At 62.5% G+C, this 55,730-nt stretch carries 60 protein-coding genes, 1 tRNA gene and 4 pseudogenes (2 of these 65 only partly in view); 26 read left to right on the top strand and 39 right to left on the bottom strand.

Annotated features, from left to right (window positions below):
• Window positions 1-506 carry the 3' portion of a DUF1942 domain-containing protein gene (locus B4383_RS09605; RefSeq protein WP_078290486.1) on the top strand. It extends 424 nt beyond the left edge of the window, so 506 of the gene's 930 nt are visible here — the last part of the coding sequence; its start codon lies beyond the left edge, outside the window; the stop codon is at window positions 504-506.
• Between the two features lie 52 nt (window positions 507-558).
• Here B4383_RS09605 and B4383_RS09600 read toward each other — a convergent pair whose 3' ends face one another.
• Together B4383_RS09600 and B4383_RS09595 are read right to left on the bottom strand one after the other, a co-directional pair.
• Complete coding sequence (locus B4383_RS09600; RefSeq protein ID WP_078290485.1) at window positions 559-1,458, bottom strand: hypothetical protein; 900 nt, start codon at window positions 1,456-1,458, stop codon at window positions 559-561.
• Between the two features lie 146 nt (window positions 1,459-1,604).
• Window positions 1,605-2,207: a TetR/AcrR family transcriptional regulator gene (locus B4383_RS09595; protein ID WP_078290484.1), complete on the bottom strand. Its 603-nt coding sequence runs from the start codon at window positions 2,205-2,207 to the stop codon at window positions 1,605-1,607.
• A gap of 87 nt (window positions 2,208-2,294) precedes the next feature.
• On the opposite strand from B4383_RS09595, the gene B4383_RS09590 reads away from it, so the two are divergent.
• From B4383_RS09590 to B4383_RS27400, 3 genes and pseudogenes are all read left to right on the top strand, one after another.
• Complete coding sequence (locus tag B4383_RS09590; RefSeq protein ID WP_078290483.1) at window positions 2,295-3,395, top strand: oxygenase MpaB family protein; 1,101 nt, start codon at window positions 2,295-2,297, stop codon at window positions 3,393-3,395.
• A 312-nt stretch (window positions 3,396-3,707) separates the two neighbouring features.
• A complete protein-coding gene (locus tag B4383_RS09585) occupies window positions 3,708-4,235 on the top strand; it encodes a hypothetical protein (protein ID WP_078290482.1) in 528 nt (175 codons plus the stop codon).
• 183 nt (window positions 4,236-4,418) lie between these two features.
• A pseudogene (locus B4383_RS27400) lies at window positions 4,419-4,880 on the top strand (transposase); the annotation flags it as partial.
• A 22-nt stretch (window positions 4,881-4,902) separates the two neighbouring features.
• Here B4383_RS27400 and B4383_RS09575 read toward each other — a convergent pair.
• Window positions 4,903-5,262: an Rv2640c family ArsR-like transcriptional regulator gene (locus tag B4383_RS09575; protein WP_078290481.1), complete on the bottom strand. Its 360-nt coding sequence runs from the start codon at window positions 5,260-5,262 to the stop codon at window positions 4,903-4,905.
• A 103-nt stretch (window positions 5,263-5,365) separates the two neighbouring features.
• Between B4383_RS09575 and B4383_RS09570 the strand changes: the two genes are divergently transcribed.
• The 4 genes and pseudogenes from B4383_RS09570 (at window position 5,366) to B4383_RS09555 (ending at window position 8,130) form a co-directional block, all read left to right on the top strand.
• Entirely contained in the window at window positions 5,366-5,860 is a 495-nt protein-coding gene (locus tag B4383_RS09570; RefSeq protein ID WP_078290480.1) for an ArsI/CadI family heavy metal resistance metalloenzyme, read from the top strand.
• A pseudogene (gene arsB / locus B4383_RS09565) lies at window positions 5,857-7,200 on the top strand (ACR3 family arsenite efflux transporter); the annotation flags it as partial. The gene B4383_RS09570 and the pseudogene arsB, both read left to right, overlap by 4 nt.
• A 15-nt stretch (window positions 7,201-7,215) precedes the next feature.
• Window positions 7,216-7,644: an arsenate reductase ArsC gene (locus B4383_RS09560; protein ID WP_353615625.1), complete on the top strand. Its 429-nt coding sequence runs from the start codon at window positions 7,216-7,218 to the stop codon at window positions 7,642-7,644.
• A gap of 72 nt (window positions 7,645-7,716) precedes the next feature.
• Entirely contained in the window at window positions 7,717-8,130 is a 414-nt protein-coding gene (locus B4383_RS09555) for a low molecular weight phosphatase family protein (RefSeq protein ID WP_176126572.1), read from the top strand.
• Window positions 8,131-8,672: 542 nt separating this feature from the next.
• On the opposite strand, the gene B4383_RS09550 is transcribed toward B4383_RS09555, so the two are convergent.
• From B4383_RS09550 to B4383_RS09515, 8 genes are all read right to left on the bottom strand, one after another.
• Window positions 8,673-9,359, bottom strand: coding sequence for a hypothetical protein (locus B4383_RS09550; protein WP_139360657.1), 687 nt, complete (start codon window positions 9,357-9,359; stop codon window positions 8,673-8,675).
• Between the two features lie 31 nt (window positions 9,360-9,390).
• A complete protein-coding gene (locus tag B4383_RS09545; RefSeq protein WP_078290478.1) occupies window positions 9,391-10,098 on the bottom strand; it encodes an MspA family porin in 708 nt (235 codons plus the stop codon).
• 63 nt (window positions 10,099-10,161) lie between these two features.
• Window positions 10,162-10,863: an MspA family porin gene (locus B4383_RS09540; RefSeq protein WP_078290477.1), complete on the bottom strand. Its 702-nt coding sequence runs from the start codon at window positions 10,861-10,863 to the stop codon at window positions 10,162-10,164.
• Window positions 10,864-11,141: 278 nt separating this feature from the next.
• The gene (locus B4383_RS09535; RefSeq protein ID WP_078290476.1) at window positions 11,142-11,576 is read right to left on the bottom strand and encodes a MerR family transcriptional regulator; all 435 of its coding nucleotides are present in this window, start codon (window positions 11,574-11,576) and stop codon (window positions 11,142-11,144) included.
• Window positions 11,577-11,639: 63 nt separating this feature from the next.
• Window positions 11,640-13,178, bottom strand: a complete 1,539-nt coding sequence (locus B4383_RS09530) for a SulP family inorganic anion transporter (RefSeq protein ID WP_078290475.1) — start codon at window positions 13,176-13,178, stop codon at window positions 11,640-11,642.
• A 350-nt stretch (window positions 13,179-13,528) separates the two neighbouring features.
• Window positions 13,529-14,302, bottom strand: coding sequence for a fluoroquinolone transporter permease (locus tag B4383_RS09525; RefSeq protein WP_078290474.1), 774 nt, complete (start codon window positions 14,300-14,302; stop codon window positions 13,529-13,531).
• Window positions 14,303-14,307: 5 nt separating this feature from the next.
• Entirely contained in the window at window positions 14,308-15,018 is a 711-nt protein-coding gene (locus tag B4383_RS09520) for a fluoroquinolone transporter permease (protein WP_078290473.1), read from the bottom strand.
• Entirely contained in the window at window positions 15,015-15,920 is a 906-nt protein-coding gene (locus B4383_RS09515; RefSeq protein WP_078290472.1) for an ABC transporter ATP-binding protein, read from the bottom strand. Before B4383_RS09515 ends, B4383_RS09520 begins: the two co-directional genes overlap by 4 nt.
• A 151-nt stretch (window positions 15,921-16,071) precedes the next feature.
• Between B4383_RS09515 and B4383_RS09510 the strand changes: the two are divergent.
• Window positions 16,072-16,540: pseudogene (locus tag B4383_RS09510) on the top strand (MarR family transcriptional regulator).
• A 118-nt stretch (window positions 16,541-16,658) separates the two neighbouring features.
• Window positions 16,659-18,323: a cation:proton antiporter family protein gene (locus B4383_RS09505; RefSeq protein ID WP_078290471.1), complete on the top strand. Its 1,665-nt coding sequence runs from the start codon at window positions 16,659-16,661 to the stop codon at window positions 18,321-18,323.
• 260 nt (window positions 18,324-18,583) lie between these two features.
• Here B4383_RS09505 and B4383_RS09500 read toward each other — a convergent pair.
• The 4 genes and pseudogenes from B4383_RS09500 to B4383_RS09485 form a co-directional block, all read right to left on the bottom strand.
• Window positions 18,584-19,743: pseudogene (locus B4383_RS09500) on the bottom strand (IS256 family transposase).
• A gap of 208 nt (window positions 19,744-19,951) precedes the next feature.
• Window positions 19,952-20,848 carry an SPFH domain-containing protein gene (locus B4383_RS09495; protein WP_078290470.1) on the bottom strand — a complete coding sequence of 299 codons (897 nt, stop codon included), beginning with the start codon at window positions 20,846-20,848 and terminating at the stop codon, window positions 19,952-19,954.
• Between the two features lie 110 nt (window positions 20,849-20,958).
• Window positions 20,959-21,465 carry an LpqN/LpqT family lipoprotein gene (locus B4383_RS09490; protein ID WP_078290469.1) on the bottom strand — a complete coding sequence of 169 codons (507 nt, stop codon included), beginning with the start codon at window positions 21,463-21,465 and terminating at the stop codon, window positions 20,959-20,961.
• 209 nt (window positions 21,466-21,674) lie between these two features.
• Window positions 21,675-21,923: a hypothetical protein gene (locus B4383_RS09485; protein WP_078290468.1), complete on the bottom strand. Its 249-nt coding sequence runs from the start codon at window positions 21,921-21,923 to the stop codon at window positions 21,675-21,677.
• A 933-nt stretch (window positions 21,924-22,856) separates the two neighbouring features.
• On the opposite strand from B4383_RS09485, the gene B4383_RS09480 reads away from it, so the two are divergent.
• Complete coding sequence (locus B4383_RS09480; protein WP_078290608.1) at window positions 22,857-23,540, top strand: class I SAM-dependent methyltransferase; 684 nt, start codon at window positions 22,857-22,859, stop codon at window positions 23,538-23,540.
• Window positions 23,541-23,575: 35 nt separating this feature from the next.
• On the opposite strand, the gene B4383_RS09475 is transcribed toward B4383_RS09480, so the two are convergent.
• The 3 genes from B4383_RS09475 to B4383_RS09465 form a co-directional block, all read right to left on the bottom strand.
• Window positions 23,576-24,061 (bottom strand): nitroreductase family deazaflavin-dependent oxidoreductase, encoded by a 486-nt coding sequence (locus B4383_RS09475; RefSeq protein ID WP_078290467.1) that lies wholly within the window; start codon window positions 24,059-24,061, stop codon window positions 23,576-23,578.
• Window positions 24,062-24,123: 62 nt separating this feature from the next.
• Window positions 24,124-25,551 (bottom strand): alpha/beta hydrolase-fold protein, encoded by a 1,428-nt coding sequence (locus B4383_RS09470; RefSeq protein WP_078290466.1) that lies wholly within the window; start codon window positions 25,549-25,551, stop codon window positions 24,124-24,126.
• Window positions 25,552-25,559: 8 nt separating this feature from the next.
• A complete protein-coding gene (locus B4383_RS09465) occupies window positions 25,560-26,033 on the bottom strand; it encodes a MarR family transcriptional regulator (protein WP_078290465.1) in 474 nt (157 codons plus the stop codon).
• Between the two features lie 498 nt (window positions 26,034-26,531).
• Between B4383_RS09465 and B4383_RS09460 the strand changes: the two genes are divergently transcribed.
• The 4 genes from B4383_RS09460 to B4383_RS09445 all read left to right on the top strand — a co-directional run bounded on the left by B4383_RS09460 (window position 26,532) and on the right by B4383_RS09445 (window position 28,828).
• Complete coding sequence (locus B4383_RS09460; RefSeq protein WP_139360656.1) at window positions 26,532-27,065, top strand: hypothetical protein; 534 nt, start codon at window positions 26,532-26,534, stop codon at window positions 27,063-27,065.
• A gap of 47 nt (window positions 27,066-27,112) precedes the next feature.
• Complete coding sequence (locus B4383_RS09455) at window positions 27,113-27,652, top strand: redoxin family protein (protein WP_139360655.1); 540 nt, start codon at window positions 27,113-27,115, stop codon at window positions 27,650-27,652.
• A gap of 44 nt (window positions 27,653-27,696) precedes the next feature.
• Window positions 27,697-27,915 carry a hypothetical protein gene (locus B4383_RS09450; RefSeq protein ID WP_078290462.1) on the top strand — a complete coding sequence of 73 codons (219 nt, stop codon included), beginning with the start codon at window positions 27,697-27,699 and terminating at the stop codon, window positions 27,913-27,915.
• A gap of 541 nt (window positions 27,916-28,456) precedes the next feature.
• Window positions 28,457-28,828 (top strand): DUF3887 domain-containing protein, encoded by a 372-nt coding sequence (locus tag B4383_RS09445; protein ID WP_176138395.1) that lies wholly within the window; start codon window positions 28,457-28,459, stop codon window positions 28,826-28,828.
• Between the two features lie 544 nt (window positions 28,829-29,372).
• Here the strand turns inward: B4383_RS09445 and B4383_RS26630 are convergent.
• Together B4383_RS26630 and B4383_RS09440 are read right to left on the bottom strand one after the other, a co-directional pair.
• Window positions 29,373-29,531, bottom strand: coding sequence for a hypothetical protein (locus tag B4383_RS26630; RefSeq protein ID WP_176126691.1), 159 nt, complete (start codon window positions 29,529-29,531; stop codon window positions 29,373-29,375).
• A gap of 87 nt (window positions 29,532-29,618) precedes the next feature.
• The gene (locus tag B4383_RS09440) at window positions 29,619-31,847 is read right to left on the bottom strand and encodes a DPP IV N-terminal domain-containing protein (protein ID WP_078290607.1); all 2,229 of its coding nucleotides are present in this window, start codon (window positions 31,845-31,847) and stop codon (window positions 29,619-29,621) included.
• Window positions 31,848-31,929: 82 nt separating this feature from the next.
• Between B4383_RS09440 and B4383_RS09435 the strand changes: the two genes are divergently transcribed.
• Window positions 31,930-33,123: an MFS transporter gene (locus tag B4383_RS09435; RefSeq protein ID WP_078290460.1), complete on the top strand. Its 1,194-nt coding sequence runs from the start codon at window positions 31,930-31,932 to the stop codon at window positions 33,121-33,123.
• Between the two features lie 34 nt (window positions 33,124-33,157).
• Window positions 33,158-33,499: a hypothetical protein gene (locus tag B4383_RS26895; protein WP_217697278.1), complete on the top strand. Its 342-nt coding sequence runs from the start codon at window positions 33,158-33,160 to the stop codon at window positions 33,497-33,499.
• A 9-nt stretch (window positions 33,500-33,508) separates the two neighbouring features.
• Here B4383_RS26895 and B4383_RS09425 read toward each other — a convergent pair whose 3' ends face one another.
• Window positions 33,509-34,204 carry a type II CAAX endopeptidase family protein gene (locus B4383_RS09425; RefSeq protein ID WP_078290459.1) on the bottom strand — a complete coding sequence of 232 codons (696 nt, stop codon included), beginning with the start codon at window positions 34,202-34,204 and terminating at the stop codon, window positions 33,509-33,511.
• A 34-nt stretch (window positions 34,205-34,238) separates the two neighbouring features.
• Entirely contained in the window at window positions 34,239-34,385 is a 147-nt protein-coding gene (locus B4383_RS26625) for a hypothetical protein (protein ID WP_176126693.1), read from the bottom strand.
• Window positions 34,386-34,585: 200 nt separating this feature from the next.
• Here B4383_RS26625 and B4383_RS09420 point away from each other — a divergent pair.
• The 5 genes from B4383_RS09420 (at window position 34,586) to B4383_RS09400 (ending at window position 37,181) form a co-directional block, all read left to right on the top strand.
• A tRNA-Arg gene (locus B4383_RS09420) sits at window positions 34,586-34,661 on the top strand.
• Between the two features lie 305 nt (window positions 34,662-34,966).
• On the top strand, window positions 34,967-35,380 hold the full coding sequence (locus B4383_RS09415; RefSeq protein WP_078290458.1) for a helix-turn-helix domain-containing protein: 414 nt from the start codon (window positions 34,967-34,969) through the stop codon (window positions 35,378-35,380).
• Window positions 35,381-35,446: 66 nt separating this feature from the next.
• Window positions 35,447-36,454 (top strand): DUF3039 domain-containing protein, encoded by a 1,008-nt coding sequence (locus tag B4383_RS09410; RefSeq protein WP_078290457.1) that lies wholly within the window; start codon window positions 35,447-35,449, stop codon window positions 36,452-36,454.
• A 122-nt stretch (window positions 36,455-36,576) separates the two neighbouring features.
• Window positions 36,577-36,891 carry a type VII secretion target gene (locus tag B4383_RS09405; RefSeq protein ID WP_057969825.1) on the top strand — a complete coding sequence of 105 codons (315 nt, stop codon included), beginning with the start codon at window positions 36,577-36,579 and terminating at the stop codon, window positions 36,889-36,891.
• Between the two features lie 83 nt (window positions 36,892-36,974).
• Complete coding sequence (locus B4383_RS09400; protein ID WP_078290456.1) at window positions 36,975-37,181, top strand: hypothetical protein; 207 nt, start codon at window positions 36,975-36,977, stop codon at window positions 37,179-37,181.
• 23 nt (window positions 37,182-37,204) lie between these two features.
• Here B4383_RS09400 and B4383_RS09395 read toward each other — a convergent pair whose 3' ends face one another.
• From B4383_RS09395 to B4383_RS09320, 16 genes are all read right to left on the bottom strand, one after another.
• Window positions 37,205-37,390 (bottom strand): hypothetical protein, encoded by a 186-nt coding sequence (locus B4383_RS09395; RefSeq protein ID WP_078290455.1) that lies wholly within the window; start codon window positions 37,388-37,390, stop codon window positions 37,205-37,207.
• Between the two features lie 4 nt (window positions 37,391-37,394).
• Entirely contained in the window at window positions 37,395-38,888 is a 1,494-nt protein-coding gene (locus tag B4383_RS09390) for a terminase family protein (protein WP_078290606.1), read from the bottom strand.
• A 5-nt stretch (window positions 38,889-38,893) separates the two neighbouring features.
• Entirely contained in the window at window positions 38,894-39,202 is a 309-nt protein-coding gene (locus tag B4383_RS09385) for a hypothetical protein (protein ID WP_078290454.1), read from the bottom strand.
• A 91-nt stretch (window positions 39,203-39,293) separates the two neighbouring features.
• Window positions 39,294-40,034: a hypothetical protein gene (locus tag B4383_RS09380; RefSeq protein ID WP_139360652.1), complete on the bottom strand. Its 741-nt coding sequence runs from the start codon at window positions 40,032-40,034 to the stop codon at window positions 39,294-39,296.
• A gap of 87 nt (window positions 40,035-40,121) precedes the next feature.
• Entirely contained in the window at window positions 40,122-40,307 is a 186-nt protein-coding gene (locus tag B4383_RS09375) for a hypothetical protein (protein ID WP_078332242.1), read from the bottom strand.
• A 62-nt stretch (window positions 40,308-40,369) separates the two neighbouring features.
• Window positions 40,370-41,083 (bottom strand): hypothetical protein, encoded by a 714-nt coding sequence (locus B4383_RS26255; RefSeq protein WP_139360651.1) that lies wholly within the window; start codon window positions 41,081-41,083, stop codon window positions 40,370-40,372.
• The gene (locus B4383_RS26250) at window positions 41,080-41,319 is read right to left on the bottom strand and encodes a hypothetical protein (protein WP_139360650.1); all 240 of its coding nucleotides are present in this window, start codon (window positions 41,317-41,319) and stop codon (window positions 41,080-41,082) included. The genes B4383_RS26255 and B4383_RS26250 overlap by 4 nt, the downstream gene beginning before the upstream one ends.
• Window positions 41,320-41,792: 473 nt before the next feature.
• The gene (locus tag B4383_RS27095; RefSeq protein WP_286150592.1) at window positions 41,793-42,014 is read right to left on the bottom strand and encodes a hypothetical protein; all 222 of its coding nucleotides are present in this window, start codon (window positions 42,012-42,014) and stop codon (window positions 41,793-41,795) included.
• A complete protein-coding gene (locus B4383_RS09355) occupies window positions 42,011-42,751 on the bottom strand; it encodes a recombinase family protein (protein ID WP_078290449.1) in 741 nt (246 codons plus the stop codon). Before B4383_RS09355 ends, B4383_RS27095 begins: the two co-directional genes overlap by 4 nt.
• A 90-nt stretch (window positions 42,752-42,841) precedes the next feature.
• Window positions 42,842-43,027, bottom strand: a complete 186-nt coding sequence (locus B4383_RS09350) for a hypothetical protein (RefSeq protein ID WP_078290448.1) — start codon at window positions 43,025-43,027, stop codon at window positions 42,842-42,844.
• A complete protein-coding gene (locus B4383_RS09345) occupies window positions 43,027-43,482 on the bottom strand; it encodes a hypothetical protein (protein ID WP_078290447.1) in 456 nt (151 codons plus the stop codon). The genes B4383_RS09350 and B4383_RS09345 overlap by 1 nt, the downstream gene beginning before the upstream one ends.
• Window positions 43,479-43,952 (bottom strand): hypothetical protein, encoded by a 474-nt coding sequence (locus B4383_RS09340; RefSeq protein WP_139360649.1) that lies wholly within the window; start codon window positions 43,950-43,952, stop codon window positions 43,479-43,481. Before B4383_RS09340 ends, B4383_RS09345 begins: the two co-directional genes overlap by 4 nt.
• Window positions 43,953-44,518: 566 nt before the next feature.
• Window positions 44,519-46,582: a phage/plasmid primase, P4 family gene (locus B4383_RS09335; protein WP_078290445.1), complete on the bottom strand. Its 2,064-nt coding sequence runs from the start codon at window positions 46,580-46,582 to the stop codon at window positions 44,519-44,521.
• Between the two features lie 188 nt (window positions 46,583-46,770).
• The gene (locus B4383_RS09330) at window positions 46,771-47,199 is read right to left on the bottom strand and encodes a hypothetical protein (protein WP_078290444.1); all 429 of its coding nucleotides are present in this window, start codon (window positions 47,197-47,199) and stop codon (window positions 46,771-46,773) included.
• Window positions 47,196-47,417 carry a helix-turn-helix domain-containing protein gene (locus B4383_RS09325; RefSeq protein WP_078290443.1) on the bottom strand — a complete coding sequence of 74 codons (222 nt, stop codon included), beginning with the start codon at window positions 47,415-47,417 and terminating at the stop codon, window positions 47,196-47,198. Before B4383_RS09325 ends, B4383_RS09330 begins: the two co-directional genes overlap by 4 nt.
• Window positions 47,418-47,644: 227 nt before the next feature.
• Window positions 47,645-48,823 carry a site-specific integrase gene (locus tag B4383_RS09320; protein ID WP_078290442.1) on the bottom strand — a complete coding sequence of 393 codons (1,179 nt, stop codon included), beginning with the start codon at window positions 48,821-48,823 and terminating at the stop codon, window positions 47,645-47,647.
• A gap of 411 nt (window positions 48,824-49,234) precedes the next feature.
• Between B4383_RS09320 and B4383_RS09315 the strand changes: the two genes are divergently transcribed.
• Entirely contained in the window at window positions 49,235-50,317 is a 1,083-nt protein-coding gene (locus tag B4383_RS09315) for a GGDEF domain-containing protein (RefSeq protein WP_286144098.1), read from the top strand.
• An 18-nt stretch (window positions 50,318-50,335) separates the two neighbouring features.
• Here B4383_RS09315 and B4383_RS09310 read toward each other — a convergent pair whose 3' ends face one another.
• Entirely contained in the window at window positions 50,336-51,802 is a 1,467-nt protein-coding gene (locus tag B4383_RS09310; protein ID WP_078290440.1) for a sugar transferase, read from the bottom strand.
• 799 nt (window positions 51,803-52,601) lie between these two features.
• Between B4383_RS09310 and B4383_RS09300 the strand changes: the two genes are divergently transcribed.
• The 3 genes in view from B4383_RS09300 to B4383_RS09290 are tightly spaced (each overlapping or abutting the next) and all read left to right on the top strand, a layout consistent with a single transcriptional unit that may run on beyond the window.
• A complete protein-coding gene (locus B4383_RS09300) occupies window positions 52,602-53,672 on the top strand; it encodes a glycosyltransferase (protein WP_078290438.1) in 1,071 nt (356 codons plus the stop codon).
• Complete coding sequence (locus tag B4383_RS09295; RefSeq protein ID WP_078290437.1) at window positions 53,669-54,853, top strand: glycosyltransferase family 4 protein; 1,185 nt, start codon at window positions 53,669-53,671, stop codon at window positions 54,851-54,853. Before B4383_RS09300 ends, B4383_RS09295 begins: the two co-directional genes overlap by 4 nt.
• On the top strand, window positions 54,846-55,730 hold the 5' portion of the coding sequence (locus B4383_RS09290) for an oligosaccharide flippase family protein (protein WP_078290436.1). Its footprint extends 414 nt past the window's final position; 885 of the gene's 1,299 nt are visible here — the first part of the coding sequence; its start codon is at window positions 54,846-54,848; the stop codon falls past the right edge of the window. Before B4383_RS09295 ends, B4383_RS09290 begins: the two co-directional genes overlap by 8 nt.

Genomic DNA, 55,730 nt, shown 5'->3' with positions numbered 1-55,730 from the left:
GTGACGAGGATCTGCTCACCTGGAAGGCCGCTCCCGTGGCCGCGGCACCGCGTTCGGGCGGTTCGAGCCAGTCGCATGGCACCAACCCCGCACCGGCCACCAGCGCCGCGCCCACTACTTCCCCGGCGCCTGCCGCTGTTCCCGCGGGAAGCCAGGGCACCCCGCTGCCCGCCGGCAGTCAGGGCACCCCGGTAGACGAGCAGCAGCCCGCTGCGACTCCGACCCCGACGGTGGCACCGGTGACCGCGACCCCGGGTCCGACACCTGCCACCCCGGTACCCGCGGCCGAGGGCACGCCGTTGAACAACACCGCGGTGCCTGCTTCCCCGGCTCCCGCATCGCCCGCACCTGCCTCACCGGCTCCCGCGGCGCCCGGTGCCGAAGGCGCTCCGCAGACCGTCACCCCGCCGGTGGCCGCGGTTCCCGCTGTTCCGGCCTCGGAGAGCACCCCGCATGGCCAGCGCGCAGCAGGCAGTCAGGGCACTCCGGTTTCCACCGAGGGCTAGATAATCGTTTCGGCATTGACCGCCGGCCGCCTCGCGCGGCCGGCGGTTTCTGTTATGAGTGCGAAGACCACCAGGCGTACAACTGGTCGAGAGTCGGACCGGCCACACCCGAACGCGTCTCGCTGAGCAAAAGCCGTTCCTCATCGGTCCAGCCGACCACCGGGTGTCCCTGATTGCTACCGCAGAACACCGTGCCGCTCACTTGATCCGGCGTGGCATTGCGACGCCATGGTCCCGGCGACTGGATCCGGCCGGGACATACGACCACCGCGTTCCGCTTCGTTAGACGACTCAACCCGGCCGCGAGCACGGACTTGTCCTTCACCAGTGAGTAGCTCGCCTCAACTGGCCCGTCTGGATCGTCACTGCGCCCGCACTTGACTTGTGCCACTGCCTCATTCGCGGGTTCAACGGCCTTGCAGGCCGACACCCCGTAGCCCGTCGGAATCATAGAGAGCAGGCGCGTCTCCGCATCGGAGTCCCTGCGGGACACCGTTGTCGTTGGGGCCGCGCTCGGTTCGGCGGGCGCGGCATCGCCGCCACTGCCTGCGAATGCCGCGACCACACCACCGATAACAACAACCACAGCCGCCAGCGCCGCGCCACCAATCACCAACGGCCGCTTGCTTCTTTGAGGCTTGTCTTCCCAGGACGAGAAATCGACCGGAGTCGTCGGCTTGATAGGTCCCGGGGCGGTAGGCGGCGCGGTGTTGAAGGTCTCGTGGCTCGGCCACTGCATGTACTGATTGCCCGGTTCTGCAAAAGGTGGGTGCGGTTCCGTGAATGCCGGTTGCTCAATGAACGGAGGCTGATCGAACTCGTGCTCCGACGGAGCGAACGGACCGGGTTCGGACATCCCGGGCAGCGCGTTGAAGACTGGCAGCGGCGCGGTGTCCGCGGCCTCGGACGAATCCTCGGCCGCCGGTGATCCCGCTCCGATATCCGTGTCCATCCGCTACCCCCAATGTCTCGTCGTTACGTCCCCGGCCATGGTCAATGCACAAAGATTACTTGGCCCCGCCGCCCACCGGCCGAAAGCGCGCACAGTGGCCGTCTCAGATGTGGACTGGCGTCGCCGAGAGGCTCCAGCGCCAGGCCCTAATGGACCGCCTTGCCCGGCTCCCGGACCAACGCCCGGGCGATAGGCAGTATGTACTGACGGGCGTACCGTTCGGCGTCTTCCCTGGTGGCGATCTCCCGCCGGGGACTGGGCGCCAGAATGAGCGAATGCGTCAGGCGCACAAAAACTTCTGCGACACCGTAGGAGTCGTCAACGAGGTCACCGGCACTGCGGGCCACATGACCGGCCAGGTATGTGGTCGCCATATCCAGGGCTGGCCCCGCCCCACTTGTGATGACCGGCAGCACAGATTCCGGATCGGTCTCCACCGCCCGCTGCATCAGCGAATGGGTATGCACATACCAATAGATCCCGGTAAAGCCCGCCACCAGCTTGTCCTCGGGACTTTCCAGGGCAGCGATTTCGCGGTCTATGGCGGAGAACATCGTCTGCGCCTCGCGCATGAGGACAGCGAGCACCAGCTCGGTCTTGTTGGACCAGCGGCGATACACCGTCATATGCGATACACCCGCACGCCTTGCGATCTCGTCGACCGTGGCACGGCGGATGCCGAAGCTGAGCATGGTCTGCAGCGCGGCCTCGAGGATGCGCTCGCCGGTCGGATCCGGATCTGCAGACACGGCTCAGTCTCTCACGCAGAACTCCTTCCCAACCCGATGTTGCAATGTTAGTGTTCAACTCAGTTACTAACACCGACGGAGGATGCGATGACGCATGTACTGCCGCGCGACACCACACATGACGGCGAATCCGGTGGCGATGGCCACGAGGACGGCCTGGCCTTCCTGCGCGGGGACGGGGTGCGTCCACGCGTCATGGACGCATTTCGCAAGCACCTGGGCAGTCCCCTGGTCGGCGTCTTCGGCGGGGTGCTGTTCGATGAGGTGGCCCTGATGCCGGTCGCAGCATCTGTCGATCGCACGGGACGGTTCCGCCAGAACTTCACCGACCGGGGCATCCGGAGCGCGTTGAGCGCGATATCGCTCTTGGCAGGCAATCAGCAGCAGCGGGCCGCCACGGCGCAATGGCTCAAGGAGCGACACCGCGATGTGCGGGGCACCGGAGTGGGTGAGTATGAGGGGATTCGTTACAGCGCATTGGATCCCGAGCTGTGGATATGGATTGCGGCCAGCGCGATGAACGCCACGATGGAGGCCTTCCCCTACTGCACGGGTTACGCGATGACCCCCGCGGAGCAGGAGGCCGGGTATCAATACCAGCGGTACCTGCTCAAGGATCTCGAACTGCCCAGTGCCAAGGGGAAATTCCCGGACACATACGCCGCCTTTGTCGACTACTACGACGACATGGTGGAAACCAGGTTGCAGTCCAACGGCTTTCTGCGCGATCAGTTCGCCGGTTTGATGCGACTACCGCTGCCGACGTTGCTCGTTCCCGCCGCGATACGCCCAGCCCTGCTGCCACTCTGGCTCGCGATTCGCCCGGTCGCGGGCCGGGTGATTCAGGTCTGTTCGGCCAAGGCAATGCATCCCCAGATACGCGAGATGATCGGATTTCGGCTCAAGCCCCGTCACAATGTCGAGTTCGCGTTGTACACGCGTCTGCTGCAGCTGGTGTGGCGTGTTACGCCTGAGCGGCTACTCATAGAACCCATGCTGTACAACATGATTCGGCTTGACGACGCTCGTTCCCAGCTCGACGGTTCGCGCAACGCGCAGCGCAGGTACGACAAGGTCTCGCGTTCCCTGACGCGACGTAACGAGCGCCTGGCCGACTTCTACCACAGCTACCGGCTGGACAGCTTCGCCGTTCCGGAACAGCCCACCGGCGCCTGCCCGTTCGGGTGAGTGGCGGCGGCTACGGCGGTCCAGGGACGAATGTGAGGCGCTGACCCGTTAGAGTTTGGTCAGCTATTCACAGCTCCCCGCCCTCGGGGACCTGTTGAGAACCCCGGCGAGGCTGATCAGCTGTGGTCCCGTTTGTCGTTCCGGAACGCGCCCACAATGTCTGGACGCTAGCCTGCTCCTGAGGCTGCTAAGCGCATGAGCCCAGTATTCGCTGTCCGGGTAACTGATGCGCTGCGATCAGCTGGGCAAGCGGCAGTGCGCCACCAAGACGGAGTTGCCCTAACGGCTGGCGCGCGCTGTTAACGTGGTGGAATGGCGTCCGCTCGGACTTTTGGATGTATCGGCGCGCTGGCGGCCAGCGGCTTGTTATTGGCGCCGTCGGCCGTCGCTGAACCCCAATTACCGGATCTGGATCGGTATACCGCGGTGAAGACGTCCGACTATACGGTCGCGATCCCAACCAGCGGCTATAACGGTGCCGTGAGCAGCGTGCAGTTCAGCACCCCAGCGGGCCAGAACTGCAGTGTGGTGATCAATGTTCGAGGTATGTGGGACATCGCGACGTGCACCGGGCGGATTCCAGGGAGTAGCCATAGCAGCGTGACCGCGAGCTACATGGAAGCCGGTAAATTCGGCAACTCTCCGCCCAGTCCCGGGCCGGCGAAACTGTTGCCGGCGGGTAGCAAGGTCGTGTTCACCCGCGGGGTATGGACCGGCACTTGCGCGGTTGACGAGGCGATGACCGCCTGTGTTGTCGAGACCGTCCCAGGACCTGGCGAGTCAACCTCAAGGGCCCCCCACGGGTTCGTGCTCGGCCCAGAAGACAGCTCGACTTTCTAAATGGCTCACCGTGATTCAACGGTGAAGCGCCTTGCCGACGCCTGACTTGGCCTTGAAATCTCTTCCGCGTGACGGCGTGAGTGCGTCTAGCGCGGGAGGTTAGATGTCGACCTCAACGGGATGGTGTGAGGATCGGGCCTTTTCTGAAAGGCTTTCGATCATGCCCAACCGTATCCAGCGGAGTTCCGTGCCCGCGCTGTCGCGCTCCTGAGGGCAGGTAAGCCAATCACAGGTGTTGCCGCAGATGTTGGGATCAGCGAGGGGTGTTTGCATAATTGGGTGCGCCAGGATCGGGTCGATAGGGGCGAGGTTTCGGGTGTTCCTACTGCCGAGAGTGCCGAGTTGGCGCGGGACAGGAAACGTATCCGCGAACTGGAGCGCGAAGTTGAAATCCTCACGCGGGCATCGAAATTCTTCGGGGAGGACAAGCCGCACCCAAAGGATTCACCCGGTGATCGACCGACTCGTCGATACCGGGTTGCCCCGCCGCCGGCACTCCGGCCTGAACTACCGCACCCCGACCGAGCACGAACTAACCTACAAAAATCCACCCGTCCCAGCCTGAATCTTCAGACCACAACGGGTAGCCGATCCGTAGGGCAGGTCAAGGAGTCAACCGAACCTTCAGCAGCCCCGGCCTTGTAGAGGCGGGTGGGCCCTCTCAGGTTTAGCGGCAGCAGTCGGGGTCCAGAACAGCGCATAGGGCTGTCAAGGCGTCCGGTACTGGGCGGTGAAACACCTTCATGCCACGACGATCTGACTCTACGAGCCCAGCTTTGCGAAGTTGGTTCATGTGGTGACTGACGGTCGATTCGCTGAGCCCGAGCAGCTCAGCCAGGTCACCACTGATGATCTCGCCTTCAGCAGCGCTGAACAGCTGGGACATGATCTTGACCCGCACCGGGTCGGCCAGGGCCTTGAGCCGCAGCGCTACCTCCAACGCCTGGATATCGGACATTGGACCAGCAGCCACAGGTGCACAACACACCGGACTAGTGGTGTCCACCACAGGCAGGGCTTTGGGCATACAACGGATTCTCCCCGCCGCATTGACATATGTCAAAGAGGTGGCATACTTGCGGCTATCCGACTAGTTCGATGAATATCTCATTAGTTGTGGAGGTGGCGCAGTGTCCCGTGTACAGCTTGCCCTCAATGTTGATGATCTTGATAAGGCAATCACGTTCTATTCCAAGCTCTTTGGTGCTGAGCCAGCCAAGCGTAAACCGGGCTATGCGAACTTCGCGATCGATGAACCGCCGCTGAAGTTGGTGCTGCTGGAGAACCCTGGCCATGGCGGCACCATCAACCATCTCGGGGTTCAGGTCGAGTCGAGCGAGCAGGTGCATTCGGAGATCGCCCGCCTGACCGATGCCGGGATGTTCACCGAGGAGGAGATTGGCACGACGTGCTGTTTCGCCACCCAGGACAAGGTGTGGGTCACCGCCCCTGATGCCGAGAAGTGGGAGATCTACACGGTTCTAGCCGATTCGGAGACCTTCGGGACCACTCCGGAACTACTCGCCCAAGGCGAGGCCTGTGCCTGTGATCACGCCGTACCCGAGAACGATGCTGCCGATGTTGAGACAGTCGAGGCGGCCCCCTCGTGCTGCACGACTCGATGAACCGGGCAACCACCCCGATCCCGCCTGCGACGGCCGGGAAACTCTCGACGCTGGATCGGTTCTTGCCGGTGTGGATCGGTGTCGCGATGGCTGTGGGGCTGCTGCTGGGCCGGGGCGTCCCTGCCCTGAATACCGCCTTGGAAAAGATTCAGGTCGACGGGGTTTCGCTGCCAATCGCGATTGGGCTGTTGATCATGATGTACCCGGTGCTGGCCAAGGTGCGCTATGACCGCCTGGACACCGTCACTGGCGATCGCAAGCTACTGATCGGCTCCCTGGTGCTGAATTGGGTGCTGGGCCCGGCGCTGATGTTCGCCCTGGCGTGGCTGCTGCTACCCGATCTGCCTGAATACCGCACCGGCCTGATCATCGTGGGACTGGCCAGATGTATTGCCATGGTGATCATCTGGAACGACCTGGCGTGCGGGGACCGCGAGGCGGCCGCCGTGCTGGTGGCGCTTAATTCGGTGTTTCAGGTGGTCATGTTCGCGGTGCTGGGGTGGTTCTACCTGTCGGTGCTGCCCGGCTGGCTGCACCTGCCTCAAACCGAGATCAGCACCTCGCCGGGGCAGATCGCCAAGTCCGTACTGATCTTCCTGGGCATTCCGTTGCTCGCCGGGTACCTATCCCGGCGCATCGGAGAACGCACCAAGGGCAGAGACTGGTACGAGTCGAAGTTCCTGCCGGTGATCGGGCCATGGGCCTTGTACGGGCTGCTATTCACCATCGTGATTCTCTTTGCCCTGCAAGGCGATCAGATCACCTCCAAGCCCTGGGACGTGGCGCGGATCGCGCTACCGCTGCTGGCCTACTTCGCGATCATGTGGGGCGGCGGCTACCTGCTCGGTGCAGCCCTGGGCCTGGGCTATGCGCGCACCACCACACTGGCGTTCACCGCGGCCGGAAACAACTTCGAGCTGGCCATCGCAGTCGCGATCGCCACCTACGGCGCCACCTCCGGCCAAGCTCTAGCCGGGGTCGTCGGACCCCTGATCGAAGTTCCTGTTCTGGTGGCCCTGGTGTACGTGTCGCTGGCAGTACGCCACCGATTCACCACTCCAGCCTCCCAGCAGGTTTCGCCCGCCCCTTCCACCACAAGCGTGACGGAGTAGGACATGACCGAGAGCCCCGTAACACACAATCTGCGCACGGATTTGTCGATCGATCAGCGCCATGCTCTGCGCACCGCGGCCACCCGGCTGCAATCGGAGTTTGACGGCACCTTCGGCACCGAAACGATCGAACGGTTCCTGTACTCGTCCTACGAGCAATTCGCAGGCCGGGCCACCGTTCCCAACTTCCTTCCACTGCTGGCCGAACGTTTCGCCCACCAACGCCTACACGCACTGGCACGAGTGGAAGGCAAGGTCAGCGACGGCAAGCCCACCGTGCTGTTCCTGTGCACCCACAACGCCGGACGCTCCCAAATGGCGCTGGGGTTCTTCAACCACCTGGCCGGCGATCAGGCTGTGGCCTGGTCAGGTGGCAGTGAGCCGGGTCGTGAAATCAACCCCGCCGCCATCGAGGTGATGGCTGAAGCTGGTATCGATATCACTGGCGAATACCCGAAACCCTGGACTGACGAGATCGTGCAGGCCACCGACGTCGTCATCACCATGGGCTGCGGGGACGCGTGCCCGGTCTTTCCCGGAAAGCGTTACGAGAACTGGAACCTGCCCGACCCTGCCGGAAAATCGGCCGATGCGACCCGCCCGATCCGCGATGAGATCGAACGGCGTGTCCGTAGCCTGCTGACCGAACTGGATGTGGCCGCGACGCGATAGCAGCCGGTGTTACCTGTATCTGTTTCCCGCACAACAGAGTTCGAACTTTCCAACTCAAGGAGCCGATCAACAGTGACCAGCGACAAGCCCTCGGTGCTATTCATCTGCCGCAGCAACGGCGGTAAGTCTCAAATGGCGGCCGGGCTCATGCACAAAGAAGCCGGAGAGCGCATCAACACCTACTCGGCGGGCACTGAGCCCGGCGCAGCCGTCAACCAACTATCCGCCGAATCACTCCTGGAAGTGGGGGTCGATATCACCGGCGAACACCCCAGGCCCATCGACCCGGAACTGCTACGCAGCGTCGATCGGGTAGTGGTGCTGGGCCGGGAAGCCAAGCTCGACGCCGCCGACGGCGTCCGCGTCGAATACTGGGACACTGACGAACCCTCCGAACGCGGAATCGACGGCATCGAACGCATGCGCCTGATCCGCGACGACATCACCGATCGCATACAACAACTCGCCGCCGATCTCGCCCGGTAGGGCAGGCCCAGCCGACTAGGTGCTTGCGCAGGTACTTACGAACGTCGTTCATGCACAACCGAGCCCGCTTAGGTGCGTTCAATCAGAAGTTCGGGTTAAGTTTTTGCCGCATACGGCGCACGGCTTTTGTTGTACGTCCCGTGAGGTGGGCAACTTGTTCGTGGTGTAGCGACTGGTTCAGGGCAATGCTGATCTCCGACACTGTCCACCGTTGATACCGACGAGTGCCGATGCAATCTGAAACATCGGTTCTGCGTCTTTCCGGGCGCACGCTGGCCGTCTGCTCGACGTCACGCCAACGTGCGCGCTCAGCTTCTGCAATACAGCGAACCCGGCTAGCTTCGGCCGTTTGGCAATCGTGGCAACGACATCCGCTCTGATATCCAACCACTCCGTGTCTAATCAATCAGCTACTCACCGTCTCTGCCGCAAGCACTCGGATTCGGTACGGTCGGGAGCCTGACGCATCGACAGCCGGATGACCGAACAGGCACAGATTGCTGTGGCCGAGGTCTGAGCCCTGCCACGGCACCGCAGCCTGGTTAGGCATGTCCAGCAACGGGTGCCGGCGGCGGAACTACTGGAGCGTTTTCCGGTTGTTCGGGCGGGGTCCAGTGCCATTGTTCTGGGGCGGGCCCCTGAGCGTCGTCGCCCAAGCCCGGGATCCGAGTTCCGGGCAGGGGCGCGGTGCCGGGCAGAGGTTGGTTTAGCTCCTCCTTGGGGCGTCGGCCCAGCAGCCCGCCTCCGAGCTGGCCGTCTTGGTGTTGATGCCACAGCCGTCGCAGGTAATCGCCTCCGGCAACATCGGCGTTCTCTTCACCGGGGGCGACCCCGTAGATTTCCCCTTTGCCAGGCTCCGCCGGCATGAGGTTCTGCGGCAGCAGATACTGGTTATTGAGGGCGTTGGCGCCCGGGACCGTGACCGGGCCAGCGCCGCCGGGAGCAGCTGGCACCGTGTTCTGGCCCAGCAGGCTCGGATCACCCGCAATGCCTAGGTTGGTGGGTACGCCCCCGGGGCCCTGTTCGGTGCCCGCCATGGCCAGCGGATTGCCGATCTGTGACGGTGGCGGAGGCTCCGGCAAACCAGGTGGTCTAACGGGAGCTATCGGCTGCTCCGGTACATCGGGGCCCGGATCAGCCTCGCAGGTAGCGGCGGTGACGACCAGAGCAGCAGCTGTCAGCGCTGCGGCAACCCCAATCCTTAGGGATGAAAGAGCGGGAAGCATCATGGGTATCTGTGCACCTTCCTGCGGTCCGGGTTTAGACGGTTTTGGTGACGCCGTAGTAGCCGACGATGTCCTCGGTGCCGCTGCCTTTGCTGGTCAGGACCGCATAGGAACGCAGGAACGACTGTCCCACGCAGCCGTCGATCTTGATGTGTACGTCCTTGAGCGTGACACGGGTCTGCTTGCCTTTGAACTTTTTCTTGGTTACCGAGACATTGATGACTTCGCCGGGCTTAGGCCTGACCTCGACGTTGCCCACGAGTGGCATGCTGATGTTGCCGAGCCCGGACTGGCCGATGGATGAGGACAAACCGATGCTTCCGGTGAGGCGGACAGCGCTTAGCGCGATACCACAGCCGATCTGGTAGCCAGCCTCTATTGTTCCGCCCTTGGGTTTAGTGCTTCCGCTGCCTTTGACGGTGCCGATGAAGGTGCCTCCGGCCAGGTACTCGCGTGAGGACAGGGCTGTGGTCAGCGGCGGGATCGGCAGCTGGGTCTCCTCCTCGGCGGCCAGCGTCAACATCCAGCCATCAGGTGTCGTGACGACGCTCGGCGGCTCCGAGCCGACGATGCCGTTATCCGGTGGTGGGCCGGGCTCACCGTCGGCAGGAGGCAGTGGCGGCACCGGACCTTCTGCCGCCGCGGGTGCGGGCGCCGGGACCGGTTCAGGATCGGCTAACGCCAGCGGAGCGGTGGCTGCGAATGTGCACGCGGCAGTGAGTGCAGCAAGAGTCTTGAGCATGATGTTCCTGGCCTCTCGGGCTTATCAAGGGGGAGGTTGAGAAGGATTGGGGGGCTTAAGATTTCAGACAGCCTTGGTGACACCCATGTAGGTGACCACGTCCTGTGTGTCCTCGGTCGAGCTGGTGAGTATTGCGTAGGACCTGATGAAGGATTGGCCCACGCAGCTGTCGATCTTGATGCGGAACGCGTTGATCGTGACGCGGGCGGTGGTCTCCTCTTCGAAGGCCATCTTGGTGACCGGGATGATGGTCGCCGTGCCCGGCTTGAGGGTGGGTCGGATCTGGGCGAAAACGTTGCCGGCGACGCTGGGTGCGCCCGCAGGGCTGATTTGGGGTGTGATGCCACCGCCAAATCGCAAGTCGACGGTGTCGGCGCTTATGCCACAACCGATTTGGTATCCGGCCTCCAGAATACCGTCCGTCAGTTTCGTCGTGCCCGAGCCCTTGATAGCTCCAATGAATGTGCCACCCACCAGATACTCACGCGAGGACAGGGCCGTGGTCAGCGGCGCGACGGGCAGCTGGGTTTCATCCTTGGCGGCAACCGCCAGGATCCAGCCGTCCCGCGTACGCAGTGCGCCCGGCTCACCCGACGCAACAGCACCGTTATCGACAGGAGGGGCCGCGACAGGGTCTGGGGCGGCCGCCGCCGCCGCCGGGACACTGTCGGGCAGCGGTTCGCCCCCTGGCGGATCGGCCAGGGCCAACGGTGCGGTCGCGCCGAGCGTACAGGCAGCAGTAAGGGTGACAAGGCTTTTCAGCATGTGTCGGCATTGCCTCTCAGTTGTCTTATTCGGGGGGCCTATCCCAGGAACCCGCAGTAGCACTCGACAGCGGTTACCCGCTACCCCTTCGGGGTACAGGTGGAATGTCTAAGAGGCTCACATAACGGATAGGTAAACAAAGGAGAAACAGAGCCCGGACACTGCCCGTCCGTTACGCGCGGCCCCAAAGGCCACGTCCGGCTGATAGTTCGCCGCGGCACCAGCGGCACACGGCGGTCTGGCCGGTCCAGTCACCAGACCCCCGCGCGGGAATACCGCTACTGACTGCTGTGACCAACCCCGGCTCGTGTGGTGAGGATGTGGTTGAGTTCTTCGGCGTAGGCCAGGTGCCTGCGTAGCCGGGTGATGCTGTCGTGCGTCTTAGCCCGACATTGCTGCAGGTAGTCAGCTGCGGCAGATTGTTGGGCTGCGGTCGCGTTTGGGGTGTTGAAGGTGTCGATGGCCTCGAGGAGGTCCTTCATTTCGGTGAGAGTGAAGTCGAGGGGTTTCATGCGCCGGATGACTAGGAGCCGTTCGACATCGGCCTCGGTGTAGAGCCGAAAGCCACCGCTGCTGCGTGCGGAGGGGGTGACCAGCCCGACTTCGTCGTAGTGGCGGATGGTGCGGATCGATAGTTCGGTGCGGGCAGCGACTTGCCCGATCTGCATGTTCGCGTTGCCTGCGTCAGCCACCGTGCGGCGCACCTCCGACATTGTGTACCTGCTTGTTTCTTGTGCTGTTCAACTGTAGCCAGCCCTCGAAACTGTCGTGCAAGATTAGTGGGCGCCGCCAAGTTGCCCGGTGAGGCGGCCGTGGCGTAGGGCTGAGTCTTGGTTGAGGCCAACGATTTCCGCGCGCTTTCCTTTGGTCCGGTATTTGGTGGTGATCGCGTCCAGCGATGCGACGGTGGAGGCATCCCAGATGTGGGAATCGGTCATGTCGATGACCACGTGATCGGGGTCGCCCGTGTAGTCGAACTGGTAAACCAGATCGTTACTCGAGGCGAAGAACAGCTCCCCGGTGACTCTATACACCACCGTGCCTCTGGTGGCTGAGTCTTGTTGCGGTTGTTCGGTTTTGTGAACGGTGACCATGTGGGCGACGCGGCGGGCGAACAGCACCATGGCGGTGAGCACACCGATGATGACGCCGTAAGCCAGGTTGTGGCTGATGACGGTGACGATCACGGTGGCGACCATAACCAGGGTTTCACTGCGGGGCATGCGGCGCAGGGTCATCGGGTTGATGCTGTGCCAGTCCATCGTGCCCACGGATACCATGATCATCACGGCCACCAAGGCGGCCATGGGGATGCGGCCGACGATATCGCCCAGTCCGACAACCAATCCCAAAAGGAACATCCCGGCCAGGAATGTCGAGATGCGGGTGCGGGCGCTGGAGACTTTGACGTTGATCATGGTTTGGCCGATCATGGCGCATCCGCCCATACCGCCGAAAAACCCAGTGACGATGTTGGCCACGCCCTGGCCCCAGCCCTCGCGAGTTTTGTTGGAGTGGGTCTCGGTGATGTCATCGACCAGCTTGGCGGTCAGTAGCGATTCCAGAAGCCCCACCAGCGCCATCGCAAGGGCATAGGGGGCGATGATTCCCAGGGTGTGCATAGTCGCGGGCACATGCGGGATCAGTAGCGTGGGAAGGCTCGACGGTAGGGTGCCTTCGTCGCTAACACTGGGCAGATCTAGTGAGAACACGATCACCGCAGCGGTCAAGGTCACGATCGCCACCAGCGGTGCCGGTATCACGGTGATCAGTTTGGGTAGTAGCACCATGATCAGCAGGCCCACCCCGACAAACGGATACACCAAGGCGGGTACGCCGATCAGGTGCGGCAGCTGGGCAGTGAAGATCAGGATGGCCAGTGCGTTGACGAAGCCGACCATGACGCTACGCGGGATGAACCGCATCAGCCGCGCGACTCCCAGCACACTGAGTGTGACCTGGATTATCCCTGCCAGGATGACCGTGGCGATCAGATAATCCATGCCGTGTTGACGGGCCACAGGGGCGATCACCAGTGCCACCGCGCCCGTGGCTGCCGAGATCATCGCCGGGCGCCCACCGGTGATCGCAATGGTCACGGCCATCGTGAACGACGCGAACAGACCGACCCGTGGGTCGACCCCGGCAATCACCGAGAATGAAATCGCTTCAGGAATGAGCGCCAACGCCACCACCAGCCCGGCCAGCACTTCGGTGCGCATCCGCGACCAGGACCGCAGCGCCGCCCACACCGACGTACTCGGGTCGCCCGCCTCACGAATCCCCGACGCGGCAGGCATTTGGCCAGAAGTCATACTCGGCTCCATTCACAGTGCAGCACAACAACACCCGTCTACAGCGGGGATGTACGGCAAGTGCGGCGCTGCACGGCCATCGGAAACTGGCGACCAGGAATCGGTGCCAGCAGCTGGAACATAACCCTACCCTCACGGAAGGGTAGGGTTAAAATCGCCTAGTCGGCCATAGGCCCGCTGGTCACGCAGATCGGCGTGCAGGGCCAGTTTGGCCGGGGCCGATTGCCTCCGGGTTGGCTTGGCATCGCCCCGCTCGATGTGCGGTCTCACGTGAATAGCATTGTGCGCCAACCCTGCTGACCTGAGACAATCCGCCGAGTGCATAAAGTCTTTGTCGGTACGCCAATTGGTTACTGGTTGTGTTTGGCTAGGAATCGTCGCAGGAGTAGCCACACGATGGCGCTGTTGTAAAGGGCACCGGCCAGCAGGTAGGGCCACCAGGTGCCGTGCTCGCCGGCCACCCAGTAGGCCTTGGCCGCCCAGTACGGGGGCAACATCCCGAAGGCAAGGTTCCAGCCTGAGCTAATGAACCAGGGCAGGCACGGTAAGCCGGCCATGAGCATGCCCAGGGCCCGCAGCATGGCCAGTCCCTGAATCTTGTTGTTGGCCAAAGTGATAATGAGTAGCAAGGTGACGACAGCTGACAGGCCCGCAAGCATGCCGATGGGTATGAGTGAGACCGTCAGGCCCGGCGCCAGTACGCCGCTCAGGGACATGGTGGCAACCACGTAGATGGTGGTGATTGCTGCAACTGTCGCGGCCCGGTACCCGAAGAATGTCGCCAGCGGCACCGGCGTTACCCGCAACGCGGTCAGGGTTCCAGCGTCGACTTCGTCCAGGACTAAGAATGCTGCCAGCCCGCCGGGCACGATGATGCTGGTCAGTAGTAAGAACCCGGTGAGTACCAGCGGGTAGTAGGGAACCAGATCGAAGCCGTACTTGTCGTTGAGCATCCGGGTGAACAGCGGCGTCAGCAGCGCCACTCCGCTGGTCCATAGGACTGGAGCGATGACCAGCATTACCAGCAGCGGGTCACGGTAGGTGCCGCGCAGGTCGTTGCGAGCGAATGCGGCTAACGCTTTTGTGTTGATTCGCGGAAATGCAGATGCCAAAGCGGTTTTCATGATAATTACTCACCGGGCCGTTCGATGACGTAGCGGATGAATGAGCGCCGGGCGAGTATCCACAGGGCTGCGATGCAGACAAATGGGTAGCTCAGCGCGTATACCAATTGCCATGGTGTCACTTCTATTTGACAGAAGGCGGCCCCCAGCAACATCAGCGGACCCTGGGTGGGTATCAGGTAGAGCACCGGGTTGGGCCACAGGCCGCTGTAGTGCACAACTGGCGGTATCAGCATGAAAGCCAGCGGCATGACGGTGGCCATGAACCAGTCGGTCACCGACGTGAACGGCAGTGAGGTGATGAACCCGGTGAGCAGCATCAGCAGCGTGCCCAAGACCACACCGGCGCCCATTGGAGCGAGCCGATAGTGCGTGCCGTGCACGAGGGTGGTCACCGCGATGGCCACAGTAAGTGAAATCGAAACCAGTACAACGAGTTTAGCCGCCAGGTATTCGGTGAAGCGAAGGGGCGTGCAGACCAGGGCGCTCAGGGTGCGTTCTTGCTTCTCAAAAAAGACGGTGCCTCCGATGAAGAAGAACCCGATAATCGCGATATCCCCAATCAGGACATAAGGTTCAGCAACGGGGCGCAGTGAGGCGGGCATTGGAAGTAGCACCGCAAGCCAGATCAAACCGGAGAAGATCCCGGCGTGCAGAAATTTCTGGCGCACCTGCAGGGTGAGCTCTAGCCGCAATGCGCTGGCCAGCCGGCTCATGCGAGCTGCTTTCCGGTGACTTCGGCGAAGACGTCGTCCAGGCTGGCCTCGGTGCTGTGGATGGTCTCGATATGGCGGCTGCGTGCGAGCTCGTGGAACTGCGGGTCGTCGGCCAGTCCGTCAATCCCGAACTCGGCGCTCTGCAGTGCCCCGCCGGCGCCGCGGTAAGTGATGCGCACCATGCGACGGCTTCGTGCGACTCTCAGCTCGGCCGGCGTGTCCAGTGCTGCGATGCGACCATCGGCAACGAACGCCACCCGGTCGCAGAGTTCGTCTGCGGTGTTCATGTCGTGAGTGGTCAAGAATATGGTGCGACCCTGTGCTTTTAAACTCAAGATCATGTCTTTGACGATGCGTGCATTGACCGGGTCCAGACCCGAGGTCGGCTCGTCCAGGAACAGTAGTTCAGGGTCGTTGATGAGAGACCGGGCGAACGTCAGCCGCATCTGCATTCCTTTGGAGTATTTGCCCACCCGGATGTCGGCGGCATCGGACAGCCCCACCGCATCGAGTAGCTCTGCCGGCGCGCGGGTCTTGCCGGCATACAAAGAGGCGAAAAACTGCAGGTTCTCAGCGCCGGTGAGCTTGTGATAGTGATTAGGCAGCTCGAAGGACACACCGATGCGCTGGTAATACTGCGGCCCCCATTGCTGCGGGCTCTTCCCCCACACCGTTGCGCGGCCGCCGTGACCGCGCAGCAACCCGATCAACAGTTTCTGCGTCGTGGATTTCCCGGCTCCGCTAGGCCCGAGGAACCCGAATATCTCCCCGGGCCCCACAGAAAAGTCCATCCCCCGGATCGCGGGCTCTGGACTCTTCGGATAAGTGAAGGTCAGCCCACGCACGCAGATCACATCTGTACCCACCGAATACGCGGCATCATTGCCTAAAGCAGAAGTCATGAGGCGGTGCATAGCCTTTCAAAAAAGCTGCAGCACACCAGGTTCACCGGGCACTGCAGAAACGGACAACTCCATCTCCGACCAGGCTTCCCGGAACACCACCGAGCAGTATACTGAACTTTCAGTAATTACAGAAGACTTAGGGGGCGTGATGCCGGAACCCGGCAAGGGAGGTCCCGCCGGCGCCGAAACGATGGCGCTTGTGCTCTCTAGCCATGGACTGCAGCGCATGACCGCCCGCACGCTGGCAGCCCTGCTGTTCACCGAACAGCCCACCATCACCATGGGAGAGCTAGCCGAGCAGCTGCATGCCAGCATCGGCGCTATCTCCACCGCGCTGCGCATCCTCACCGAGGCCGGTCTGGCAGAACGGGTGCCGTCCCCCCGGGTCACGCCGCGACCACTTCCGGCTGTGCGAGAACGCCTGGGCGAACCAGTACACCAACCAAAACCAAGTCACCAACGCCGTACTGACTGCCGCACGAGAAGGGATGGCCGCGACGTCGCCCGACGAGTTGGCGCACCACCGGCTGGCCCAAATGCACGCCTTCTATACATTCCTCATGGACGAAATCCCGGCCCTGCTTGAGCGCTGGCACGAACAGAGCCCACCGTCGTAGCGAAACATTTTTCAGCGCAAAATAATTCATGACAGATTCGGACACTGTTTCGACTCCGCGGTGATGCCGACCGCCGGATCCCCGCCAAGACGCCAATTCGGGTGTTGAATACCTCAGCATGGGCGCGCATTCATTCCCCACCATCGCGGCGGTTTTGGCGCTGGCCACCGTTGTCGGGTTGCTGGCCTTGCGGCTACGTCAGCCCTTGATCATGGCGTTCATCGTAGTGGGCATAGCGGTAGGGCCGATCGGCACTGGCTGGGTGCGCGCCGACAGCGCGGTCGAACTGTTGGCCCGGCTCGGGATAGCGATCCTACTGTTTGCCGTCGGCCTGCGACTTGATCTGCACATGATTCGCAGCACCGGTCCCGTCGCCGCGGTCACGGGGCTAGGCCAAGTGGTTGTTACTGTCGGTCTCGGGTACGGGCTGGCTCTGGCATTGGGTATGGACGCCGTGACCGCGATCTATATCGCTGTGGCGCTTGCATTCTCGTCGACGATCATCATTGTGAAACTGCTGTCGGACAGGCGAGAGCTCGATCAGTTACACGGACGGATCGCGGTTGGTTTCCTCATCGTCCAGGACATCCTCGTAGTCCTGGTGATGATCGTCCTGGCCGCCGTCGGGCCAGGCGGTACACGGCACAGCGCCGGAGTCAGTGTCGCGATCGTGTTGTTGAAAGGTGCCGGGCTGCTCGGGGCACTGGGGTTGCTGATGCGCTACGTCTTGCCGTGGCTGTTGCCCTATGTCGCCCAATCACAAGAACTACTGGTCCTTTTCGGCGTTTCCTATGCTGCGGCAGTGGCAGCCCTGAGCCAATGGCTGGGTTTCAGCTCCGAGGTGGGGGCATTTCTGGCGGGGGTCTCCCTGGCCGGCACGCGATTTCGTGATGCCTTGGGAGCACGGCTGTCGAGTCTGCGCGATTTCCTGCTGCTGTTCTTCTTCCTGGACCTGGGCGCGCGGATCGAATTCGTCGATCTAACAAGTCAAATCACCGCCGCTGCCGTGTTCGTTGCACTCGTACTTGTCGGAAAGCCACTTATCGTCGCTGCGTTCATGGTGGTCATGCGCTATCCGACACGTGTCAGTGTCCTGACCGCGCTGCCAACCGCGCAAATATCGGAGTTTTCGTGGATCCTGGCCGCGCTCGGAGTTGGCCTTGGCCATATCACTAACGCCACCGTCAGCCTGATCACGGTCGTAGGGCTCATCACCATCGCGGCATCGACCTATATGACCACCTATTCGCTGCACATCTACCGGTGGCTCAGGCCAGCGCTGACCGTCGTCGACAGAAACGTACACAGCCGACCACAAACCCCCACCTCCGACAACGACTTCGACGTCGTGCTGTTCGGTCTTGGCAGATTCGGAAGCCATCTGGCTGATCAACTCGGCAGCGACGGCCACCGCGTACTAGCCATTGATTTCGATCCCCACGAAGTGAAGACCAACACCCGCAGCGGTGTCACCGCAATATTCGGCAGCGCCGAGGACACCGACCTCCTGGATGCGCTACCACTGGACCGGATCAGATACGTCATCAGCGCCGTCCCCACATTGCACACGAATCTGGCTCTCCTGCACGCTCTTCGTGACTGCCAGTTCGACGGCATGATCGCACTCACCGCACACACCCGCCACGATGCTCAACAACTGCGCGCGGCCGGCATCCACACTGTGCTCGAACCATTCTCAACGGCGGCCCAAAAGACATCGCAATCCCTACATAGGTTCCTCCAAGAAGGCGACCAGAATCAGGACAACAACGAACACCCGTAGCGGGAGCGCTATGTTAGCGCCAGTTTTCATCAAAGGGTTTTGTCATCAAACCGGTTTGACACTTCATAGCGACCGGTGCTGTTACATGTGCTTGCCACCACGGACGGCAATGAAAGTCGCCGCGACGACTAACGGTATCGCCCAGACAGGCCGGTCCAATGGGAACCCTCACCGGAACTGTCTTTTCAATGCGACAACCTGGGAGTCCAAGGTGGCCACCGGAGGGACTATCTCGTTAACGGTGTTTCCGGCGGTTTCCATCAGTAGGTTTCAGCTGCCGGGAATCGGTCGCTGAAGGTGATCGCGAACGCATTCAGGGCAGGTTTCCACCGCATCGTCCATCGTGCCCTGCCGACGCCGGTTGGGTCCAGCGATCGGGTCACCGGCCGGATCTCCACGTCGTAGTCCAGGAACGCGATGAACTCGTTCAGGCGTTGTCCCGCAATCGGATCACCGCCGGGTAGCGCTGCCCCCATTTCGGGGCCAGCTCGTCGAACGCCGACCGGGCCCCGGTGGCGTTCACGGCGGTGTAGATCGGTTTCACGTCCCGTTCGATCTCATCCCAATACCTGCGGAAAGTGAGCCGAAATGTGTTGCACAGCAAGTGAATGACGCAGGTTTGCGCTATTGTTTACGGGCCACACGTTGCCGACCACCTCGAGCAGTCCCTTGAGCCCGTCGCAGACGACGAAGAATGTGTCCTTGACCCCGCGGTTGCGCAGATCGGTGAGCACGCTCATCTAGAACTTCGCGCCCGCACCGCCGGTGCCGACCCACAGGCCCAGGATGTCACGTTCCCCACCGAGGGTGACGCCGATGGCGGCGTAGAACGGGCGGTTGGCGACCCGGCCGTCGCGGACCTTCTTCACCACGATCGCATCAATGAAGATCGCGGCGTAGGGTTTCATCCAGAGGCCGTACCGTCCACTCGTTCATCTCCTCGATCACCTTGTCGGTGATCCGGCTGATCGTTTCCTTGGAGACCGACGCCCCGTAGATCTCGGCGAAATGGGCTGAAATCTGTCCTGTCATAAGCCCTTTCGCGTAGAATGAGAGCACGACTTCGTCGACTCCGGACCGCCAGCGTTGGCGTCTGCTGACGATCCGCGGCTCAAAAGTCGCACCCCGGTCCCGGGGCACATCGATCTCGACCGCGCCGGTGGTGTCGGTCAACACCGTCTTGGCGCGGGTGCCGTTGCAGATGTAGCCCGTCCCCGCGCCCGGCGGATCGTGTTTGTCGTAGCCGAGGCGCTCGGTCATCTCCACGTTGAACGCGGTCTCCAGAACCGTTTTAGTCAGCTATTTGAGTAACCCGTCGGGCCCGGTCAGCGCCAAGCCCGGTTCCTTAACCAGGCCGGACCAGCCCGACGGCAGCCTGCTGCTCAGTCTTCTTCTTGGCCACATCATCCAGTGACCTCATCACGACACCTTCCTCACCAAGCATCGCTCAGCGCGTCAGTGCCCGAAACACCGTTAAATCCACAGTCCTAACATCACAATGAGAACGGATAGCGCTCGCACGTGGTACCGACGGTTGGCTGCCGACTGGCGGCAATGTCAAGACAAAACAGCGGTCACGTGTAAATGAAAGCAGCACAACGGGACTGATTGTTTCGCGGCACGGTTAGTCAGCCTTCGGGGGCTGTGATCGGGTTGGGGATGCTTAAGGTTGGCACCACGCCTTGCCCAATCGGGAAGCAGTTAAGGTTCTTGCCCGTTTCGGCCATCTTGTTAAGGCAGTTGGCAATGGAGATCCGCAAGTCTGGTGGTGGCATCTTGGCGAGCTCCTCCGCGGCTTCACGTTTTTTCTTGTTGGTTTCCACTTCCTGACCGGCCTTGGTGGTATTCGCACGCTCCTCGTTAATCTGGTTGATGCGCTCCTCGGTCCTATCGTCGTAGTCGATCGTCGGCACCGATACATCCAGAATCTCGACCTCCTTGCCGACTTTGCTGCGCAGCAGACCTAGCGCCTGAGCGGCGATACTCGGCAGCGGAGACTCTTCCAAGTTCTTTTTGTCCAGCGGGTCGAACTTGGCGAACGCCTCATTCAGGGCGACCTTGAGGTTGCGCTCAATCAGGTTCACCCGAACACCGTCAAAAGTCTTGTACTGCACAAACAATTCGTCCGCGGAGTCCGGCTTGATCTGCCACCGGATCGAGGCATCGGCCAACGCGGTCGAGTTGTTACCCAGCCGCACCGGGATCCGGCGGTCACCGCCCGCGACGGCCTGGTAGGTGTCGATCTGCACCGCACCATCCATCTCATGCACCTGCACCCACGGGGCCTTGAAGTGCAGCCCGTTGTTGAATGTCTGCCCGGTGGGCCGATTGAACGCTGTCGCGATACCGACCTGCCGGGTACCGACAATGGTGACCACCGACGACGCCAGCACCACAACAGCCAGGAAGATCGCCGCGGCACCCGCACCGAGCACTACAGCGCGCCGAGCAGAAACCCTGCGCCCCAACACCACCAACACCACACCGACAAGAACCAGCAAAACGGTAACAACACTCGATGTCATCGAATCTCCCTAGAAATGGTGGGTGTGCGTTGCTTCATTGACGTGTATGTCCTAGCCGGAGCACGGCATCCCTCCCGACCGGTGTGCCAGATGCGAGTGCCGTGCGGTAGTTAGTGGCTATTACCGGGCACTGTGAACTGGAAGCCATCCAGGATGGATCGCTTGCCTGCGGTGTAAGCGGGATTGGCGGGTTCGGTGGTTTGGATGGTCAGCACCGTGGCCCAGATCTTGTGCCCATCCTCAACTGCGGCGATCAAAGCGGTCACCGGTCGGTTCTGCAGGGTGTAGGTGATCGTGCTGCTCGGATGCCCGCACACGGTCCCCGCAGCGCGGGACTCAACGGCCATGCCGCCCTGCTCCACGCTGACGATCTCAGCCTCAACGCCCTGCTGCGCTGAAGCGACCTTGCCTGTCAGGTCTTCCAGAGTCACCACCGCGTTTGGCGTGAAATCGTTGGCTCGCAACCCAATATTGGCGACCGCCCCGCGAATCAGCGGCGAATTCATCGCCGCCGAATACTCCCAGCCCTGCGGCGCCGGCACCGCCAACACTGGCTCGCCCGGCGCCTTGGCATCCAACGTGACCCGCGGAACATCACTGGCCACACACCCATCCATGGGGGCCGCAGATGTCGACGACGCCGTCACCGATGCAGCTGGCGTGTCGGATGTGTCGCTCGGCGACTGCCGCGAAGAACACCCCGCCACGACAACGGCCACGCAAAACACGGCGACAGCAGTGCGGTTACATTTTCTCACTGCAAGCAGCCCTTCCTCAATCCCCATCACTTTTAAATCGTTCACACTTCTCATATCTATTAACTCGCTTAACGGGCAATCGAAAGGGTTTGAATATTTTGCGGAAGTTTTATTTCCCAGCAGGGTGAGCCAGAACCGCCGCCATCTGGGTCCGCCGAGGCGCGAAATGCGGTGGCGAGCGCGATCGCCACAACTACGGTCAGCACACCCAACTTGATGGCGATTCGGGCGCGATACCGCGGCGGGCGATCGGCCTGGGGATATGCACTGAGCTCGGTGTGCCGTCCAAACTCGCGGCAGTCCGTCACCTGCACCATGCCCCCACACTCCAACGCGACGGCTGCCTGCCGTTCGCGTCTAAACGAATCGTAGAAAACTCATAGACTGCTAAACATCCTGGTTAATGACAGCCTAGATTCGTTCAGCTAACTTGTCAACCATCAGACGACCGCCCTATCAGAGGCCGACCTCCAACAGCACTGAGGCAGGCCGCAACCCACATGAGTGGCCATCACAGTTCCCTGGGTTCACCCACCACAGACAAAGCCCGCTAACGCTCTCAGCATAGAGACCGAATTCAGCGAAAGGCTCGATCTTCACCTGGCCGTCTCACCTGTCAGCCTGACATTCATCAACTCCCGCCCGCGGTATCACCTCGCGTGGTGCCGCTCCCTTGCTTGGGGGTGTCCCGAGGAACAAAGGAGCGGCACCAGCGACGATTCTGGCAGAGTGCCGATGGAGCAGTGTGGTCTCTGCCGTGCTATTCACCAACCAGCAACACGCAGGCCAGGTCGACACAGCTGCCGCCTAGGGACAATCGCAGTATGTGACTCCAGAAGGCTTACAGAGATGGGGCCGCCGATACCGGCGCCGACAATAGCAACTGTAGGCATGAACCAACGGCATTGATGAGCCCTTGGCAGCAGTACAGCATTTCGACACGCATTGGAGTACATCTGGCTGGCGGTGCGCGCCCGCGCACCTCCCGTCTCCTCCAGCTTGCGTGAGGACTGACCGTCAGCTTTGCCGAGCACCGCCCGACTGATATCCACACACGGAAGTAACTACTTTGAGCCACCACAGTAACAGTCAGCGACGCTTATTCAATTTGTTACCGATTTTCAGGCACCTCACAATTTATACAAAGCTTACTTTCAGCGATCGGAGATATATTCTCGCTGCTCTAAATAATCAGGGTGATTGAAATTACCTTATTGCCGAGGCCGCTTCGTGTGCTTAATATCGACGGTATGCCAACTTTTAACGTTAATTCGGTGGATTGGAACGAGCTGTATCGGGGCGAAGCGGTCTACGCCCCTGGCGATCCGGGCTGGAACATCGGAGAGATGCAGCCTGAAATAGCTGCTCTACATCGGCAGGGACGGTTCGAGAGCCCGATCCTCGACTCTGGTTGCGGCGTTGGATTGACCTCGTTAGGGCTTGCTGGACAAGGCTATGAGGTGGTCGGACTGGATTTATCTGAGAGCGCCATAGAAAAAGCTCAGAAAGCTGCCAAAATTCTCGGGTTGAACATCGCATTTGATACGGCGGATTTAACTTCCGACATTGGATATATCGACTATTTCAACACAGTGGTAGACGGTCTGGTATTCCACTGCCTGCCGCATGAACTCAGGGACAGCTACGTTCGCTGCTTGGCGAGGGCACTGAAGTCCGGTGGCAATTTTTTTGCGCTTGTTTTCGCGACCGAGGCATTTCCCCCGGATGCCGAATTTGGCCCGCGCCCGTTCACTGAACAACAGCTACGCGATATCGTTGGACGGCACCTCGTCGTCGACGAGGTACGGCGTGCACGAGCTTGGGTGAACGTTCCCCGCCACCTGCCTGAAGGTTTCGAGTATCGCAATGTAACCATCGGCTCTGACGGGCGTGCGCAACTGCCGTCGTGGCTAGTATCTGCGCATCGCAGCTAACTAGATCAGGTCGTGCTAGTCGGTTTGTTCCACGGCTAGTCGGGTCGTGGAACAAACCGCACGAACGGCATCTTTTGGCCTGCCTCCCGAAAATCGGCCTCCGAGCCGTCAACGGAAATCCCCAGGACGCGGGGCAGCATGTGCTGGGCTGCGCGGCGGTGTTTGGCTGCATAGCGCACAAAGACATCGCCGCCTTCGTCTTTACTGAGGGGAAGGGCCATCACGAGCAGCACCCGGGTACCTACCTGGATGCTCACCTCGGGCGTAGCGAGGATGTTCTGGTACCAGGCAGCTTTGGAGCCCCAGCCGGAAGCAACGATGTAGCTGTCGTCTGTCGGATCGTGTTCGGCGACTTCCAGTACGGTGTGTCTGGGCTTGCCGCTGATGCGCCCGGCGTGGTTGAGCAGCAGCAACCGCTGTCCGAATACCCATCCGAGTTTGATCCGATAAAGGTAGATCGGCATCCGGAAGGCGGCACGGGTCAGGCCCGAAGGTAGCGGGACGTTCTTGACGATCTGCATGGCGCTCCTTGATCGTTGCGCTCGGTATCTATGGTGTTTGGTCAATGACGTTGTGTGGTGGTCTATCTTCTTCCGGCAGGGTGCAATGGATCCGAGGCTTTGACGGTGACAGTGGTTTCAGGCGTCAGACCGGGCAACGCGATCCGCGGCGCGTCCGGTGTGCCAAGCCGACCTGCCAGCCAAGGCAGGGCGGCAGCGAAAGCTTGTGCAGCGAAAGGCCAGTCATGTCGGCCCGGTCGGGTCGACACTGCACAACGGATACCGTGAGCGCTGGCTTGCTGGCACAGCGAATTGGCGGCAACATCCTGCCCCTCGGGGTTCGCGACGCCGTCGTGCGGGCCGTCGCTGACCGACCCGATCCCTGTGGCGGTCGGCAGGTGGCGCCCCGAAACGCCAGGAATGTCAAACCAGCCTGCTACCGCGTGATACCGCCCGTGGCGGCTGATCACGGTGGCCGGATCGAATCGCGACCATGCCTCGCTGTCACCGCCGAACAGCGTTGCGATGCTGTGCGACTTATCTCCGGTATTGGGACTTGCATCCCCGGCAATGTCAACGAACGTCGTGAATGTTTCGGAGTGCATCACTGTCAGGTCCAGTGCGCAGGTGCCACCCATCGACCAGCCGGCAACACCCCAGTTATGGCGGTCCGCGCTGGTGCGGAAGTTCGACACGATGTAGGGCACCACCTCGTTGACGAGATGATCGGCCGCGTTACCGCGGCTGCCGTTGACGCACTCGGTGTCGTTGTTAAACGCCCCGGTGGCATCGGCGAACACCAGGACGGGAGCGTTCCCGCCGTGCCCGGCGGCGAAATCATCTGCGGCTTGGGCGGCATGGCCGGCCCACACCCAGTCCGCCGGAGTGTTCAAGGCCGAACCGATCATCAACACAACCGGAAGTTGGGGCGCCGGATCGCGGCCAAACCAGGCCGGAGGTAGGTACACCAGCTCAGTGCGATGACTAAACCTCGACGCGCCAACAGGAATCGTGACGGGTGTGATGACACCGGCAGGTGGCTGCACTCCTGCGAGTTGCATGGCCAATACCGTGCCGCGGTCGACCTGACCGGGCACCGGGGACAGCGTGAATCGGCTCCACGCGGCGTGCACCGTGGGCAGGTATCCGATCCAGGCATTCGCCGACAGCCCCACACACACAACGCACAGGGGTAGCGCCACAACCGCCAGTGCGCGCCGCCACCACCGCACCCCACGCCAGCAGACCGCGAGCACCGACACCAGGCCGGCGGCGGCAATCCACAACCACAGCTGCAGCGGCGCCGGGTCGCCGGCAACACCTACCGACCCGAGATACCTATACGCCATCGCGGCCAGCAGCACCCCGACCACAAGCCCCCAGAACATTGTTGCGCGCCTGCACTGCGCGCGGCTCGTCAGAACCACAAAAAGTGCTGCTGCCGTGGTTAATTGGACCACCGCCGGCAGCCATCCATGAAGAAGGGAGAGCTGCCCGACGAAGTGGCGCATCGATGTACCTACAGGCCAGCAGAAGCGGGCGGCTCACCGCCAGCAGAGGTAAACGCGTTCAACGCCCGCACCAACCCGCGACGCTCACGTGGGGGCATCTTGCCTGCAATCTCAGCGATAACGGCCCGCCGGCGCGAGGTGACCTCCTGGACCACGCCTTCTCCGTGTGCGGTCAGTTCCACCACCAACTCCCGGCGCGATCGCGGATGCGGCCGACGATCGATCAAACCGACATTCACCAAACGGTCAACCATGCGACCTGTCGTGGACGGCTGCACTCCCAATAACTGGGCCAAGGTGGCCAAGTTGATCTGCCCCTCGTTGGACAAGATCACCAACGTGCGGAATTGGGGGAAAGTGATCGTCTCATCTACCTCCGCGATCGATCGAGCGGAGATGGCCAACAGCAGCCGCGAGGCAACCAACAGCGAATCCGTAAGGGCATCAAGCGATTCCTCTAGATCTGCATCGTCAACAGTCACACCGTTTCCCTTTCAGGACAGCCCTCCAGTACTCAGCCGAGTGATACAATACCGCACAGCAACTATTGCATAGTGCTATTGTATACGGCGGGCCGCACACCGACACGACTACGGACGCGGCCGGTAGAGGGCGCTGGCGGGTATGACCTGATGCGACGGAGAGGCCCGCCAGCGCCCCCGCCCGTTCCACAGTGCGCGGCCGCAAAAGTTTCGGCGCTAGGGTCAGCGCCCGATGATGCTGGGAAATGGCCGATCCCGCGGGACCGCAACGATAACCCACAAAAAGTATTGCATACTGCTACCGTGTTTGGCGGCTGCTTTCACGTCGCACGGCGCAGCGGCCGGAGCCGGGTGCTGGTGGTGGCGCGAAGATGCGGTGGATACATCGCCAGCGCCCCTCTGATTCAAGGTGACGGATGCCGTGCGAGGAATGCGGTGGTGTGCCGGGAAGCCTGGTCGGCGTTACTGAGTTGACCGATCAAAGAGCTGAGGGTGCCTATGAGTTCAGCGGTGGAATACGGCGCTTACGCTCCTGCCTTTATCCTCGCCATCGAGCAGCACGAGACCTCAACGCTGATCCTCGACCCACACGCGATTCGTCTGCTGCCTCCGGCATCGCATCTGAGAGCTCGGGCCACACGTTGGCCACCGGTGAGGCGGGCGATGATCGCCGCAACCGGGAAAAAGAGCAGCGACAGCGGGAAGGCATGTCATGCCGGTACATCGACGAGCAGCTCATCGAAACCCTTGGCCTGGGAAGCGATGTCGATGTATCTGACTGAAGCTACGGCGCGACGCACGCTCCGGCACATGCCCGAGCTGGCACCGGGGAGCCACTTGGCGTTCACATTCCCGCGCAAAGCTCTCGTGGACGGGTTCGCCATGTACCACGCCCGCGCTGGCTACGACGAGTTTGTGACACAACAGTTGTGGCACTTCGGTCCACACCCCGAACAAGTCGCAGAGTTCCTCGCCGGGTACGGCTGGGATCTGCATCTACATGCGGGCGCGGCCGAATATTTGCAACGCTAGCTCATCGCACGATAAGTCCTAGAACTAGCCAGGAAAGCTGAATCACCTTGAAAAACAGCGCAATACTTCTCACCACCGCCGCCGTTCTCGTAACCGGATGCTCACCAGCCCGCACGCTGTTTACAGCGCAGCAGATGTCCGCGGCCAACCCGCACGCATCAACACTGGCATCAGAGCCGCTGTTGCCCTGGCAGCTGCAGTTCATCGCCCAGTCACTGGACGGGGACGGGTTTTCTGGAGAAGACTTATGGGGCAAACCGACCGTGTTGTGGTTCTGGGAACCGTCCTGCGGCGTATGCGGGCAACAAGCCACGATCGTACGAACCGCCGCCGCCAAGCATCCGGAGATCACCTTCGTCGGGGTCGGAATCAAAGCCAGTGCTACAGAGCTACGGGCATTTACTCGCAACCACCCCATGGAGTTCACGCAGGTCATCGACACCAGCACTAATATATCGAGCCGCTTCGGTATCACCCGGACGCCCTCATACGCGTTTATTACCGAAGATGGCGCCATTAATACCGCCAAAAAGCCTTTGTCACAACATGATTTAACGAAACAGATCAGCAAGCTCAACGACGCATGACCCACTACCGGCATTCATCCGTTCACCCGTACGAAAGGCAATCCATGCCCTCCAAACAAGGCGCATCCAAGTCGGCCACCGCCCCGAACTCCACTGCGGGCCGGGCCCTTGCCGGGATACTCGAAGGCTGCGCCGTCGGCCTGGAAGGGCGGCGCGCCCACCTCAATCCACCGCAGATGAGCCCAGAAGATATCGCCGCGGTCCGGCACGGTATCGCAGCCCTGGATGCCGAACTGTGGGCACTCAAACGAATCTTCCGTTAGCAGGCCCCATACATCCACGACGACATGAGAACGGATCTCGTACCGTTAGGAGATATCGCTAGCGGTTATCACAAAGCGCTGCAGGATCTTTGTGAGGCGCACCTACTACAACACCTGCCCAAAGAGGGCCGGTTACAACCGTATCCGCGCGCTGAGTCCGATCTATGGGCTTGGACGGGCGACTATGTTGGCCAGTTCGGTATCTCGGACAGTCCGCGGTGACTAGCGTCCGCGCCGTCTGACATCGCCAAATCACACTGGAGTCCCCAAACATACCCGGGGGGTCTGCACTCTATAACTAAGGCACCTACGAGTTCAGGCAACGATCACCGCACGCTGGGCCACCCGAAACACCGACATCGCCGGTTCTCCACGTCTAAAAACGCGAACGATCGCCCATCGCGTTTCGCCGAAGCGGCAAGCCCACGGCGTACAGCCAGAGGCGATGGGGACTATCGTTTGGCCTATGCGGCAAACACAAACGCTCCGAAGCCCCCGGCCGAGCGCACTAGTAGCACTGGCAGTGCTCGGCGCTCTTGGCATGAGTGCAAGTGCCTGGGGTGGAGCGGACACACCAACAGCGAGCGCTGCCGGTAGCCCGGACCAACTGGCACTAGCAACGCTGGATCAGATCGCGCAAGGCGACAATGCAGCTGCCACAGCCTATTTTGACCAGACCATGGCGGACATGCTGTCGGCTCCTGCCCTAGGGCAAGCATGGATCACCTACCAACAACTGCTGGGCACATACCAATCGCACGGCGATCCCCAAGATGTCCAACGCGGAGAGCTGACCGTGGTCAACGTGCCTCTCCAGATGGAACATGCGCCCGGCCAATTCAGGCTAACCGTGCACCCCGACGGCACCATCGCGGGCCTGTACTTCCTCAAAGAGGGCGTCCCCGTACCCTGAACTCGCGGCACACTCCAACAGCTTCGCCACTGACACCCACCTCATCCAGCGCTTCCGGGCAATCACGCTGACCGACGTCCCCTAGGCATGCATCGCCCCGCACCCACCCGTCACCGACCGCTCATCCACGGCCCCGCACCTGAAACAGACTACATACCAAGCAATCTCGCCCCGCTCAGCCCCCAAGGTCTCCAGCCATCGACTCCAGGTACCCTCTGCTTCGGCAATACGACCGGCAATTTCAGTCCATAAAGCAGGCCGGTCCCCCGCCCTCGGGGACGTGTTGAAATTCCGATGCAGCTGATCAGTGGTAGTGCCGTGCGCGGTTCCGGAACGCGATGGGGCCGATTCCGGAACGCGCTGCGCTATCAAACGAGCATGACGCCTTCGTCGGCCCCCGCGACAACGACCTTCGCAGCGTGAAGGCTTGTCAGGCCCATGGCCTCATCTCAGCCACGATGAATCGGACGCCAATTTTGGGCTCCATAGCGGTGCATTGGGCCGCTGATAGTGCTTCGATGGAGCACTAGACGTAGGTCGTGCCCTACAAGGCCCCGGACTGTTTGATCTGCCCGTCGATGCCGGCGAGACGGCCCGCCGCGATCTCGCCGAACGGTTGGCGCCCGACATGAAGTCGGTCCGGGATGCCCACCCCCAACCTGGCATCCTCGCGCGTCGACGCACCACGTGGAAAAAGGTTCACGGACAGGGTGATCGACCGGCTATGGCTGATTTGCACAACCCGGCGCAGCTGGATGTGCTGAAGCGGGACGGTGAGATCGTGTGCCGGTCAGCCGAGGGAGGGTAGCAGCAACGGCTGTAGTCGGTAACCGGGCGGCTCGGTGCCGTGTAGATGCCGCACAAAGTAGTCCCAGGTGCGACGTAACGAATAGTGCAGCCAACCGATCAGCGAGTGCTCGGCACCAGGAATCATGATCAGATCGAAGTCCTTGTCCGCCTTGATGAGTGCATCGGCCAGCCGCATCGTCATATACGGGTGTGCGTTGTCATCGAGTTCACCGTGGATGAGCAGCAGCTTGCCTTTCAGGTTGGCGGCCAGCGTGGTGTTCGAGATCGCCGCTTTGCCTTCGGTACTGAGATCGCCGTGGTAGTGCTCGGCCCACATCGCCAGGTTGAGGGCGTTGTCATGATTGCCCGAGACCGCGACGGCCACCGAGTAGAAGTCCGGATAGCGCAGCGCGGCACGCGCCGCGGCGAACGCACCGGCGGACTGTCCCGTAATCCCGACCCGGGCAGTGTCCAGCCACGGATACCGCTGTCCGAGTTCGCGGATTGCGGCGATATGGTCGTCCAGGGCGCCGGCGTTGCCGAGATCCCCATAGGAGTGGTCGTGAAATGCCTTGCTGCGCCCCGCGCTTCCACGACCGTCGATGGCCACCACCGCGAACCCGAGCGCGGCGAAAGCCTCCGGCTCGCCATAGTGCGGCGGGTTGAACATCGGTCCGGCGCGGTAGAGCTGCGGCCCCGGATAGATGTGTTCGATGATCGGGTACGTGCGGTCCGGGTCCAGATCGTGCGGTCGCCAGAGCAGACCGTAGATGGAAGTCTTACCGTCCGCTGCGGTCGCCCGGAACCGCTCCGGCGGTTGCCAGCCCAGAATCTCGAGGTCTTCGGTGTCGGGCGTCTCCAACTCCACCACCACTCGACCATCCCCGTCGAGTACCACCGAGCGTGGCGGCCGGCTCGGGCTTGAGGCTCGATCCACAAGGTAGCCGCCCTGCGGCGGGCTGACCGCTTCATGGTCCAGATCGTCATCTGTGAGGCGGGTGAACCCGTTGCCGTCCAGTCTGATTCGGCAGAGCTGCCGCAGATACGGGTCGGCCTCGACCAGACCGTTGGCCGCAAAGTACACCTGTCGAGCCTCCTCGTCGACCCACAACAGGCTGCTCACCAGCCACGGCCCGGCGGTAATCTGGGTGACCTGGGCGCCGTCGGCCGAATAGAGGTACAGGTGGCCCCAACCGTCGCGCTGCGACCACCACAGGATCTCGCCGGTTTCCAGCACCCGCACCATGTGCGGGTCGCCGAGCAGCACGGTCGCGTCGACCCGGGTCTCGCCCGTGTCGGTGATTAGCGTGCTGACCGCGCCGGTCGACGGGTCGAGGCCACACAGTTGCAACGTCCGCGCGTCACGCGAATGGTGCAGGTAGTGAACGGCGTCCGCACTCGACCACCAGGCGTAGAGGAGTGCGACATTGTGCATGATCGGTGTCGGCTCGGTCTGCTGCCGTACGATCGTGCGTTGGTCGACGTCGAGCACGTTCCAGGTCATCGTTGCAACGGCGTCCTCGCCGGGCATGGTGTAGCGGGTGCGGTGTTCCACCGGCCGGCCGCCGTCGGCAGGGCTGGATTCGACGAGCACCAGTTCGGGCACCTCGCGTTGATCGATGCGCGCAACCAGGATTCGGGTGGAGTCGGGCGACCAGTGCAGGATCATCGGCGGCGGTATGCCGAGTGCACGTGTCAGTGCTCGCGCGCCGGTAGTCTCCGGCATACCGCCGTAATCGAAGTAGGGTTCGGCGTCATCGGTGAGGGCATGTTCGGTGCCATCGGCCCGGTTGCGGACCCAGATATTGCCCTCGCGGCGGAACGCATCCCACCGTTCGTCGGGCGAGGGGATCCCGCCCGGAATGGGTGCGGCGGTGTCGGATTCGGTGCAGGCGTTGTCCGCCCATTGCCAATTCCGGCCGAATGCGCTGAACAGTACGGTGTCGTCTGCCCGGATGTCCACGGCGTGTATCGGTAGATCGGCACCGGACACCGCCTGCCCCGCCGCCACCGACAGTGCGGCGGCCAGCGCGTCGTGGTTGAAGGCGGCACGACGCGTCTTCGCGCCGGGATCGACCGCGACGTAGCGGGTTCCGATGCGGTACCAGAATCGGGCACCGTCGGCCAACCACTGTGGTGTCAGCACGGTGCCCGGCACGCGCCGGGCCCGGTGCGGGAAAAGCATCTGTTCGGCACGCGCGTAATCGGAATCGCTCAGCAATGTCGTCACACCAGTCATCCAACACTCGGACGTAGCGGCACAGTCAAGAGCGACTTGACCGTGCCGCAGCGGCACAGCGTCTGGTGGACGAATGTCGTTCATCGCCGTTGCCTACCTGGGTTCACATTTCCTGAGTTTCCTCGGCAACGGGATCCTGGCGGTGGCGTTGCCGTTGATCGTGCTGCAGGCTACCGCGAGTCCGCTCAGTGTCGGCGCGGTCTCGACGGCGACCGCGGTGCCTGCGCTATTAGTCGGACTGTGCGCCGGGGTGCTGATCGACCGGGTGAACCGGCGTACCTGTTCGATCATTTCGGACCTGGTGTCGGCCGCCGCTGTGGCAGCGATCCCACTGGTGGATTTGGCGACCGGACTGACCATCGGCTGGCTGGTGGCGCTGGCGATCCTTGGGTCGTTCGGCGACGTCCCGGGTATGACGGCCCGGCAGGTGATGGTGCCGGCGGTGGCCCGGCACTCCGGGGTGCCTTTGGAGCGGCTGATCGGTCTACGTCAGTCGATGACCTCGGCGGCGCTGGTGATCGGGCCGGCCGCGGCGGGCACACTACTGACGTTGTTCGGGGGCAGCACAGCGCTTTTCGTGACGGCGGCGACATCATCAGCAGCAGCATTGGTCACCGCGACCCTGCCACCAAGGCTCGGAGAGGTGGAAAGTGCTGCCGCCAATCAGGATTCGCTGCTGGGTCGACTGACCGCCGGCGCGGCTGCTCTGCGCGGCAGCCGGTTCCTGATCAGCACCGTCGCCCTCACCGTGGGTTTGGGGGTGGCGCTGGGGGGCCTGCAGGGACTGGTGTTACCGCTGTACTTCAGCGAGTTGTCCCGACCCGATCTACTGGGTTTCGTGCTGACCGCGCTGGCAGTCGGCATGCTGGTCGGCACCACGGTGTTTGCCGTAGTCAGCGCGCGGATGTCGCGGCGACGGTGGCTGATCGGCGCGCTGAGCGGGACGACTGTGGGATTCCTGCTGCTCGCGACACTGGCCGGTCCGGGCTGGGTGTTCGCCGGCGCCGCGCTGTTCGGTATCAGCAACTCGGTACTGGGAGCGGTGCTGGGAGTGCTACAGGCTCAACGCATCCCGGACAGAATCCGGGGCCGGGTGCTGAGCCTGCAGAACTCCTGCCTGCAGGTGGCCGTCCCGGCCGGAGTCGGACTCGCAGGTCTGGTGGCCGAATGGGGCTCGCCGGTCGCGGCCGGGCTCGCCCTGTTGGGCCTCTGGTTTTCGGTGCTAGTCCTAGCGGGGACGGTGTCGCGTCAGTCGACCGGTGTGTAGCTGAGGCGTCGTTCTGGCCGGCACCGCGGTGCTGATGCTGCGCCATCGTCGGTTGCGTCTGGGGACCAACGAGGCCGCCGAGTTTCCGACCTTGCTGCCGCACGCGATCGGGGCCGAGGGTGGACCGTGCGAGATCGGACGTGACGGCATGGTCAGAGTCGTGCTGACGGATGCGGTCGACTGTGCCCCCACGGAAGCACCTTTGGTGACGGTCGATCTGCTGTGGGGCTTGACCATGTCGTGGATTGCGGTTGCCGTGGTTGACCCTCCCGACGTCGCCGAGGCGATCAGAGCGATCGGGATGGGGATCATGCCGGTACTCCGGGAGAGTTCCCGAAGATCCTCACCGCGTCATACCTGGTGGCCATCCCTCTAATCTCCGCGGTCAGTATCCGAGCCCGTGATACAAGATGCCCGCACTGTTATAGGCGATGTGCACCATGACAGCAGGCCAGATCGAACCCGAGCGCCACAGCAGGACACCGTTGGCCAGACCGATCATGAGGGCCAAAGGCATCACGCTGTTGATCCCATGTGCCACAGCGAAAACTGCCGCGCTGAAGACCACGCTGATGCAGCTCCCCCAGCGGAACAGGAAAGTGGCAAGCACACCACGAAATAAAGCTTCCTCACCGAGCGGCGTCAAGATACCGCCCAGCCCCACTGCCACGATAAGAGGCACTGCTCCCGACCGAGCAGCATCACGGTAGGGCTGCTGAACACCCTCCGACCCCGGAAACAGCGGATCAAAAATCGCCGAAACCGGCCAACTAAGCCCGAAGCAGGTCAGGCCGATTACGACGCCGGTTAGCAGCCACAGGAAACTCGTATGCCGCAACCCGAACGGACGGACATCACGAATCCGAACGAGGACTGCAGCAGCAAACCCTCCCAACGGCGCAAGCCCTGAAATCAGGAAGTTCACATGTCCGAGGGCAATGGGGAAATCTTCCGGCACGAGGTATGCGGTCACGCCGCCTACTAGATACAGAAAGACAGCGGTGGCCGCAGCTACACCAAGTTCCAGCCAGCCGAGCCGAGCAGGTCCGCTCGCCACGCCAAAGTCCTCTACAACACTCACGTGGCGAAGTATCAGCTATGCCCCAAGGGCACACTCAAGCCTCGTCGCGCCGCGGCACTGCCTCAACAACACCCTCGACCGCACCCTCTACGGCGGACGCATGCCCGCCCACACCGCCAGCCGCCAGCCGCCAGCCGCCGTCATGATCGGATTCGCGTTGGGCCGCAACGCCATCACTCACTACCTGTATCAGTGCAATCAAAAGACTGCCGCGGCCTGACGGGGCACCCGCCTACCCACCGCTCAGTCACACAGGTCCCAACAAACTCATCGGGTCACGCTGGCATCATCGGCACCACCTCTCGACTCTCTACCGGCCGACGTCGGAGGCGCCCCCGCCGACCCGCTAGAGTTTTAGACACCTATTCACACAGGCCCCCCGCCCTCGTAGCTCAGGGGATAGAGCACGGCTCTCCTAAAGCCGGTGTCGCAGGTTCGAATCCTGCCGAGGGCACCAGGTCAGAGCACTTTCCAACTCCTGCGTGCAACTTACGTGCAATACGGCCCGGCCGAACTCCGTTATCAAAGCAACGTTAGGGAGCCAAGCGAAGAAAAAGGCGGTTCTACCCTTCCTCGATGTCGCTTGATTCGGCGCTCTAGACGACTTTTGGAACGTTTTCGCGGGCGGACGACCTATTTGACTGTTACACGGCTCATACAAAAATGTGTTCCGGGCTTGACCGGCAACCTGTAACCTCGGTTACAGGTTGACACCTGTGACATCTGTGGCAGGTATGACATCTGAGATGGAGGGCGATTGAAATGAAGACATTGCCCGCAGATAGCGTTGACGAGACACAACTCGCTGCGCTCGACAAGGCCCGGTCAGATCTTCCTTCCGGCTCGGCACTCGCCGAGACGCTCGAGTACTTGGTGGCCAGCGTTCGATCTGGTCGCGACGTGACGGTGTTGCTGGACTCAGTGCAGCTGTCACCTAGTCAGGCGGCAAAAATACTCGGCATGAGCAGGACCCATCTTTACAAGCTGCTGGATGCTGGTGTCATCAGGAGCACCAACGTCGGCAGAGATCACCGCATCAAGTTGGAAGCGCTACGCGAGTATCAGGCCGCTTCGGACCGCGACAAGGCGGATCTTGCGGCTCGGTTCGCCCACAGGGACGCTAACCGCAGCGAGCTGCTGAATCGGCTTGCTGCTCCGAAGGGTGACACTCTGTAGCGGTCGGGCGACTCGCCGCTCTGCGTATCCACACAACGTGAGGTCGCTCACGTCCATAATGAGTTAGTGGCTGGTCTCGCACGTCCGACGCTCCGCTGCCTGGGCAGCGACCTGGTTGACGACTGGGGTAACACTTCGCACCAGCGTCTGGCGGGAACGGGCGTTGACGGTGGGCTGGTGTTATCGGCGTTGGACCACCCCCTTATTCGCCACACGGTCGAGCTCTTTACCGAGAACTACGAAGAAATCCGCAGAGCGACGATCAGTGGTCTGTCTGATCCGAAGTTCTACAAGGCCAAGACGACGCGGTGGCGCGGTGCTGTGTATGTCGATCCGAACGGTCAGGCATGGCTTGTGGCGGGTGGGCTTAGGCGAGAGGGCGACCGAAGCGACTTCTACAAGTCGTTTTGCGCGGACATCGCAGCGCATGGGGCAGGCAAGTATTTGCCCACTGATGAGGATCACGATCGGTTGCGCCGTGAGGAGTTGGATAGCGACTTCGTTGCGTGGGAGACCAGAGTTCACGATGCAACTCTCGATGCCCTCGCGCGCACCGAGGGTGCTTTGACTGTTGAGTGGAAGCTTTACTCGTTCGATGGCAGCGTCGCAATCGCGGATTTCGCTCTCTACGTAGAGGTCCTCGAAGGCGCCGACGACGACCCCGATGGGTACGGCGAGATCGTTCTCCAGGTCACAACGACCGACTGGCAACACCAGGAGTTAATTAAGCACGCCGAGATCGTGGCGATGTGCGCGATCGATTGCAGGGAAGCCAGCTGGACGCCGGGGCACGCCGGTAACGAACGTATCTACTCCATATGCGATGGCGGCGCTCAAATCGCCGGGATTATCGCAGCAGCCCAAGATCCGTCCAACGTGCATCCGAAACAGGTACGACCGAGCGAGTGTGCGCATTACACGCATAGGGAGCTTTTGACCGACCAGTACGTCAACGGAATACCGGCTAAGGCTCTATGCGGGAAGTTCTTTGTGCCCAGACAGCTACCGGATGCGCTGCCAATGTGCGCCGAATGCGACGGGATCCAACGCAGTATGGAAGCCGCACTCACGTGAACGAGACACCCTTGTCGTAGCTTGCCCACCGACACCACACGGTATCGCTTCATCCTGTGCAGTTCCTGGCAGGCACGGTACTGTGCCGATAAGTTGCTGACGATGACGCGCAGGGGGCCCGGATGCCTAGCTCAGCTGAGCCGTTGAACGTAGACCCGGACGAGCTGCGGTTGACTGCCGATCATCTCGATGCCCATGCCAGCGAGTTTCTCAGTAGCCACCAGGGCACGCATGCGAGGGCAGGTCAGGTGCAGTTGGGTTCTGGCCTTGCCGCTGCGGCGTTGCCCGAGATGCTGGCTGGGTGGGAGGCCGATGGCACCCGGTTCGGGCAGCATTTCAGCGCCCACGCGGAAGGCCACAAGACGGCTGCAGTCAAGTACGTCAGGACCGACACCGGCAACGCGAGCGGCATCACTGATGCCGGTTCGGGGCTCTGAGCCCTCGTGCCACTGAGCATTAGGGAGCTGCGGCAGTGGGCTCCCGAGATAACCGAGCTGGCCAAGACTGCCCGCGAGTCTGCGTGGTTGCCGGGACAGTCCTGTACATCGGGTTGATCGCCACCCATCACGACAGCGCGCCAACGGCCACGGGCGACTACATCCGGCTGTTCTTCGTGAGCATCTTTTTCTACGCCCCCATGTTCCTTCTCATCGTCTGGCAGATCACGATTCCAGCGGTTCTCGCCCTCGGGGTGCTCGTCGCCTCCATACGCCGGAGATCGACTTAGTCGATCAGTCAATCAGCGGGTAGTCAGCCCGCTCCGTTGCCGATCCGTCGTCGCAGCATCCAGTCCCGCTCCGCCAGCGCCTGGGCTGCGATGGCCTCGGGACACAGGTCAGGGTCCTCACCGCGCTCCCGAGCCCGTCGGCGGGCACCGGACTCGGCGACGATGGCCTCCACCAACGGGCGGCGCCGGGTGATCTTCAACCGGGTCATAGCGTCATCCCCCGATCTTCCGGGACAGGTACGAATGCAGGGCGATGGGATCACCAACGGGCACACCAAACTGAACACCCGACCGCGCTGCGTGGGTTAGCACGTCGTGGGCGATGACCAGCGCGGCCACCCGGTCGGGCTGGTGTTGTCCGGCCTGCCATCCGACGGCTTGTTGTTCCCACTCGGGATGGCGACCAGCGAGGCGACACGTGCCGACTTCCAGGGCCTGCAGCAGCGCCGCCGCACGGGCCATGGAGTCGCCACGGCCCCGACCGGAACCTTTTGGGGGCCACGCGGTCACGCGGATTCTCCTGTTTGTCCGGGCGCGAGCCAGGGCTTCTTTGACCACACGCACGTAGGTAGTTCCGGCGGCGAATGCTTCCACCGCTATCTCGCTCGCGCCCACGTCCAGAGCCAGGCGCACCGCGCGCACGGCCCACTCATCCGAGGTCATCCGATCGGAGGCGTCGGCGATGAGTGCGGTGGTGCCGTCTGCGGCCAAGGATGCCGCGACGATCCCCGTCTCGTCGCCCTGCCCGGAGTCGGCCGGATCGACTCCTACGACAGTCTTGACCGGTGACGACGGCGGCACCGGCAGCCGCCAGACATCCAGCCATTGGGACTTGATCAAGCCGCCCTCGGGAGTGCTCGGTACACCGAGATACATGGCCGCCCAGGTTCGTTCGCCGACACCGCGCCGAATCTCGGCGAACTGCTCGGCGGTCCGCCCAATGGCCGAGACCATCGCGACGCCGGTGTGTTCACGTTCCAGGGCGTCGGGAACACCGGCCGTGGATACCGCTGGGATGTTGATGTGTTTCCACCGGCTGCCCGGCTCGGCAAGCAGCTCGCCCGCGAGATCGAGTTCGTGCCAGCGGGTCAACACCACGATGGCCGATCCTCCCGGCATGAGCCGGGTCAGCAGTGAGGCCCGAAACTCGTTGATCAGACGCCGCCGGTATGCCGGTGAATCAGCCTCTTGAGCCCCTTTGACCGGATCGTCAACGATGAGCAAGTCACTACCGAAACCGGTAGTGGCCGAGAGGATTCCGCCCGCGAGCATGCCGCCGGGACGGCCGTCCACCCGCCAACGTCCGACCGACTTCTTATCTGCGGCCAGCGAGATCCCCACCACTTCGGGGTGTTCGGCGATCATCCGTCGCGCTGCGGCCGAGTGCTCCTCGGCGAGGTCGTCGCCGTAGGACTTGACCACGACTTCGGTGTCCGGGTCGCGCATCAGTGCCCACACCGGCAAAACCTGGCTGGTCAGGACTGATTTACCGGTCCTGGGTGGGCAGGTCAGGATCACGCGGGCATCAGGCTCGGTCACCGCCGCCTCCAGCTCGTCGGATATGAGTTGAATCGTTGGGGTGATCTTGTACCCGGGGATGAGCCGCATTGCGAGTGTTGCCGGCGTTTTCGGCCGTCGTCGGGAACGCACCGCTGCAATAGATCTGGCAGCGGTGAGGTTGGGAACGGTAGCGGTGGCAGCGGTCATCGAGGTCACGCCATCACGAAGTCTCGGCAGTTTGATCGGCCAAGTAGAGGGTGAATGGCCTGCAGCCGGGCTCGTTCGGCAGCTGCAGCTGCGCGGTCGAAGTCACTGGCGATCCGCACGTAATTTCGGCCACTGACCTTGACGACGGTAACCACGAACCGCTCGTGAAGGTTGGTGAGCGCTCCCGATTTATCCCACCATCCGCCGGGGATCTGCGGGCGGATGTCTCGCCACGCGACGAGGCTGCCGTCGGCGGGCAACAAGGCCAAAATTGCGCGCTCAATATCGGTCTGGGTGGTCTCGGTGGTAGTCATGGTTATCCTCGGGTGTCGTTGGGGTCGAACATTTTTGGGACTGTCACCGCTGCTTGGCCCCGAGGCAGGCACTGGCGGTGGTGGTACAGCGTTAGAAACGTTGGTGTGCGAGGTGCAATCGTGGACTTTCGCCGCTGCGGATCATCGCCAGGCCGATAGCGGCGTTCGCGCGGGTCAGGCCCAGGGACTTCAACACGGCATCATGGTCGACTTCGCCCTGTTGAAAGAGCTGGGCTGCGAGTGCCAAAACGCTTGGCCAGCACCGCCGGATCAAGTGATCTTCTGCAGGATGGTCGACAGTGAGCAGTCCACCCGATGCCTCGAACGCCCGGCGGAGGCCCGCCTGGTCGTGACAGCCGCCGTCGGCGAGCACCGCGTCGACCGCACCGACGGAGGGACGGTCGCCGTGGAGCCAGCGCGCCTGGGCATGAGGCCCGGCATAGGCAACATTCGCAAAATCCAAGTGTGCGAACGGCTGCCGGAAGCGGGTGCGGCCTTGGGTGCCGGTAGTGCGTCCCTGGTACACCCCGGCGGTCGCGATCTCACCGCCCCGGAGCAAACCACGGATCGCATGTCCCGCTTCATGAGTCCCAAGGTCAAACAGTTCTAGTTCAGCCGGTTTCATCTTGGCCGCAAACTCTGGGCGAGTCGGTAAGCGCGGGTTGGCGATTGTCGTCATGGCCGGATTTCCTTCTACTAGTTGGGGTCTGCTCGATGTGGTGAGCGCCGAGGTCAGGTAGGCCCGCAGCCATTCACCCGACCCCGGCGCCCACCATTTACCGACCAGGAGACGGGTCAGGGCGCCGGTTGCTCGCCGCGATGTACGGCGCACGAGGCGGTGTTGGCGGTTGCGTGACAACGCTTTCGATGCCCTGCGCAGTGGGCCTGCCGTTTCTCGCTGTTGCCATTTTCGTTGCTCCTATCTGCCCGTGCGGATGAGCATCGACTCGGTGTCGATGCGATGCTTGAGGCCGGGGGCCATCTCCCACGCCCGTGCGGCCTTGCGTGCGCGTTTGTCCAGTTCGGCGCGGGTTTTCGCCTCGGCCTTGGCGGCACTTTCGGCGATGTAGCGCTCAAGACACGACTGACAAGTCCAACGGTGCACGGACCCTTTGTACGTCGCGCATGGCCCGTGACATACGCGGCATTGACCGGCGGGCTCGGTGATCACGTCGTCGCTCCGACCCGGGACTGTCGACGGTTGATGCGCTCGGCGCGTTCAGCCTCCAGCCGTTCCCGCTGCGCGGCGTTGAACTCCTCCACGGTCGGAAGTGCTTGTCTCGCTGCGAGTTGGGGAATGCGACGCTCAAGTGACGCGACCGCGCCGTCGAGCCCGCGCAACGCCTTCTCGACCCGTTCGCTGGCTGATGGGTCGCCGCGCAAGGCATCTGAGCCGGGAGGATGGGCGCGACCGAGCAACTCCGATAGCGGACCGTCCACCTGCTCGACGTAGGTCATGAGGGAATGTACCCAGGTGCCAGAAACAAGCTGCTCAGCGGTGATCTCGGGGACCTTCGGTCGCGCCGTCAAATCCGCCGCCAGCCGCCGCGTTCGACCATCGACGGCATGCGATTCGTTGATCATCCCGGCAGCCACATGGACGACTTCGGCGACCGCGTCGAACACCGTGTCGACACCACGTCGCGCGGCACGAGGTTCTTTGAGCTGGCCGACCGCGATGCCGAGCGCGGTGATCTGGTCCTTGACTTCGATGGCCAGACTGAATCGAGCATCGAGGTGGGTTGCGAACCGCTTCCTCCGCCAATCGCGCAGCAGACCTTGATCCGGAGAGGTTCGAGCACGAGGGCGGATGTGAGGCGCCGAGGACGATTGCCCTGGCGCCGGTGGCAAGCCTGGCGTTCCGCGCCGTTTCCCGATCATCGGGCCACCGCCTCGGAGATGGCGCTGCGCAGACGGTCTGCCCCCGGTGCCGACAACTGGCCGGTTTCGCGGTTAACGCTGCGTGCGATACGCCAATACGCCAAGGCCTGGCGGCACTCAATCACGCGGATGTCGGTGTCCGGCGCACCACGGCTCTTGAGATTGGCAAGGAGCGCGGACCAGCTCGACGCGGATCTGCTGGCCGGGTCCACGGTGGTTACGGATGTGCTGCTCATGGCCATAACGTACGCCGCGTTCGTGCATTCGGCACGTCGCGGCGACGCGGATTACGTTGCAGCACAGTATAATACCTACACATGGCGGTATTTTCCGTTCGCGGGTCGCAAGTCCTGGACCGGCGTTTTTCACCACACGGCGGTGTTGTCCGCACTGCCTGTGTGGCGGTGATGGCTAGTCACGAAATTGATTGGCCAAGAACGGCGTGTCGGCCCGAAGTTCAGTCGGCGCTGTTGGCGAACGGACGCACCCCATGCCGGGCACGGAACGCACGGATCATCGCCTTCTCGGTTTCTCGGGCGTCAGCATCGTCGGTTATGCGCCACGCGACGAGGAGGCCGGAGTGGTCGGCCAGATGCCAGATGCGGCGACCGCCAGAGTGTCTCGCACTGCCTCCGGCTCCGTACCGACGAAACTGACGCAGACGCCGGTGCAGACCGTCGCGCTTGGAGCCCAGGCTCGCCACCCCGATTTAGACCAGCCGCTCGCCGTCAACCCAGGCATCTTCCAATACGTCGACGGGCACGGGGGCGTCGCCGCGATAGGGAGTGTTGATAACGAAGTCGGGGCGGTTGTCGGTAGGCCGCACAACGACGTAGACACCGGCCTTCTTTGGTACGTCCGCATTGCCTAGGTCGGCGAACGTCAGCCAGCCGGAGAATCCGCTCAGGTCAAGCAGATCGGACTCGGTCATCCTCGCGTGGCCTGTCGGGACAGGATGCGCGCCACGGTTGCCGATGCCCAGTGGCCACCTCGCTTGGTTGGGTGGCCTTCTGCTGTGAGGGTGGCGGCGATCTGATGGGTGCTGGCTCCATCGGCGTGCAACTCGGTCATGCGGCGAAGGGCTGCCTGCTCGGCGGGTATCGGCACCAAAGCGCCAGCAGGGTTCTCGGCGCTGCGTTTAGCAGAACGCCAGCCGTACGGCGTTGCTCCCGTGGCGTGCCCACCGGCGGCAGCCTTGGCTCGCCTACCGTCGCGCAGTCGTTTGGCCACCAGCATGCGCTCCAGGCCCGCGAACACGCCCGCCATTTGTCGCATAGCGGTCCGCATTGGGTCATCAGGATCATCGCGTTGGACCTCTTGCGGCGGCACGCTGGTGAATACCGCGGCGTGGTCGAGCGTCCATACCCGGCCGATCACGGCCTCTTGAACGGTGACTTCGCGCGCCAACCGGTCCAAGTCGCGCACGATCAGCCCGTCTGCGACGCCTTCATCGATGGCACTCAGTGCGCACTCCAGACCTGGCCGTTTCTCGGCGGGCAGCGCACCCGACAGACCTTCATCGGCGCACCACTGCACAACCCGAGCATCCAGAGCCTTGGCCGCGTCACGGATGGCCTTGCGCTGCACGTCCAGTCCGAATCCGTGAGCCTTCTGCTCAATGGTCGAAACCCGCAGATACCCCACCAGACGACGCTTACGCTGAGCCATAAAACGACTCTACCTGTGGTGCCGCTAGAACTAAAGATCTAGTTGCAGAATATCTCCCTAAAGGGGAGTTTGTCTGCACCGCAGTCAGTCTCAGATCGCCTTGAGGCCATTGTCGATCGGTAGGCCACGGCCCCGCGCGGCGACGTGCCCACCGAACCGTGGCCCGCGATCGAACGGTGCGGGCTCGCATTTCGTGCAGCCTGTAGCGGATGGTTCCGGCTCGGCGGTGGGCTCGGGGTCGGCCAGCGTGAGGCGCAGCTTCGTGAGGATGCTCATCACCGCCCCTCTCGCCACGAGGTAATCACAGCCATGGCCGCAGACTCAGCCTCACGCAGGACATCCCGAGGCACGTCGGCGAGATCGTCAGGGGCGCCATTACCGGAGCTGTGGTCGCCGGAGACGGACGAAACGGCCCCCGATGGGGTATCGGAGCCTGGAATCGGTACGGGGGCACTGAGAGGCTCTGTCTCCACCCCGTCGCGACGACGGGCGACTGCCAACCACTCCGAAAGCTCGTCGGTCGGGATACCGCCCGACGCCAGAACACCGCTGGCGATCTGCACCTGCAGGTCCCACAACGGATCGTCCTCGCCCACAACGGTGCCGACGAGTTCCCGCAGCTCCGCGACTGCCTGCTGTTCTAAGGTCGCTGGGTCGAGCTTGCCGCTGGCCACGTCCTCGGCCACACTCATCGCCGCATCAACGGCATCGCGTTTCGTCATCGTGGTCATCCGGCTAACTCCTTGCTCGTATTTCGTGGCAGTTCAACGACTTCGGCGTCGAGCACTTCACGCATCCGCTGCCGAGTGTCAGCGATGAGGGCGGGAAGTGTCTGCGTGACGTTCACGTCCACTTGCCGGAGTTCGGGGGCGTACATCCCGGCGAGCTTGGCGAGTTCGCCCTCGTTACGCGCGATCTCACGGTTGAGGGCCACCATCGTGTCGGCATCGCCCTCCGTGGACGCCACGTCGAACCGGTTCTCGAGGTCACGGGTGCGCCCCTCGATCGCGAACTTGTGCGCCTCAACGGAGGTTTCCGTGGGTACGCCGCGCCGCTCGCGGGACACGTGGCGGTTCACGGCGGTCTGCGCCGCGCCGATGGACCGGTAGCCAAGTAGATCAGCGACTTCGCGCCAGGAGTACCGCTGCCCGCGCAGTTTGAACGCTTCGGCGGCACGCTGACGGCTGATGTGTGTCGGCATCCGGGGGGCCATACCGCATTAGTACCGCAAAACCGTGCAACGACAACACTGTCACATGGCTGCATTTTCCCGTTGCCCGACTTGAGGTTCCGTGATCCACAGCTCTCCCGGCTCTCGAACCACACCGCCGTCTGGCCGGATTGCTGACGACACCACCGCACCCCCCTCGACGGTGCCAGGAAGTCGCCCTCAAACGGTCATGTGCCATGTTTTCGCCGAAAAACTTTTATATGTGGAGATTTTTTTCTGTGTCTCTACCGTTTTGACTTTTATCCAGGAAGTTGGGCACAAAGTTGTGCAGCTACCTATTAAATCGCTCCGAACAAGGAGCTAGGCAGTCCGAGTTACCAAAAAAAGTTTGGCACGTTTCGGGCACCCCCAGGGCACAACCGTGGCACGAACCTGGCACACCCTCCGACAATTGGGGGTTGAAGCCGCCAACTGTGCGCGGCCGCAACGCAAAAACCCCTCCCGCTGACGCCTGATGACGCCGCCGGGAGGGGGTGTGCCCGATTCGGTGCCAGACTTTTTGGCCTGTTTTTTGGCACCGAATCGGGGCGGTGTGACTACGGCACAAACACGTTTGCGGCGGTGCGCACGGTGGCGATTCCGTAAACGACTCGACCGGCTTCGCGGCCCTTGCCCCCACGCAGGCCGGGAAAGTCAGGCAGTGCGGTCAGGCGCTCGATAAAGCGTGTCTTGGAGCCCGGTTTGTGGTTGTTCTGCGCGGCCCACAGGCACCAGCAGCGGTATATCTCGTCCTGGGGCACGTAGTCGTGGGCGTCGCCAGGGGTGCAGCATTCGTGCACGAACACCAGCGTCGGCGACATCAGTTCCTTGATACGGGCATGCATCTCGGTGTGGCATTCGGATGCGGTGAACTTCCCGCCGTTGTGGTTCAGCCGTTCCAGACCGGCCACAGCCCAGCGCAGCACCCGAGCCAGCTCTCGGCCGATGATGCGTTCACGCAACTCTGGGTCCTCGTTACCGGCGAATGACTTTGCGGTCTTGAGCAGCAGCAGTCGGCGGGCCATCGCGGCAGCGTTATCGGGGATGTTCGGGAATTCATTGGCGGACATGTGAAACCGGATGGGAAGCAAGGCGTCGATTTCGTCCTTGTACTTGATATCGATCGGCACCATGTCCTGACCGATGACGCTCAGCAGATTCTGAACTGCCTGAGTCGCATCAGGGGCATTGAATCGGACATCGCCCATCACGGCCAGAGTCGCTCCGCTCTGGTACAGCTTCGACAACCCGAAATTGGTGTTCAGGCGGTGCATGTCGGTGGAGGTGGCACCGCTGATGAGCGCCTCCAGGACCGCTGCGATGTTGCCCTTACCGGAGGCGCCGGGGCCAAGGATGAACATCGCCTTCTGGAGGTCCATGCGCCCCGAGAGCACATAGCCGAACCATTCCCCGAGGCAGGCGATGGCGCCGGGGTCGTCCGTCCACTGGTCGAGCAGCATTCGCATCCACTCAGTTCCCCCCGCGTCGGGGTCTAGGCCGTGGTCATAGTCGGCCTCGACACGGGTCAGGGAGAACCACAACGGAGAGTTCGGGACCACGTTGCCGGTACCGAGGTCCAGTACACCGTTGCGGCACAACGTCCATGTGCCGGTCCCCGGATACATCCCGTGCCGCCGCCCATAAGCATCCGGCAGCTCGCGAGCGGCGGTACCGGTGTTGCCGTCAACGACCGTCACCATGTCGATCAAGGCAGCCTCCACCTCACGCAAATTGGCCAGGTTGGCCGTCCACGGTTTGAGGTCGTACACCGGGTTGTCGGGCTTGCGCATCTTGACGTAGTACCTGTCGCGCAGCACCGCACGAAGCCGTCCACGCATCCATTCGGGGTCCGTGCGGGCTACCCAGCGCGGTGGCTCACCGGCAGCCACGGCGGTGTACTGGCACCACACGCCACCGATACGGGCCACCGTGTACATCGGCACCAGACGGCGACGGTGGCCCGTCTGTCCCGGCAGCAGATCACGCGTCGTGAGGAAGCTGCGCAGCACCCAGGACGCCACCGCGCTCGGTGCACTCGGCGATGCGATCACCTTGCCCTCACGCGCTTTGATGACATACTCGATCTTCTCCTCGGCCTCCCAGCCGTCGCAAATCGACTTAGGAACACCGCCGATGTACTCCTGCGTGGTGTCGCCGGGAAGCTCGGGGTCTAAGCAGTATGTGACGTAGGCGTATTCGAGATCGGCGTCACCGCCGAGACCACCGGCAGCACGATCGGCCTTATCCCACGCGACACAGCCAGCACGGCCGGGCACATCGATTCCCTTGGCTGCCAGCGCTTCAGCGATCGAAGGACCGAGAGAGGGAACCCGCGAAGTGGTAGGCACCGCCAGCAGCGCGTCCAACGGCGGATCGATCGGGTTGACGTGGTTACCGAAGAACTCCCGGTCGCCGTGCTGCATAACGATCCGGTGCCATTTGATCAACGAACTACCGAGGGCATGGTCGAACACGTCACTTACCCGTAGCCCACCTCGGCCGTCGGGGTCGCACAGCTGGTCCAGATGCGCTCCGACGAGGCCGAGGTGTGTCTCAGCTCCCGCGCCATTATTCTCGTCGGTCTCAATACCGCCGTTATTGGTATCCTGGGCCGTAGTCATCGCATGGCTCCTTTCGTTTGGGTTCGGAAGCTGCTGGCCCGCTGTGGTTGTGGGTTTGGGAGATGGCGTCGTTGGTGGCCCGGCGGGATTGGTACCCCGCCGGGCACAACATCACGGCGGCGTTTCAGGCCGTGATTTCATTGACACAGTTGCTATTCCACTGACTCGGGGTGCACAGCCCTGGCCGGTCATCGGTCCGCTCCAGCACGACGCCTCACTTCGTCCCGTCCGTCAATCAGCTCACGCATCAGCGCGGTGTCGCCGGTCGGAGCGTCGGGGTGCAGCACTCGACTCAATACGCGGAACACCGCCTCTTGCCTCTCGGAGCCAACGGCATCGAGCACTGCGACGGCCCACGTCGCCGCGCTGGGCGGCGGGTCGTAGTGGATGGTCGTCTGGTCGTTCACCTCACAGCCGTAGCTGCGCAACTGCCGGACGAGCCGGTCAATCTCCAGCGGGTCAACCAACCACACGCGCGATTGTGGATCCCACTCACGGTCGCGCCAGTCCAGCGTGTTCTTGAGCAGATCGACCACTGCCCGGTCGTAACGGAATCGGACAGCACACCGCCCGCTGAAATCGGCAGCAGCAGTTACGGTGACCGTCGGCGCGTTCACCGGCTCGCGACGATCTCAGCGGGGATGACCGGCTTCATGAGGGCGTCAACGTCGCACACGCGGACGCGGATCGCGCTGCCGGGCTTGTCGCTGATCCGGTACGCGGGCAGCTTGCCCTCGTTGACCAGGTCGCGGAAAGTGAACACCGAAAACCCTGTCCGAGTCGCGGCGTCGCGCAGGGAAATGAATTCAGGGGTGGTTGTCGTCTTGTGGCTCACGGGGAGTCTCCGTCTTCAAAGTGCTGCCCCCGGCGCGGAAAGCGGAAACGGAGCGCGGAAGACGGAAGCGCAGATGCACGAGACGGTGCGGAGCGGAAGACGGAAACGGGCCTGGGGGATCTGGCCAGCCTCTACGTTACCTCACGAGGGTGTAGGGATGCGTCAGGGTCTGACGGTGTGGGCAAGAATCATTGGCATTAAACAGCTTTGGTGCGACTTTCGGTGTGTCAGGTAGGGGTTGCGTTGGCCAACGCCGACAATCGATCGGCCAGCGTCTCGGCCCGGCCTACAGCTGTGTGCTGGTACCGCATGGACATGTTTGGAGAGGTGTGGCCTAGCCGGTCCATCAGTTCACGCAGCGTCGCCCCTGTCTGCGCAGCCATCACACCAGCCGCGTGCCGCAGATCGTGGAAATGTAGATCCGGCTGGCCGATTGCCGCCTTGGCCGCATTCCAAGGCGCGCGGAACGCCCACTCCCCGTGAAATGAACCGTTGGCCGGATCAACGAACAGCAGGGCCTCGCTCCCCTTTCCGACATGCAGTTGCAAATGCTCCAGAATCACAGGGCGCATATGCGGCGGAACACTGACCACGCGTCGCGACTCACGCGTCTTGGTCGGCCCGACCTCGAAACGGCCCTCCCGGTAGGTGACTGCCCGCTCCACCCGGACCGTGGAGCCATCGGCCGCGATGTCGTCCCGACGGAGTGCAAACACCTCCCCCTTGCGAAGGCCACACCAGCCCGCCAGTAGAACCGCCAAGCGCAATTCATCGGACATCTCACGGGCTAGGTCGGTCAGCTGCCGGGCGTCGAGCAACACCACCGAGCGGCGGGCGTGCTTCACCTGAGCAGCGCCCTTGATCCGGCACGGGTTCTTATCGATCAGGTCGTCGGCAACGGCGGTGTTGAATATCCCGTTGAGGACGGCGTACGCCTGCGCGTTCCGGGTCTCATGCTCACTACCTAGACCAGCGAACCACGCGCGGACATGCTCTGGCGTGATCTCGGCAAGTCCGAGATCACCGAGTGACGGAAGAATGCTGTTGTCGAGATGCCCTCGATAATTCCCGCGCGTGCGCCGCGCCAACTTCGTCTTACTCTCCAGCCATGTCTCGGCGTAACCGCGCAGCGTCAGTTTCTCGGCCTGTTTCTTAGCAGCGCGCTCGGTCGGCGGCGTCCACGTCCCCGGCTTGCGCCGATCCAAGTCGATCAAGTCCTCTTCATCTTGGAGCCAGTGCCCGGCAGAGAACTTCGTGGGGAAGGTGGCTAGTGCCTTGTGTACCTCTCCCTGATGCAGGTACGACGCCTGCCACCGTCCCGAGGGCAGTTGTCGCAGCCGCCCGAACGTGCGCCGGGTCCGTTCACCCTTGGCTGCTGACTGGCCCCGTGTCGTCGCCGCTCCCATACGTGCAATATACGTGCAATAGTGAACCAAACACAGCCCCACAAAACCTCACGGATCGATAGTGCAGTAAGGCCTGTTCAGAAGGCTTATTCCGGCGTTTTCAGTGGTCGTGGCGGGTTGTCAAATACCCAGCTCGGCTGGTTCGAATCCTGCCGAGGGCACTCCCGTCATTGCGGGCACTCCGATCGCCGCATTTCAGGTACCATTTTCTGGCGGCAGGTCACGAAGCCTCAGCCGAGCCGGAATCTCATACAGGCACCTAGTCGTGCTCGGCACCGTTGCCCATATCTGCCTACTGGCGGACCGATCTGCGACAGTCAGGCGCCACCGCAGTCCCACTGTTACCGTGTCCGCAATACTCAGATCCGTATCCGGAACACTCAGCGGAAACGTCTGCCACATAATTAGCCCGTGCCCAGCAACCGAAGACCCAGGCCGCGACGCAGGCGGACCCCCGAACAGGAGTACCGGTTCGTCACAGGCGCGCTCGGCCCCCGAAACCTGACGCATTTGAAGGTCACCATTGGGTTGCTGTGCATGTCCATTCTCCCGTTGGGGACCATCGCCAACATGCATCCGTTGGGTCCGCAGGGCGCCGGCCGAACAATCCACCAATCGCTCATCGCTATCTCCTTCCTCGTAGGTGTGTGCTGGATCGTCCGGCCGTGGCCAAACAGACGCTGGGCAATCTCCTTTGTGACGTGGGCGGACTTCTCATTCGCGGTCTCCGCCTGGATGTACGCCGGGCCGATGATGCGACTTGCGCCGGTTCTGTACATGAGCACAGTCGGTGTGTTCGCCGCATTTCTGCTGGGCTGGCGGGTACTGGCAGTGCATTGCATTTTCGCTTCGGCCTTGCTCGGCTCGATCACGCTGTGGAACATCCACACCGGCGCGGCGACCTTCCTGGACCAGTTCCTTTACAACGCGCCGGCATTCACCACAGTGGTCCTCCTGCCGATCCTCATCCAGGCGGTAATCGAAGGCGGTAGACGCTCGATTCGGGCCGCCGTTGCTGCCGCCAACCGAGACCCGCTGACCGGCCTGCTGAACCGTCGGGGCATGCAATCCATGTTTGAATTCGAGATACGCAAGCGGCCGGACCCAACGACAGTTGTCGTGATGGTGGCCGATGTCGACAGATTCAAGGAGCTCAACGACACCTACGGCCACGAGGCCGGCGACAGGACGTTGCGGGCCATCGCGGACACACTGTTCGCCAACACCCGAGACGGCGATATCGCCTCCCGTATCGGCGGTGACGAGTTCATGGTCGTCGCGTTCGTGGACAATCCCGACGACATCGCCACGGTCAACGCGCGAATCTGCAACGCACCGATAAGCTCCGACACTCCCGAGACGTCGATGAGCATAGGCATCGCGTGGTCATCCACCGGCGCAGAGGATTTCAGCTTCGAATCCCTCACCCGGGAGGCAGATTTCAGGCTCTACGAAGCCAAACGTGACCGCGCGCCGCGTGGATCCGCGGCCTGATGCAGCAGCAGCCGAGCATCAGTAAGCACCCTCGCTGCGCACCACCGCGCCGACGGTCCGGGAAATGATGCGGATGTCGAGGCCCATGGACCAGTTATCGACATACGAAATGTCGTGGCGGATGGACTCGTCGACCGACAGGTCGTTACGGCCGCTGACCTGCCATTGTCCAGTGACACCCGGCTTGACGAGTAGTCGCCGCCGCATGGTCTCGTCGTAGGCGTCGACCTCCCGCTGCACCTGAGGCCGCGGCCCAACAACGCTCATGTCACCGAACAGCACGTTGAAGAACTGGGGAAGCTCATCGAGGCTGTACTTCCGGATGAACGCCCCCAACGGGGTGACGCGCGGGTCTTCCTTCGCCTTGAAGAAGACGGGTGTGCTCCCCGCCGAGTCGATCATCGTCGCGGTATCACGGTCAGCACCCGTGTACATGCTGCGGAACTTGATCATCCGAAACGGCATACCGTCCAAACCAATTCGCTCGGACACGTAGAACACCGGTCCGGTGCTGGTGAACTTGATGGCCATCGCAATCGCGATCATCACCGGCGCGGTGGCCATGATGGCGGCGGCGGCGAACGCCATGTCGAATGCTTCCTTGGACATCGAACGCGCACGGCGATAACCCGGGGCCAGCATCTCCAACATGTGGACACGCTCCAGGCCCCGATCGGCTGTCGTCACGGCGGTCTCGTCCACGTCCCCCGGTGAGACCGCGAGCTCAACTCCCAGATCCCCGAGTTCAGAGGCCAGGCGGGAAAGCTCCTTTCGCCCAAGGCTATCCGTCATCGCAACGGCGACGATCTGCGCAGATGTCCGCTGCGCCGCCTCGACCACGTGACGGTCATCGCCGACCACGGGCACGCGATGATCGCCCACTTCGATCGCCGGTTCACCGAGCCATCGGTCAGCTCCCGGGGTACACACGCCGACAACCTCGAAACCACTGCCCCGGTGTCGGCTGAACACGGCGACCATCTCGCGTACGGCGTCGTCGTCGCCCGCCAACAGCACGGAAGTCTTACTCTCCGAGCCCCAAAAACGCCGCAGCACATATCGGGCAAGGAGTATGCCGAGCAATCCCAGTGGTATCTCGATGGCGAGATGCCGCATGTCGAGTAGCTCGATGCGTGAGATGAGATAGGTCAGAAGGACGATCGTGAACAGCTGGAACGTGACACTGACGACCGTCTGCCACTGCTGGAGCACAGCCCGCAGCGCTTTACCGGGCCCCACCGTATGCAGCGATAGCGCAGCAAACCAAATGACCGCGATGCCGATATCCGTCGCCACGTACCAGCCACCCAGGTCCTGCCTCCCAGACAAGAGATGATGCGCCAGCTGGTACGACACCAGCGAGGTGAGCGCGATGGCCACCAAGTCAGCCGCCGGCGCCCATCGTCGGTGCAGGTAGAACAGCCCCCCAGGGCGTGTTTCTACCCTCCGTTGAATTCCGCCACTAACGATGCTCTTCAAAACCATAAGTGCACTTGACCCGTTCGTTCATATCGGCTGATTCATATGGACGATTTCGGCAATTGAGCCCGACCTATTTCCGTGTTGAGATTTCCATAACGAGCAGAAACACACCACGTGATGACAGTCACGCTACTTCACACACCGCAGGGCCACAAATGAAGGTTTTATTGCCCGGAAATAAGAATCATCTAACAAATATCTCCGATCGCAGCTCTTTGCTAATTTTTACGCCAATCACGCAACGCTCACCGGCAAGTAACATTTTCATAACATGGACAGGTCAAGCTGAGACGAGCAACGTGGAACTCGCCAGCTTCCGCTCACTACAGCGCTATCTCACCCGTTACTCTCTCCGCAGTTGCGGGCAAAACCAGGACATGCTCGGATCCAGCCGTGAATGGGCGCGGCCTCTGCCCTCAGGTTGCGGACCATGCACCACGTGTTGCAGGCTAGAGATGGGTCGGCCGTCTGGCGATGGAAGCTGGGCACATCTAACGTCGGGTGCGCCATGGAATTTCAGATCCGAATGGCATCGCGCTACTCGCGAATGCTATTTGGCCTACTCAGGCATTATGAGTATCCATGGATAATGAACCTACCGCTGATCACGTACATGTGTGCGGTGTGGGTTGAATATTGAACAAACACGAGACGCAGGGCCCGGCCCCCGAGCGAGAACGCGCACGGCGGCGTGGGTGGCGGTGGTTGACGTGTGACGTCACCCTGGTGTCGCACCGACCGTCGAGAACAAAGACTGTCAACAGCGGAGGCGAGGTCTGACATGCCGCCCATCAGAGTGCACATGACCGGATCTGAGTGGTTCTCGTCGCTGCCCGGCGGGCTGAATCGCTACTTCACAGACCTTTTCACGGCGCTACGACACCGCGACAACTTCGAACTGTCGGCCGCCGCATTCGGGGTGCCGTCCGACGGCGGACGGTCCTGGGGCCCCACGGGTGGCCCCACGCGCTCCCGGGTTCTCACTGCATTCAACGACCGATCCGGGCTGCGGCCACCCGGCATTCTGGATCGCCACTTCTGTCTCTATGGACCGTCTGCCGCCGGATGGCGCACCCGCAGCAGACTGGTTGTGCATTTTCACGGACCATGGGCGGCCGAGAGCAGGTTCGCGGGGGCGGGGGCTCTCCGCTCACACGCCAAGTACGTCGTCGAGCGTCTCCGGTACGCCGGAGCCGAGCGGTTGATCGTGCTGTCGGATCGATTCCGGGACGTTCTCATCGAGGACTATCGGATACCCGCGCACCGCATCGAGGTCATCCCACCCGGTGTCGACCTCGACAGATTCGGCCTGCTGCCACGACTAGATGCACCCACCGGCCGGCGGACCGTGCTGTGCGTGCGCAGGCTCGAACACCGCATGGGAATACACCGTCTGATCGAATCGTGGCAGTCGGTCGTATCGGCGCGTCCGGATGCCTGCCTCATGATCGTGGGCACGGGCACTGCCGAGAGCGACCTGAGGACACAAGTCGCGGCCGCGCGTCTGAACGACAGCATCCAGTTCACCGGACGCGTCGACGACCTGACCCTGACGCAGCTCTATACGCTCGCCGATTTCACCGTCGTGCCATCGGTGGCTCTCGAGGGTTTCGGACTGATCGCACTCGAGTCTCTGGCCACCGGCCGGCCAGCCGTGGTCACCGACTGCGGTGGGCTCCCCGATGCGGTGCGCGGCCTGGACCCCTCGTTGATCGTGCCCTCCGACAATGCCGAAGCACTTGCGGCACGCCTTATCTCGGCGCTCGACGGCGTGCTCCCCACCCCGCAGCAATGCCGCGGGCATGCCGAGACCTTCTCCTGGTCCACCGCCGCGCAGCGTCACCACGCCGTGTACTCGGAGCTGATCGCATGATCCGAGCGATGTTCGTCGCTCACACCGCGGCCCCATCCGGCGCGGAGCTGGCGACCTCGCGATTGCTGTCAGCGCTACGTAACGTACCCGCCGAGCACACGATCGAGCCGTCGGTGATCTACACCGAAGAAGGTCCCATGGTGGGTGCGATGAGGTCGCAGGGCATACCAACTTCAGTGTTGGCCAACACTTTCGATAGCCGGAGCGTCACAATCCGTGATTCCGGATGGTTGCGCCGGCTCATCGGCGCCGTGGCACTGATTCGCCTCGGATGGGATCTGGGTGCCGCCGTGCGCGAGAGCGGAGCCGACGTACTGGTCGCGGGGAGCACGAAGGCGCTCATCATGTCCGCCGTGGCCGCCACACGAGCACGAATCCCCTTGATATGGCACGTGCACGACCGGATATCCGCCGAATATTTCGGTGCCACACTGGCATTCCTTGTCCGCACACTCGGCATGATCGTCGCCGACGGGTACATCGCCAACAGCCGGTCCACCGAAGATTCCCTGCGGCCACGGCGCCGTCCGGGTGTCGTGGCATATCCCGGACTGGACTTTCTGCGGACCCCCGACGCCGAACACGCGCCGCAGCGACCTTCCTCCGAAACTGTTATCGCCGTCGTCGGCAGGCTGACTCAGTGGAAGGGACAAGACGTCTTCCTACGTGCCCTGGCCAACACCAAGGTCCGACCCCACCATGCATATCTCGTCGGTGGCACGTTCTTCGGCGAGGAGCCATTTCGCACCGAATTGGAAGACCTGGCAAGCGAACTACAGCTGCCTGTGACATTCACCGGCCATGTCGACGACCCCACCGACATCCTGTCCATCGCCGACATTCTGGTGCACTGTTCGGTCATCGCCGAACCGTTCGGGCAGGTCGTCGTCGAAGGCTTGCGTGCGGGCTGCGCAGTCATCGCCACCCGGCCCGGTGGCCCCGCGGAGACGATCGAATCGGAAGTTCACGGGCTACTGGTCGACGCCGGCGATACCCGTCAACTAACCGAGGCCCTCGATCGTCTTATCGAAGACCGTGAACTTCGAATGCGGTTGGCGCATGCCGGACGGTCCCGGGCCAGAAGGTTCGATATCGCCGATTCGGCGCAGACCGTCGCGTCCTTCTTCTCAGACGTCCTCAACCGCCGCGCGGCAACACCGAGGGAAGAGCGCCGTGTCTAGGGAGCCTCGACGTAGCGCAACGCTGCCACGGATACGGAGATTGGCCAGGGATTTCGGGGCCGTCATCTTCGGCAAGTATGGCCAGTACATCGTCACATTCGCGACGGTGCCACTGCTCGCCCGAATTCTGGGCCCAGCGGGAATGGGTCTGTTGGCGGTGGGGATGGCCGCGTACTTCTTCGGCTCCATTCTCGTCGACTTGGGCATGACACCATTTCTCGCCGCACGGCTGCCCGCACTGCGCGACACTCCTGCCGAACTGCGACAGGTCCGTACCGACTATCTGGCCCTGAGGCTTATGACCCTGGCCGCACTCGGCACCGCGTTCGGAGCCGGGTCGATTGCCGGAGTGCCCCCGTACGTCCACACGATTCTGTTGGGGCTCTTCGCCGGTGGGCTCTGGGCCACCTCCGACGACTGGCTGCTCATCGGGCAGGGCCGGTTTGTCGCATCGGCGATCTATCAGGGGTCGGGGCGCATCGCCTACCTTGTGCTCCTCATCGTGCTACTACCGCACTCCCCCTATGCCTCCACCGCAATCCTGTGCCTGCTGGGCTCGTCGATCTTGACGGTCGTGGGCACCTGGTGGGACAGCTTGCGGACCTTCGGCGCTCTCTGCCGTCCGTACACACCTGGCCAGATCCTGCGCACCAGCTGGCCGATCGTGACCTCACGACTTCTCACCACCGGGTACGGGCAAGGGGCGCCGGCGATCTACTCCGCCATGCTGGACGCCGTGTCGCTGGGCCTGTTCTCGGCAAGCGACCGTCTTGTCAGGGCGATGCAATCGCTTCTGGACATGATCGGATTGGTCCTGTTGCCCCGGATGGCCAAGCGCAGTGGGCACGAGCACTTCTGGCGCAGCGGTTTTCAGGGA

The organism is Mycobacterium sp. D16R24, from assembly GCF_002013385.1.
In the GTDB taxonomy this organism is placed as follows: Bacteria; Actinomycetota; Actinomycetes; order Mycobacteriales; family Mycobacteriaceae; genus Mycobacterium.
This window is presented reverse-complemented; position numbering and strand designations above follow the sequence as displayed.

What these genes read in the sequence shown, in the direction of transcription:
- B4383_RS09505 (WP_078290471.1), top strand. Translation starts at nt 16,659, where the DNA reads ATGGGCGCGCATTCATTCCCCACCATCGCGGCGGTTTTGGCGCTGGCC.
- B4383_RS09390 (WP_078290606.1), bottom strand. Translation starts at nt 38,888, where the DNA reads ATGACCGCTGCCACCGCTACCGTTCCCAACCTCACCGCTGCCAGATCT.
- B4383_RS09540 (WP_078290477.1), bottom strand. Translation starts at nt 10,863, where the DNA reads ATGCTGAAAAGCCTTGTCACCCTTACTGCTGCCTGTACGCTCGGCGCG.
- B4383_RS09415 (WP_078290458.1), top strand. Translation starts at nt 34,967, where the DNA reads ATGAAGACATTGCCCGCAGATAGCGTTGACGAGACACAACTCGCTGCG.
- B4383_RS09585 (WP_078290482.1), top strand. Translation starts at nt 3,708, where the DNA reads ATGGCGTCCGCTCGGACTTTTGGATGTATCGGCGCGCTGGCGGCCAGC.
- B4383_RS09590 (WP_078290483.1), top strand. Translation starts at nt 2,295, where the DNA reads ATGACGCATGTACTGCCGCGCGACACCACACATGACGGCGAATCCGGT.
- B4383_RS09450 (WP_078290462.1), top strand. Translation starts at nt 27,697, where the DNA reads ATGCCCTCCAAACAAGGCGCATCCAAGTCGGCCACCGCCCCGAACTCC.
- B4383_RS09435 (WP_078290460.1), top strand. Translation starts at nt 31,930, where the DNA reads ATGTCGTTCATCGCCGTTGCCTACCTGGGTTCACATTTCCTGAGTTTC.
- B4383_RS09485 (WP_078290468.1), bottom strand. Translation starts at nt 21,923, where the DNA reads ATGGTGCAGGTGACGGACTGCCGCGAGTTTGGACGGCACACCGAGCTC.
- B4383_RS09545 (WP_078290478.1), bottom strand. Translation starts at nt 10,098, where the DNA reads ATGCTCAAGACTCTTGCTGCACTCACTGCCGCGTGCACATTCGCAGCC.
- B4383_RS26895 (WP_217697278.1), top strand. Translation starts at nt 33,158, where the DNA reads ATGCTGCGCCATCGTCGGTTGCGTCTGGGGACCAACGAGGCCGCCGAG.
- B4383_RS09340 (WP_139360649.1), bottom strand. Translation starts at nt 43,952, where the DNA reads ATGCCGACACACATCAGCCGTCAGCGTGCCGCCGAAGCGTTCAAACTG.
- B4383_RS26255 (WP_139360651.1), bottom strand. Translation starts at nt 41,083, where the DNA reads ATGATCGGGAAACGGCGCGGAACGCCAGGCTTGCCACCGGCGCCAGGG.
- B4383_RS09520 (WP_078290473.1), bottom strand. Translation starts at nt 15,018, where the DNA reads ATGAGCCGGCTGGCCAGCGCATTGCGGCTAGAGCTCACCCTGCAGGTG.
- B4383_RS09350 (WP_078290448.1), bottom strand. Translation starts at nt 43,027, where the DNA reads ATGAGCATCCTCACGAAGCTGCGCCTCACGCTGGCCGACCCCGAGCCC.
- B4383_RS09335 (WP_078290445.1), bottom strand. Translation starts at nt 46,582, where the DNA reads ATGACTACGGCCCAGGATACCAATAACGGCGGTATTGAGACCGACGAG.
- B4383_RS09525 (WP_078290474.1), bottom strand. Translation starts at nt 14,302, where the DNA reads ATGAAAACCGCTTTGGCATCTGCATTTCCGCGAATCAACACAAAAGCG.
- B4383_RS26250 (WP_139360650.1), bottom strand. Translation starts at nt 41,319, where the DNA reads ATGAGCAGCACATCCGTAACCACCGTGGACCCGGCCAGCAGATCCGCG.
- B4383_RS09295 (WP_078290437.1), top strand. Translation starts at nt 53,669, where the DNA reads ATGATCCGAGCGATGTTCGTCGCTCACACCGCGGCCCCATCCGGCGCG.
- B4383_RS09460 (WP_139360656.1), top strand. Translation starts at nt 26,532, where the DNA reads ATGAGTTCAGCGGTGGAATACGGCGCTTACGCTCCTGCCTTTATCCTC.
- B4383_RS09345 (WP_078290447.1), bottom strand. Translation starts at nt 43,482, where the DNA reads ATGACCACGATGACGAAACGCGATGCCGTTGATGCGGCGATGAGTGTG.
- B4383_RS09490 (WP_078290469.1), bottom strand. Translation starts at nt 21,465, where the DNA reads ATGGATGGGTGTGTGGCCAGTGATGTTCCGCGGGTCACGTTGGATGCC.
- B4383_RS09310 (WP_078290440.1), bottom strand. Translation starts at nt 51,802, where the DNA reads ATGGTTTTGAAGAGCATCGTTAGTGGCGGAATTCAACGGAGGGTAGAA.
- B4383_RS09355 (WP_078290449.1), bottom strand. Translation starts at nt 42,751, where the DNA reads ATGGCTCAGCGTAAGCGTCGTCTGGTGGGGTATCTGCGGGTTTCGACC.
- B4383_RS09550 (WP_139360657.1), bottom strand. Translation starts at nt 9,359, where the DNA reads ATGATGCTTCCCGCTCTTTCATCCCTAAGGATTGGGGTTGCCGCAGCG.
- B4383_RS09600 (WP_078290485.1), bottom strand. Translation starts at nt 1,458, where the DNA reads ATGGACACGGATATCGGAGCGGGATCACCGGCGGCCGAGGATTCGTCC.
- B4383_RS09300 (WP_078290438.1), top strand. Translation starts at nt 52,602, where the DNA reads ATGACCGGATCTGAGTGGTTCTCGTCGCTGCCCGGCGGGCTGAATCGC.
- B4383_RS09515 (WP_078290472.1), bottom strand. Translation starts at nt 15,920, where the DNA reads ATGACTTCTGCTTTAGGCAATGATGCCGCGTATTCGGTGGGTACAGAT.
- B4383_RS09480 (WP_078290608.1), top strand. Translation starts at nt 22,857, where the DNA reads ATGCCAACTTTTAACGTTAATTCGGTGGATTGGAACGAGCTGTATCGG.
- B4383_RS09395 (WP_078290455.1), bottom strand. Translation starts at nt 37,390, where the DNA reads ATGACCCGGTTGAAGATCACCCGGCGCCGCCCGTTGGTGGAGGCCATC.
- B4383_RS09475 (WP_078290467.1), bottom strand. Translation starts at nt 24,061, where the DNA reads ATGCAGATCGTCAAGAACGTCCCGCTACCTTCGGGCCTGACCCGTGCC.
- B4383_RS09385 (WP_078290454.1), bottom strand. Translation starts at nt 39,202, where the DNA reads ATGACTACCACCGAGACCACCCAGACCGATATTGAGCGCGCAATTTTG.
- B4383_RS09320 (WP_078290442.1), bottom strand. Translation starts at nt 48,823, where the DNA reads ATGGGAGCGGCGACGACACGGGGCCAGTCAGCAGCCAAGGGTGAACGG.
- B4383_RS09445 (WP_176138395.1), top strand. Translation starts at nt 28,457, where the DNA reads ATGAGTGCAAGTGCCTGGGGTGGAGCGGACACACCAACAGCGAGCGCT.
- B4383_RS09470 (WP_078290466.1), bottom strand. Translation starts at nt 25,551, where the DNA reads ATGCGCCACTTCGTCGGGCAGCTCTCCCTTCTTCATGGATGGCTGCCG.
- B4383_RS27095 (WP_286150592.1), bottom strand. Translation starts at nt 42,014, where the DNA reads ATGACCGAGTCCGATCTGCTTGACCTGAGCGGATTCTCCGGCTGGCTG.
- B4383_RS09495 (WP_078290470.1), bottom strand. Translation starts at nt 20,848, where the DNA reads ATGACATCGAGTGTTGTTACCGTTTTGCTGGTTCTTGTCGGTGTGGTG.
- B4383_RS09530 (WP_078290475.1), bottom strand. Translation starts at nt 13,178, where the DNA reads ATGACTTCTGGCCAAATGCCTGCCGCGTCGGGGATTCGTGAGGCGGGC.
- B4383_RS09575 (WP_078290481.1), bottom strand. Translation starts at nt 5,262, where the DNA reads ATGCCCAAAGCCCTGCCTGTGGTGGACACCACTAGTCCGGTGTGTTGT.
- B4383_RS09405 (WP_057969825.1), top strand. Translation starts at nt 36,577, where the DNA reads ATGCCTAGCTCAGCTGAGCCGTTGAACGTAGACCCGGACGAGCTGCGG.
- B4383_RS09535 (WP_078290476.1), bottom strand. Translation starts at nt 11,576, where the DNA reads ATGTCGGAGGTGCGCCGCACGGTGGCTGACGCAGGCAACGCGAACATG.